54 protein-coding genes, 2 tRNA genes and 1 CRISPR repeat array (2 of these 57 cut by a window edge) are annotated in these 57671 nt (G+C 46.5%); of the genes, 25 read left to right on the top strand and 31 right to left on the bottom strand.

Going from position 1 to position 57671, the window contains the following annotated elements:
• Nucleotides 1–1493: the 5' portion of a formate--tetrahydrofolate ligase gene (locus RE469_05540; GenBank protein ID WMT43670.1), read on the bottom strand. It extends 148 nt beyond the left edge of the window; the window shows 1493 of its 1641 coding nt (coding positions 1–1493); it begins with the start codon at nt 1491–1493; the stop codon falls past the left edge of the window.
• Between the two features lie 95 nt (nt 1494–1588).
• Between RE469_05540 and RE469_05535 the strand changes: the two genes are divergently transcribed.
• The 3 genes from RE469_05535 (at nt 1589) to RE469_05525 (ending at nt 2673) form a co-directional block, all read left to right on the top strand.
• Nucleotides 1589–2209 (top strand): molybdopterin-dependent oxidoreductase, encoded by a 621-nt coding sequence (locus RE469_05535; GenBank protein ID WMT43669.1) that lies wholly within the window; start codon nt 1589–1591, stop codon nt 2207–2209.
• 181 nt (nt 2210–2390) lie between these two features.
• A tRNA-Gln gene (locus RE469_05530) sits at nt 2391–2463 on the top strand.
• A gap of 9 nt (nt 2464–2472) precedes the next feature.
• Nucleotides 2473–2673 (top strand): MoaD/ThiS family protein, encoded by a 201-nt coding sequence (locus RE469_05525; GenBank protein ID WMT43668.1) that lies wholly within the window; start codon nt 2473–2475, stop codon nt 2671–2673.
• 29 nt (nt 2674–2702) lie between these two features.
• Here the strand turns inward: RE469_05525 and cca are convergent, their stop codons facing one another.
• From cca to RE469_05510, 3 genes are all read right to left on the bottom strand, one after another.
• Entirely contained in the window at nt 2703–4007 is a 1305-nt protein-coding gene (gene cca, locus RE469_05520) for a CCA tRNA nucleotidyltransferase (GenBank protein WMT43667.1), read from the bottom strand.
• Nucleotides 4004–4366: a nascent polypeptide-associated complex protein gene (locus tag RE469_05515; protein WMT43666.1), complete on the bottom strand. Its 363-nt coding sequence runs from the start codon at nt 4364–4366 to the stop codon at nt 4004–4006. The genes cca and RE469_05515 overlap by 4 nt, the downstream gene beginning before the upstream one ends.
• Before the next feature lie 150 nt (nt 4367–4516).
• Entirely contained in the window at nt 4517–5761 is a 1245-nt protein-coding gene (locus tag RE469_05510; GenBank protein ID WMT43665.1) for a hypothetical protein, read from the bottom strand.
• A 554-nt stretch (nt 5762–6315) separates the two neighbouring features.
• Here RE469_05510 and RE469_05505 point away from each other — a divergent pair.
• Together RE469_05505 and RE469_05500 are read left to right on the top strand one after the other, a co-directional pair.
• A tRNA-Phe gene (locus RE469_05505) sits at nt 6316–6388 on the top strand.
• An 88-nt stretch (nt 6389–6476) separates the two neighbouring features.
• Entirely contained in the window at nt 6477–6791 is a 315-nt protein-coding gene (locus tag RE469_05500) for an ATP-binding protein (GenBank protein ID WMT43664.1), read from the top strand.
• A gap of 93 nt (nt 6792–6884) precedes the next feature.
• Nucleotides 6885–10494: direct repeats of the CRISPR family, unit length 29 nt; unit sequence CTTTCAATCCTAACTGGTTAAACTGCAAT.
• Nucleotides 10495–10606: 112 nt separating this feature from the next.
• Here RE469_05500 and cas2 read toward each other — a convergent pair.
• Genes cas2 through RE469_05460 form a run of 8 tightly spaced genes read right to left on the bottom strand, consistent with a single transcriptional unit; the run spans nt 10607 to nt 18587 of the window.
• Nucleotides 10607–10879, bottom strand: coding sequence for a CRISPR-associated endonuclease Cas2 (gene cas2 / locus RE469_05495; GenBank protein WMT43663.1), 273 nt, complete (start codon nt 10877–10879; stop codon nt 10607–10609).
• A 2-nt stretch (nt 10880–10881) separates the two neighbouring features.
• Entirely contained in the window at nt 10882–11856 is a 975-nt protein-coding gene (cas1b, locus tag RE469_05490; GenBank protein WMT45643.1) for a type I-B CRISPR-associated endonuclease Cas1b, read from the bottom strand.
• 18 nt (nt 11857–11874) lie between these two features.
• On the bottom strand, nt 11875–12393 hold the full coding sequence (cas4, locus tag RE469_05485; GenBank protein WMT45642.1) for a CRISPR-associated protein Cas4: 519 nt from the start codon (nt 12391–12393) through the stop codon (nt 11875–11877).
• A complete protein-coding gene (cas3, locus tag RE469_05480) occupies nt 12377–14623 on the bottom strand; it encodes a CRISPR-associated helicase Cas3' (GenBank protein WMT43662.1) in 2247 nt (748 codons plus the stop codon). Before cas3 ends, cas4 begins: the two co-directional genes overlap by 17 nt.
• Nucleotides 14613–15311, bottom strand: coding sequence for a CRISPR-associated protein Cas5 (gene cas5, locus RE469_05475; GenBank protein ID WMT43661.1), 699 nt, complete (start codon nt 15309–15311; stop codon nt 14613–14615). Before cas5 ends, cas3 begins: the two co-directional genes overlap by 11 nt.
• Nucleotides 15308–16192, bottom strand: a complete 885-nt coding sequence (cas7i, locus tag RE469_05470; protein ID WMT43660.1) for a type I-B CRISPR-associated protein Cas7/Cst2/DevR — start codon at nt 16190–16192, stop codon at nt 15308–15310. Before cas7i ends, cas5 begins: the two co-directional genes overlap by 4 nt.
• A complete protein-coding gene (locus tag RE469_05465) occupies nt 16189–17946 on the bottom strand; it encodes a hypothetical protein (protein WMT43659.1) in 1758 nt (585 codons plus the stop codon). The genes cas7i and RE469_05465 overlap by 4 nt, the downstream gene beginning before the upstream one ends.
• Nucleotides 17946–18587, bottom strand: coding sequence for a CRISPR-associated endoribonuclease Cas6 (locus tag RE469_05460; GenBank protein WMT43658.1), 642 nt, complete (start codon nt 18585–18587; stop codon nt 17946–17948). Before RE469_05460 ends, RE469_05465 begins: the two co-directional genes overlap by 1 nt.
• 315 nt (nt 18588–18902) lie before the next feature.
• On the opposite strand from RE469_05460, the gene RE469_05455 reads away from it, so the two are divergent.
• On the top strand, nt 18903–19679 hold the full coding sequence (locus tag RE469_05455; GenBank protein WMT43657.1) for a hypothetical protein: 777 nt from the start codon (nt 18903–18905) through the stop codon (nt 19677–19679).
• A 213-nt stretch (nt 19680–19892) separates the two neighbouring features.
• Here RE469_05455 and RE469_05450 read toward each other — a convergent pair whose 3' ends face one another.
• Nucleotides 19893–20183, bottom strand: coding sequence for a hypothetical protein (locus RE469_05450; GenBank protein ID WMT43656.1), 291 nt, complete (start codon nt 20181–20183; stop codon nt 19893–19895).
• Between the two features lie 300 nt (nt 20184–20483).
• Nucleotides 20484–21728, bottom strand: a complete 1245-nt coding sequence (locus RE469_05445) for an MFS transporter (GenBank protein ID WMT45641.1) — start codon at nt 21726–21728, stop codon at nt 20484–20486.
• 216 nt (nt 21729–21944) lie between these two features.
• Between RE469_05445 and RE469_05440 the strand changes: the two genes are divergently transcribed.
• Nucleotides 21945–23711, top strand: coding sequence for a DUF2075 domain-containing protein (locus RE469_05440; GenBank protein WMT43655.1), 1767 nt, complete (start codon nt 21945–21947; stop codon nt 23709–23711).
• Nucleotides 23712–23724: 13 nt separating this feature from the next.
• Here the strand turns inward: RE469_05440 and RE469_05435 are convergent, their stop codons facing one another.
• Genes RE469_05435 through RE469_05425 form a run of 3 tightly spaced genes read right to left on the bottom strand, consistent with a single transcriptional unit; the run spans nt 23725 to nt 26302 of the window.
• The gene (locus RE469_05435; protein WMT43654.1) at nt 23725–24102 is read right to left on the bottom strand and encodes a hypothetical protein; all 378 of its coding nucleotides are present in this window, start codon (nt 24100–24102) and stop codon (nt 23725–23727) included.
• A gap of 39 nt (nt 24103–24141) precedes the next feature.
• Nucleotides 24142–24318 (bottom strand): hypothetical protein, encoded by a 177-nt coding sequence (locus RE469_05430; protein WMT43653.1) that lies wholly within the window; start codon nt 24316–24318, stop codon nt 24142–24144.
• A 58-nt stretch (nt 24319–24376) separates the two neighbouring features.
• A complete protein-coding gene (locus RE469_05425) occupies nt 24377–26302 on the bottom strand; it encodes a glycoside hydrolase family 15 protein (GenBank protein WMT43652.1) in 1926 nt (641 codons plus the stop codon).
• Nucleotides 26303–26659: 357 nt separating this feature from the next.
• Here RE469_05425 and RE469_05420 point away from each other — a divergent pair, with 357 nt between their 5' ends.
• The 3 genes from RE469_05420 to RE469_05410 are packed head-to-tail and all read left to right on the top strand — an operon-like array spanning nt 26660 to nt 30713.
• Nucleotides 26660–28480, top strand: a complete 1821-nt coding sequence (locus RE469_05420) for an amylo-alpha-1,6-glucosidase (protein WMT43651.1) — start codon at nt 26660–26662, stop codon at nt 28478–28480.
• Nucleotides 28477–29595: a glycosyltransferase family 4 protein gene (locus tag RE469_05415; protein ID WMT43650.1), complete on the top strand. Its 1119-nt coding sequence runs from the start codon at nt 28477–28479 to the stop codon at nt 29593–29595. The genes RE469_05420 and RE469_05415 overlap by 4 nt, the downstream gene beginning before the upstream one ends.
• A complete protein-coding gene (locus RE469_05410; GenBank protein ID WMT43649.1) occupies nt 29592–30713 on the top strand; it encodes a glycoside hydrolase family 57 protein in 1122 nt (373 codons plus the stop codon). Before RE469_05415 ends, RE469_05410 begins: the two co-directional genes overlap by 4 nt.
• A 6-nt stretch (nt 30714–30719) precedes the next feature.
• On the opposite strand, the gene RE469_05405 is transcribed toward RE469_05410, so the two are convergent.
• The 5 genes from RE469_05405 to RE469_05385 form a co-directional block, all read right to left on the bottom strand.
• Nucleotides 30720–31055 (bottom strand): hypothetical protein, encoded by a 336-nt coding sequence (locus tag RE469_05405; protein ID WMT43648.1) that lies wholly within the window; start codon nt 31053–31055, stop codon nt 30720–30722.
• Between the two features lie 336 nt (nt 31056–31391).
• Complete coding sequence (locus RE469_05400; GenBank protein ID WMT45633.1) at nt 31392–31757, bottom strand: SHOCT domain-containing protein; 366 nt, start codon at nt 31755–31757, stop codon at nt 31392–31394.
• 97 nt (nt 31758–31854) lie between these two features.
• On the bottom strand, nt 31855–32346 hold the full coding sequence (locus tag RE469_05395) for a MarR family transcriptional regulator (GenBank protein ID WMT45632.1): 492 nt from the start codon (nt 32344–32346) through the stop codon (nt 31855–31857).
• Nucleotides 32347–32352: 6 nt separating this feature from the next.
• Nucleotides 32353–33519: a glycosyltransferase gene (locus RE469_05390; protein WMT45631.1), complete on the bottom strand. Its 1167-nt coding sequence runs from the start codon at nt 33517–33519 to the stop codon at nt 32353–32355.
• Between the two features lie 197 nt (nt 33520–33716).
• Nucleotides 33717–33860 (bottom strand): hypothetical protein, encoded by a 144-nt coding sequence (locus tag RE469_05385; protein WMT45630.1) that lies wholly within the window; start codon nt 33858–33860, stop codon nt 33717–33719.
• A 143-nt stretch (nt 33861–34003) separates the two neighbouring features.
• Between RE469_05385 and RE469_05380 the strand changes: the two genes are divergently transcribed.
• The 3 genes from RE469_05380 to RE469_05370 all read left to right on the top strand — a co-directional run bounded on the left by RE469_05380 (nt 34004) and on the right by RE469_05370 (nt 35600).
• Nucleotides 34004–34816, top strand: a complete 813-nt coding sequence (locus RE469_05380; protein WMT45629.1) for a dienelactone hydrolase family protein — start codon at nt 34004–34006, stop codon at nt 34814–34816.
• 1 nt (nt 34817) lies between these two features.
• Nucleotides 34818–34961, top strand: coding sequence for a hypothetical protein (locus RE469_05375; protein WMT45628.1), 144 nt, complete (start codon nt 34818–34820; stop codon nt 34959–34961).
• Between the two features lie 123 nt (nt 34962–35084).
• Nucleotides 35085–35600, top strand: a complete 516-nt coding sequence (locus tag RE469_05370) for a hypothetical protein (protein ID WMT45627.1) — start codon at nt 35085–35087, stop codon at nt 35598–35600.
• Here the strand turns inward: RE469_05370 and RE469_05365 are convergent.
• Genes RE469_05365 through RE469_05355 form a run of 3 tightly spaced genes read right to left on the bottom strand, consistent with a single transcriptional unit; the run spans nt 35586 to nt 38963 of the window.
• Entirely contained in the window at nt 35586–36632 is a 1047-nt protein-coding gene (locus RE469_05365; protein ID WMT45626.1) for an acyl-CoA dehydrogenase family protein, read from the bottom strand. The genes RE469_05370 and RE469_05365 overlap by 15 nt on opposite strands.
• 1 nt (nt 36633) lies before the next feature.
• Nucleotides 36634–37764, bottom strand: a complete 1131-nt coding sequence (locus tag RE469_05360) for an acyl-CoA dehydrogenase family protein (GenBank protein ID WMT45625.1) — start codon at nt 37762–37764, stop codon at nt 36634–36636.
• 2 nt (nt 37765–37766) lie between these two features.
• Nucleotides 37767–38963, bottom strand: a complete 1197-nt coding sequence (locus tag RE469_05355) for an acetyl-CoA C-acetyltransferase (protein ID WMT45624.1) — start codon at nt 38961–38963, stop codon at nt 37767–37769.
• Between the two features lie 168 nt (nt 38964–39131).
• Here RE469_05355 and RE469_05350 point away from each other — a divergent pair, with 168 nt between their 5' ends.
• Together RE469_05350 and RE469_05345 are read left to right on the top strand one after the other, a co-directional pair.
• A complete protein-coding gene (locus RE469_05350; GenBank protein WMT45623.1) occupies nt 39132–39893 on the top strand; it encodes an electron transfer flavoprotein subunit beta/FixA family protein in 762 nt (253 codons plus the stop codon).
• Nucleotides 39890–40783: an electron transfer flavoprotein subunit alpha/FixB family protein gene (locus tag RE469_05345; GenBank protein WMT45622.1), complete on the top strand. Its 894-nt coding sequence runs from the start codon at nt 39890–39892 to the stop codon at nt 40781–40783. The genes RE469_05350 and RE469_05345 overlap by 4 nt, the downstream gene beginning before the upstream one ends.
• Nucleotides 40784–40962: 179 nt before the next feature.
• Here RE469_05345 and RE469_05340 read toward each other — a convergent pair whose 3' ends face one another.
• Together RE469_05340 and RE469_05335 are read right to left on the bottom strand one after the other, a co-directional pair.
• Nucleotides 40963–42411 (bottom strand): MFS transporter, encoded by a 1449-nt coding sequence (locus RE469_05340; protein WMT45621.1) that lies wholly within the window; start codon nt 42409–42411, stop codon nt 40963–40965.
• A gap of 130 nt (nt 42412–42541) precedes the next feature.
• The gene (locus RE469_05335) at nt 42542–44521 is read right to left on the bottom strand and encodes a heterodisulfide reductase-related iron-sulfur binding cluster (protein WMT45620.1); all 1980 of its coding nucleotides are present in this window, start codon (nt 44519–44521) and stop codon (nt 42542–42544) included.
• Nucleotides 44522–44614: 93 nt separating this feature from the next.
• On the opposite strand from RE469_05335, the gene RE469_05330 reads away from it, so the two are divergent.
• From RE469_05330 to lipB, 7 genes are all read left to right on the top strand, one after another.
• Nucleotides 44615–45124, top strand: a complete 510-nt coding sequence (locus RE469_05330) for a hypothetical protein (protein ID WMT45619.1) — start codon at nt 44615–44617, stop codon at nt 45122–45124.
• Between the two features lie 177 nt (nt 45125–45301).
• On the top strand, nt 45302–46159 hold the full coding sequence (gene lipA, locus RE469_05325) for a lipoyl synthase (protein ID WMT45618.1): 858 nt from the start codon (nt 45302–45304) through the stop codon (nt 46157–46159).
• Nucleotides 46152–47165: a thiamine pyrophosphate-dependent dehydrogenase E1 component subunit alpha gene (locus RE469_05320; protein ID WMT45617.1), complete on the top strand. Its 1014-nt coding sequence runs from the start codon at nt 46152–46154 to the stop codon at nt 47163–47165. Before lipA ends, RE469_05320 begins: the two co-directional genes overlap by 8 nt.
• A 5-nt stretch (nt 47166–47170) precedes the next feature.
• On the top strand, nt 47171–48130 hold the full coding sequence (locus tag RE469_05315) for an alpha-ketoacid dehydrogenase subunit beta (GenBank protein WMT45640.1): 960 nt from the start codon (nt 47171–47173) through the stop codon (nt 48128–48130).
• Nucleotides 48131–48135: 5 nt separating this feature from the next.
• Nucleotides 48136–49347 carry a dihydrolipoamide acetyltransferase family protein gene (locus tag RE469_05310; protein WMT45616.1) on the top strand — a complete coding sequence of 404 codons (1212 nt, stop codon included), beginning with the start codon at nt 48136–48138 and terminating at the stop codon, nt 49345–49347.
• Nucleotides 49348–49351: 4 nt separating this feature from the next.
• Entirely contained in the window at nt 49352–50671 is a 1320-nt protein-coding gene (gene lpdA, locus RE469_05305; GenBank protein WMT45615.1) for a dihydrolipoyl dehydrogenase, read from the top strand.
• Nucleotides 50637–51323 carry a lipoyl(octanoyl) transferase LipB gene (lipB, locus tag RE469_05300; GenBank protein WMT45614.1) on the top strand — a complete coding sequence of 229 codons (687 nt, stop codon included), beginning with the start codon at nt 50637–50639 and terminating at the stop codon, nt 51321–51323. The genes lpdA and lipB overlap by 35 nt, the downstream gene beginning before the upstream one ends.
• Before the next feature lie 2 nt (nt 51324–51325).
• Here lipB and RE469_05295 read toward each other — a convergent pair whose 3' ends face one another.
• On the bottom strand, nt 51326–51859 hold the full coding sequence (locus tag RE469_05295; protein WMT45613.1) for a cob(I)yrinic acid a,c-diamide adenosyltransferase: 534 nt from the start codon (nt 51857–51859) through the stop codon (nt 51326–51328).
• A 168-nt stretch (nt 51860–52027) separates the two neighbouring features.
• Between RE469_05295 and RE469_05290 the strand changes: the two genes are divergently transcribed.
• On the top strand, nt 52028–53500 hold the full coding sequence (locus RE469_05290) for an MFS transporter (protein WMT45612.1): 1473 nt from the start codon (nt 52028–52030) through the stop codon (nt 53498–53500).
• 5 nt (nt 53501–53505) lie between these two features.
• Here RE469_05290 and RE469_05285 read toward each other — a convergent pair whose 3' ends face one another.
• Complete coding sequence (locus RE469_05285; protein ID WMT45611.1) at nt 53506–54471, bottom strand: Gfo/Idh/MocA family oxidoreductase; 966 nt, start codon at nt 54469–54471, stop codon at nt 53506–53508.
• 100 nt (nt 54472–54571) lie between these two features.
• Nucleotides 54572–55291: an alanyl-tRNA editing protein gene (locus tag RE469_05280; protein WMT45610.1), complete on the bottom strand. Its 720-nt coding sequence runs from the start codon at nt 55289–55291 to the stop codon at nt 54572–54574.
• A 186-nt stretch (nt 55292–55477) separates the two neighbouring features.
• Between RE469_05280 and RE469_05275 the strand changes: the two genes are divergently transcribed.
• The gene (locus RE469_05275; protein ID WMT45609.1) at nt 55478–56146 is read left to right on the top strand and encodes a thioredoxin family protein; all 669 of its coding nucleotides are present in this window, start codon (nt 55478–55480) and stop codon (nt 56144–56146) included.
• Here the strand turns inward: RE469_05275 and RE469_05270 are convergent.
• Complete coding sequence (locus tag RE469_05270) at nt 56131–57516, bottom strand: amino acid permease (GenBank protein ID WMT45608.1); 1386 nt, start codon at nt 57514–57516, stop codon at nt 56131–56133. The two genes, RE469_05275 and RE469_05270, sit on opposite strands and share 16 nt — an antisense overlap.
• 117 nt (nt 57517–57633) lie before the next feature.
• Between RE469_05270 and RE469_05265 the strand changes: the two genes are divergently transcribed.
• Nucleotides 57634–57671: the 5' portion of an SCP2 sterol-binding domain-containing protein gene (locus RE469_05265; GenBank protein WMT45607.1), read on the top strand. It continues 298 nt past the right edge of the window; the window shows 38 of its 336 coding nt (coding positions 1–38); it begins with the start codon at nt 57634–57636; its stop codon lies beyond the right edge, outside the window.

The raw sequence follows: 57671 nt of genomic DNA, 5'->3' as shown, positions 1-57671 counted from the left end.
ATTTTGAAGTTCTTGGGCCATCCGAGAACATTAGGGTTGTCCGTGAGTGAATACTGGTTCTTTGCCATGCATACATATGCCTTTCCCATTCCTATTTTCTCTATATTTTTAAGGTCGTTCTCAGCCTTCTTCTCAAAGATTACTTCTGCGGCACCATACACATTTTTTGCTATTGCTATGATCTTATCCCTTACAGGATCAGATTCCTCATAGGTTCGCTTTATGCCTCCTGCTGGCCTGGATAATTTTTCCATAACCTTGCCTGCAAGATCCAGCCCTCCCTGGCCTCCCTTGGCAAATACTTCGGACAGGGACCATACAACATTGCTTTTCTTCAGCATCTCTTCAAGCTTTGCAATTTCCTTGTCGGTGTCCGTGGGGAAGCGGTTGATTGCCACAACCGGGTCAATGCCGAAGTTGCGCAGGATCTCAACATGCTTCAGGACGTTCTGAACACCAGCCTCAACGGCGGCAACATCCTCATTTTTGGAGTTGCTTACGCCTGCATTCAGTTTAATCGACCTTATTGTTGCCACAAGTACCACTGCATCCACGGGCAGATTTCCTATCCTTGATACCATGTCCAGAAATTTTTCTCCACCCAGTTCCGAACCGAATCCTGCTTCAGTGACAAGGTAGTCCGTAAGACCCAGTGCCATCCTGTCGGCTATTATGGATGAGGTGCCGTGTGCAATATTCCCAAAGGGCCCGATGTGCACAAATGCCGGTACACCTTCTGCAGTCTGAACAAGGTTGGGTTTAAGTGCATCCCTGAGAAGCGCAGCCATGGCACCATGTGCCTTTATATCTCCCGCGTAAACAGGTTTTCCGTCAAAGTTGTATCCAACAAGTATTCTTGAGAGCCTCTGCTTAAGATCTGAATAGCTGCTGGAAAGGCCCAGTATTGCCATTATCTCAGATGCAGGAGTGATTACGAATTTATCCTTCATCAGGACTCCGGACTCACTGCCTCCAGAACCCACAATGATGTCCCTGAGTGATCTGTCGTTCATGTCGATTGTCCTTGGAAAAGTAACTTTCCTTGGATCGATTCTCATTTTGTTCCCATGGTAGATATGATTGTTGATCATGGCTGATAGAAGATTATGTGCAGCTGAGACTGCCGGAAAATCGCCGGTGAATATGAGATTTATCCTGTCGCTGGGTTCCACAGTGGACTTTCCGCCGCCTGTAGCACCACCCTTTATGCCAAAGCATGGCCCAAGAGAGGGTTCCCTGATTGCTATGGCTACTTTCCTGCCCATTATGTTAAGAGCCTGCCCCAGTCCTATGGTTGTGGTTGTTTTCCCCTCTCCTTCCTTGGTTGGATTCATGGCCGTAACCAGGATGAGTTTGCCTCTTGGCCTGTCCTGAACCCTCTTCAGGACCTCCAGGCTCACCTTTGCCATGTTGTTTCCATACCTTTCCAGGTCATTCTCAGTTAACCCAAGCTTAGCGGCAACTTTGCCGATATCTAGAAGATTGTTGGTCATAATATATTCATCCCAGTAAAGTAATAGCTAGAACTGTAAAATATGTTTTGACGATTTTTGCATGGTCTTAATAATCGAAACGAATACACACCCACATGGAACTTAAGAAAGTTGATGTGGAAAACCCCGGACAGAGGTACATCAGCAACTGGATAATATATTCAGCACTTGGAGAGCCGACAATCAGTGCGGATCACTGGAATCTTAAAATTTCCGGGCTGGTGGGAAAGCCCTATGCCCTCAGCCATGAAGAAATCATGAAGATGCCATGGCTTGAGTACATAAGCGATTTCAACTGCGTCACCGCCTGGAGCATACAGAATGTTAAATGGGCCGGACCCAGCCTTGCCGATGTCATAAGAAAAGCTGAACCGTCTCCGGATGCAAAGTGGGTCATGTTCAGGTGTGCGGACGGATACAGTACACCGGTACCCATAGAGTATGCACTGAAGGATGACGCCATCATTGCTCTGAGGATGAATGATAAACCACTGAGGATAGAGCAGGGATTTCCGGCAAGGCCATTTATGCCTGATCTCTATGGCTGGAAAAGCGCAAAGTGGCTCACGGAAATTGAACTGATTGCAGAATATGAGGATGGATACTGGGAACAGTACGGCTATCATGAGCGGGGGCTGGTTGCCGGCGGAGAACGATACACGAACAACACCTGGAGACGGGTGAAGAAAACTGTAACCGGTATGTTCAGGTCCTGAACTCCCCAACAGTTCATTATTGGTCGGCCCTGTCCGGGTATTACAGGACAAAGCACATGACTTTTTTAATGGCCTGGAAAGGCTTTTCCCATAATCTCCTGTGCTATTCCACACGAGAACAAGCCTTGTGGGAGCTGGCCCTGCAAAAAATAGATTAGCCTCAAAAATCTCATGGTGACACAGCCCCGTGGTGTAGTGGCCAAGCATTCCGGACTTTGGATCCGTAGACGGCAGTTCGAATCTGCCCGGGGCTATGGGCGAGTATGGCAGTAAGGATTGTGGGAAGGAAGACATACGAAACAGTACTGGAGGAATCCTGCACTGTGGAGGAACTGCTGCGGAAGCTTAATCTCAGGGAGGAAGGCTACATATGCCTGAGGAACGGAGTGCCTGTCACCAGGCGGGACATCGTAAACCATGCCGATGATGTGACCTTGATGGAGATATTTTCAGGAGGACGCTGAAGGGATATTGCCATTATTCTTCGATACTTTCAAAAACGTATCTTTCTTGAGTAGAATTTGCCAAGAACCATATAGGCCGCATCTGTCACGGCTGGATCAATGATTCTTGCTTCGCCCTTTACCGGGTCAAGGTTCTTACCAATGTTTGCCCCGGAAAATGCTGAGGAAATCGCTGTCTCTATATCCCTTACGACTGATGGTGCGTCAACGCAGATCCTGTCATCGTTTACATACGGACCTCTGACAGATTTTCCGTCCTTCCATTTCATTATGAACGCCATGGAATTTGGTGTGTCTACGGGAGGGCCAATACGCCTGGTTACAGCCGGAAGGACTGCGGTCTCGGTCTCAATCATTATGTCGATGGTGTTTCCCACATACAGTTCAGAATCCATGTAATGGAAGCCCATGTCCACAATGTGTTCTACAAGTATTTTCCTGGCCCTCTGTGCCTGGCTGTATATCACGTCATCCACAAGATCAGGTTTTGGAAGTGTGACGATCCTTATGCAGGTCCCCCGGTCCATATAGGGAAGCGGTTTGTCCTGCTGGGGCTTTGTGAAAAATGATGGTGAGGGACTGTGCAGATACAGCCTGCTCTCAATTTTCATGATGGAGAGATTCTCAAGACTTATGGCTGCAGCGGCATTCCTTGAGGAATCTGTTGGGTCCTCGATGACCACAGGAGAACGGTACTTTTCCACCAGCGGAGTTGTGTCTGGAATTACCAGGCGCCCCTTCTGGGATGCAAACCTCTCCAGCACTTTCTGGAAGCTCCCGAGATTTATGACCAGAAGCTCGCATACGTATCCTGAAAAGCCCTGAACCCTGATTTCTGATCCGTAAACTCCTATTGATTTCATGAAAAGCTTCAGGGCAAGGACATCATTTCTTCTTTTTTCATCCAGGTGGGAGAGCACATATTCCGTATGGAGAGGTGTCCTGTCTACTGAACTGATTATCCTGGTGTTGCTTTCAATTCTGAAGCATGGGACGATGTCAATCTTTCTCCCCCTGATATGGCCGGAAACGTATGGGTGTTCAGCATATCTTTCAATACCATCAGGAAGCACTTCGTGACCGACCCTGAGGCCAATGGATTCCATCTGCCGTTCACTGAATTTCCTGTCAAATACAATAAAGATGTCTATGTCGGCATTCTTCAGGTTTGTGTGTTTTGCAGTGGACCCCACAAGTACTGGAGTGGCATTTATGCCATCCCTGTCAAGTATCTGTCTTATGCCAGAAATGAGGGATTCAGCAATCTCGCTGATCTCTCTTTTCTCATTATCGTCCGGGATATTTGGAAGCAGAATCTCCCTGAGATCAATCATTTCTGGAGCAGATCCAATATAGCCTTTGCCGGCTCTCCGTCAGCCTTTTTCAGGGCTTCAATGGCCTTTTCTCTCACAACAGACGCCTGTTCCATAACCAGCTTTATGTCCTCTTCGGGGAATGCCGGCCCGGAGGGTGCTGCACTTTCCGTCTTGGGAATCTCCTTCATGTTACCCATTATCTGGAAGGTTTTCTGCCCCTGTGCCTCTATGACCATAACCTGGGCATCACTTATCATGTAGTCCTTTGCTGCCCCCTTGAGTATAACCGTACGGACGTCGGGCATATCAGTTGATTTTATGCCCATCTGTGCCATCATTCTTTTCATTTCCCGTGAATTCATCTTTCCAGGTATCATATTATTTCACACCTCTCCAGCAATGTCTGATCTTCAATACTTCTGAACCGAACCCGTACAGATTGCGGTGCCAGCACTGGATGTTTTTCCGTTAACCTGTACAGCCTTTTAGTTCTGATGTTTTGGCGAATTATAACTTTTTGCCAGATTTTATTCGGACCTTGTGGAATTATCAACTTTGTGCCTGCTGATATTCTGGAATGCCATCATGGCAAGCAGCAGCGAAATTGCTGCCGGGAGGATAGCGACGCCATAAAGCAGCCTGGGTGATGCAAGCCAGAATAGTGAGCCAAGTGCGGGGCCGATTATGCTTATTGGTATGGAGAGAAATCCCATTATTATGGGTGCACGTATCCTGTCGCCTTCCGGCATCATGGAGGATACGACATCTGATGACATGGAATCAGAGAATACCCACAGAAGAAGCGTGAAGTATCCAATTATGAAAATGACGCTTGAAGATATGAGAGAGAGCAGCAGCAGTGGAATTATGAGGAATATGGGCCTGAACATGTAGAATGTGTCCCTCACGAACTTCATGGGGATAAGTGCAGCACTCCTGTCCAGCAGGAAGGCTATGACGGAGAATGCTGCAAATATCAGAAATACCTCCTGTCTGTTTACGCCGTCATGAAGGCCCATGGCCGGAAGGAATACAGCCACTATGCATATGGAGAGATAAAGCAGGGATTGTATGGCTATGTATGGGATCATGATCTTTCTGTTGGTGATCATATCAAGGGATTTGATGGGCTCAAATGATGTCCGAATCATCTGGCGAATTGGCCTGGGTGATGGCGAAATGCTTGATCGTGTGCCGCTGGTGATGCGATACATCAGGGCCAGAAATCCAGCAAGAAGCGCTACTACGGACATAATGCCGTACAGTTCTCCAACACTGCCGCCAACGAATAAGGCTGCGAAAATCAGCACAATGAATATTCCAGTGTTTGGAATTATATCCTGGCTGTACATGTTCCTCATGGGTTCCATGTTTCTGAGACCTTTCGCTCTGCTGGCATTCTTGGAAGACCTGTATGCTGCCACTGCTAATGAGAGAACCACGAATGCAAGTATGATTCCTCCAATGGTCTTGACTGTGAACAGAAGGCTCATGGATATCCCCGTAAGGAGAAGCCCGATTGTGGGAAGGAGATCGCTCCTGGCTCTATCGCTGTAGAAGCGCAGAGGGAGCCTTATGAGAACCGCAGAAAGAACTGCGATAGAATAGATCAGCCCCAGGTAAAAGAGAGGTATATGATTCTCGCGGAGGAAGAACGGAAGTGATATCCAGATGAATGATGTAAATCCAGATATTAGAAATGAAGTGCCCATCCTGATGGCGTCATCAATCCTGATGTTCCGGAACATATCACCGAAAGTTTCCTCTGACAAGTAAATCTCTAGCTATAATCTATACTATGTTATTTATACTTCTTGCCTTTGAACACGAAATTTACCATCACTCGGAGAATGAAAAGTAAGTCCTCCAGAATCTGGTTTCAAAACGATAGCATTGCCTGATAGCAGGCGAAAGAACTTCACGTCATTTCAACCGGCTTATGAGCCTTGCACAGGACGCTATATTAACTTCTTCCGCGATATGTATCAAGGAAGGAGCGTCAAAACGATTTACGTCCCAAGAAAGACCTGGTTCAATAAGATCAAGTATTTAGTTCAGGGGGATCTCTTTAACATTCCGGGGGTAAGCAAAGGAATATAATTCTATCCAAATAAGGCAATATACACCTTTTCTGGGGCCAGAATGACTAATGATTAGACCAATCCAGTGAGAATTAAGAGTTTTAGGCTTAAATACAGCCTCTACTGAGAAGGAAAATGAAACTCATTTACCCCCACTAAACCAAACAGATCCGTTCAGGGTCAGGTAGAATGTGCTTCCGTTCCCAATGTGAAATATTATATAAACTGAGACCATAAGCTGTCAAGCCGTGATAGCTCAGTAGGGAGAGCGCCAGACTGAAGATCTGGAGGTCGCTGGTTCAATCCCGGCTCACGGCACACCATCAAGAGTTCAATAATCTACTGCTTCCGCTATTATTACTGTACCATTCTTATGCATCTTTCTGTCATTGATGCTTTTTTTAGTTTGTTTGGAAACCGAATAAAGACATATTCAAGGTTCAGGCTCATGATAGTGGACGAGATCGGTTACCTGCCACTGACAAGGGAGGAATCCAACCTGTTCTTCCAGTTCGTTTCATCAAGGTATGAGAAGAGATCCACGATCTACACAAGCAACAAGTCATTCAGCGAATGGGGCGAGATACTTGGGGATTCAGTGATGGCTTCTGCAGTCCTTGACAGGATACTGCATCACTGCACTGTCATAAACATCAAGGGTGAATCATACAGGCTGAAGGACCGGAAGAAGAACTCGCTGCCAAAAGCGAGGAAGGAGTGAGAAGGCTATGAAAGCTGTATATAAAGGGGGTCAATTTCAAACCGACGATTTTGCACAAATCTTGACCGGCTTTTCACCGTGGGACCTCTACCTCTTTCAATCCTAACTGGTTAAACTGCAATTCCGCCTGATACAGATTTCTCTGCCTGATAAAAATCCTTTCAATCCTAACTGGTTAAACTGCAATCCTGGTAGTCATACTGTTCGCAGGCCTCAAGACCGACTTTCAATCCTAACTGGTTAAACTGCAATTCGCTTTGCAGCAGTTCATGGATACTGACAATCCCGCCTTTCAATCCTAACTGGTTAAACTGCAATTGCTCTGGAAATATCCCTTTCTACCAGATACAGGGTCTTTCAATCCTAACTGGTTAAACTGCAATGTTAAATATGTCCGATATTGCGGATGCGTTTCCTATCTTTCAATCCTAACTGGTTAAACTGCAATGCTGGTATGGCGATAACTGCACCTGCTCCATCTGGTCTTTCAATCCTAACTGGTTAAACTGCAATTTGAAGACGACCTGCACCGCGGAAAGATTGGTTTTGCCTTTCAATCCTAACTGGTTAAACTGCAATTTTTCTATCTGCTCCTGTTTGTCGTGCTCAACTAGCTTTCAATCCTAACTGGTTAAACTGCAATTATTTTTAGCTCTCACTCTATCACCTGACATATTCAACTTTCAATCCTAACTGGTTAAACTGCAATTGATGAACAGTGTGGAGAAGGTGTACAGGGACCTTGCTTTCAATCCTAACTGGTTAAACTGCAATTGGAAACAGTTAGGACAGAAAGGAACCGCCATTCCAACTTTCAATCCTAACTGGTTAAACTGCAATCAGTACACTGGGAAGTGATGCTAAAGCAGCTGGCAGCTTTCAATCCTAACTGGTTAAACTGCAATTCTCTGCGGTGACAATAGTGATCGGCGGTCATCAGGCTTTCAATCCTAACTGGTTAAACTGCAATTCTTTCTCCGTCCTCAGTTTCACTGGCAAGAGTTATCTTTCAATCCTAACTGGTTAAACTGCAATTGCATATTTCGATGGGCATGCAAAGGTTGCTATTTACTTTCAATCCTAACTGGTTAAACTGCAATCCCATAGCGTTTTTTCAAGTATACGGACACGGTCTTCTTTCAATCCTAACTGGTTAAACTGCAATATGAACACGATGCCGTACAAGATAGCCTCTATTCGCCTTTCAATCCTAACTGGTTAAACTGCAATTGCATATTTCGATGGGCATGCAAAGGTTGCTATTTACTTTCAATCCTAACTGGTTAAACTGCAATCCCATAGCGTTTTTTCAAGTATACGGACACGGTCTTCTTTCAATCCTAACTGGTTAAACTGCAATCAAATATGACGGCAATGCAAGGATGGAGAAGGTGATCTTTCAATCCTAACTGGTTAAACTGCAATGGGAGACAGGAAACTGGTTCAAAGGGCAGTAACCTCCTTTCAATCCTAACTGGTTAAACTGCAATTCTTGTTGATTCCGTAATTATTGAACCTGATACCTTCTTTCAATCCTAACTGGTTAAACTGCAATGGGAAATGGCACTGACACAACGGGTTTTCCTGACCACTTTCAATCCTAACTGGTTAAACTGCAATGGGAAATGGCACTGACACAACGGGTTTTCCTGACCACTTTCAATCCTAACTGGTTAAACTGCAATTATACACAATGGTTTCAATCCTTGTCTATGTGCCCACTTTCAATCCTAACTGGTTAAACTGCAATCGAGGAGGATCCATTCGACCTGAAGGGAAATTCCACCTTTCAATCCTAACTGGTTAAACTGCAATATTTGTACTAATTTCCTATGTACCAACACCTGCGAACTTTCAATCCTAACTGGTTAAACTGCAATCTCTGATTTTCTCTCTGGAGACATAGTAACTGAGAACTTTCAATCCTAACTGGTTAAACTGCAATCGGTTATTATCAGGGACTTAGTGCTCAGAATGGCCGCTTTCAATCCTAACTGGTTAAACTGCAATTCCAGAACATCTCCTTCTTCCTTGAGAGGTAGTCAACTTTCAATCCTAACTGGTTAAACTGCAATAGCGGAACTTGAACCGCAGAAATCCCCCATAGACATCTTTCAATCCTAACTGGTTAAACTGCAATTGATGCGAATGCCATACGTAGGGCTTGGAGAGACAACTTTCAATCCTAACTGGTTAAACTGCAATTATAATTCCCTTTCCAGATGGTTTCCTGAATAAAGGGCTTTCAATCCTAACTGGTTAAACTGCAATTCCAGAACATCTCCTTCTTCCTTGAGAGGTAGTCAACTTTCAATCCTAACTGGTTAAACTGCAATAGCGGAACTTGAACCGCAGAAATCCCCCATAGACATCTTTCAATCCTAACTGGTTAAACTGCAATTGATGCGAATGCCATACGTAGGGCTTGGAGAGACAACTTTCAATCCTAACTGGTTAAACTGCAATTATAATTCCCTTTCCAGATGGTTTCCTGAATAAAGGGCTTTCAATCCTAACTGGTTAAACTGCAATTTTCCTTTACCTTACATACAACAGAAGCATGGCTAACTTTCAATCCTAACTGGTTAAACTGCAATCTTCAAGCATGTCTTTCTTTTTCTTCTCCAGTTCGACTTTCAATCCTAACTGGTTAAACTGCAATTCGGTTCAGTGTCATTTTTATCACTGTTCGGTTTTGCTTTCAATCCTAACTGGTTAAACTGCAATAAAAAGGCTATACCAGTTCTTTGACCTGTGGTTCCACTTTCAATCCTAACTGGTTAAACTGCAATCAGAATCGGGGGCGACATACAGCGTGCGGATGTCGGCTTTCAATCCTAACTGGTTAAACTGCAATCTACCCATCCGCTCAAGGAGCGTTTGGGCCAGTACTCTTTCAATCCTAACTGGTTAAACTGCAATTCTGGAAATAGGCGAGGACGATCAGTGCCAGTATCGCTTTCAATCCTAACTGGTTAAACTGCAATCGTTATGGCGGGATGAGGCCTTCTCCCATATGTCGTCTTTCAATCCTAACTGGTTAAACTGCAATAATTCCCTCGTGTGTCCCGTCCCCGCTTGATTCCAGCTTTCAATCCTAACTGGTTAAACTGCAATTCTGACCGATGTTGTGGCATCAGGCAATGCATCCAACTTTCAATCCTAACTGGTTAAACTGCAATCAGCAATGTAAGCTCAGCTGATGTCGGTTATCCCATCTTTCAATCCTAACTGGTTAAACTGCAATCTTTAACACAACATTTTCAGCCGGCTCCTATACGATCTTTCAATCCTAACTGGTTAAACTGCAATTGTAGATGGCATAGGATACAGAGTCTGCCTGTACGGTCTTTCAATCCTAACTGGTTAAACTGCAATTCTCCTGCAAGGAAAAATACCTCCATTCCCTCCTGTCTTTCAATCCTAACTGGTTAAACTGCAATAGGTACGGGCACCTACACAGTTAAAGTGACAGTCCGCTTTCAATCCTAACTGGTTAAACTGCAATTATTTCTGTCTCAGTAACCTCTCATTCCAGTTCCATCTTTCAATCCTAACTGGTTAAACTGCAATCTGTACCGTTATGTGCAGTCAGCGTAATGTTATCGGCTTTCAATCCTAACTGGTTAAACTGCAATTACAATGCTTGCCCTGAATGCATCAGCATCTGCCCCCTTTCAATCCTAACTGGTTAAACTGCAATCCGTTTTTTACTGGATTTCTGCATTACCCCTGCGAATGATTTATGTAAGCTTTAACGTTAAACCTGCAAATTTGTCTTATTACTTTTTAAATATGGGACTGAATTGGGGATTTCAGATGAAGAGGGAATCATCTTCGCCAAACCCTTTTGGAGTTCCTATATCTTCACGTAGGAGGAATTTGCTGGATCTGGATTTGAATATTATGACATGGTCCTGTGTTTTGTCCAATATCTTATCCAATCTGTCTCTTAATTCCCTATACTGTGAATCAGTTAAATCACCTGAGACCACCGAATTTTGATCCCATTTGAGAAACACGCGAAGCAGTTTCTTTACATGATTGACTCTTGCTTCATTCACATCATATGTAACAATATAGAACATAGCTACCACCAGGCAATCAAAGGATGGTACAGTTCGCCAAGCGTGATGTCGTTAAGGACTTTATAGCATTCCAGTCTTATCAATCTTCTGTAGGTAACTTTCCTTTTCAGACCCCTATGCGTTATTGTATCCTCCATTTTTTCCTGAAAAGTTTTAAGGACTAGTCTCCGGCCTTTTTCAGATAATACGGTCCCTTGCAAATCATTATCAAAGTGAGTTGCATCCAATTGCCCTCTGTTACTTAACTTCAGGAAAATTCTGTCAGTAATTGCTGGTTTGAATATTTCAGCCAAGTCCAGAGATAGACTAAACCTTCTTTCACCGGGCTCGTGAAGGAAGCTGAGGGTAGGATCGAGCTGCGTATGATAAATCTCAGTCAGACATGCTGTGTATGAGAGGCTATTACAGAAGCTCATAAGTGAATTCCCTGCATTCCCAGGAGGATTATACTTTCTCGCGCCCAGCATTAGCCAATCTGGCAAGATTTCGTCTAATGCTGAGTAATAGAGTCTCCTTATGTTTCCCTCTATACCCATTAAAGCTGGAATTGAGGGAGAGCTTGAAGGAATGTTATCCAGGTAATTCCTGATTTCATCTATCCTTTTCGTTAGATCTATGTCTTTTCTCCCCTGACTTTTTATGACGTTAATAATGTTCATTGCGGCTCCAATTACAAAAGACGAGGCAAGCCTGAATCTAACTTCCGGATCAAGATAGGCTTTCGCCTGAGAAATGATAATTTGTCCGGCTACATCCTTCTTTCGAGGCCAAAGCGAGGCTTCGTAATAGCCATAGTGGTTGAAGAAATGTATTGGAATCTCTTTCTGTGCCAAAAAGTGAATTACCCCGCTGGTAATGGTTATATGCGATACACAATAGATCTCACTTACCTGTTCGATGGGTATTGGAAATTTCTGAACCTCGTTCTCGAAGTATACTGTATTCTCGTTCCTTTCAAGTTTTCCATCTTTCGTCAGGTACAGCGGTTCACTCAGTCAAAACACCTCTTGATTGGAATAGCATAATTCGTAATACGCACACCCCTTACACTTTGTTCTCTCCAGCCTTTTGGGACAATTACCGTTTAAAACAGAAATAATGCTTCCAATGGTTTCCATCAGTTCGATCCGTATATCTTCCAACGTGACCTTAACTGTTTCTCTCGTTTCTGGATAGTTAAGTATTCCCACGGCTCTTATTCCAGCCTGTTCCAGTTTTAGGAGATAGAAGCCAAGTTGAAGCTTGTGCTCATTTTTCAGTCCCTTGCTCGACTTGACCTCGTGAATTTCAACATATCCTTCTTTCCTAACAACAAAATCTGTTTTAATGTTCTGACTGACGAAATTCACTTCGGCACTCCTTAAAAAGGTATTTTCATCTATCCATTTTCCCCTTCTTACCAGATCGGATCCACCTTCCATTCTGAAACCTCTGGCGAATAGCCATGCCTGTCTTTTGCAGTGTCCGAAGTAGTTAACCAAAGTACCCGTCAGATTATCATATGAAAAATGCATCTCTATCCTCCGCACCTTCAGGCTGTTGAAGCCCAGTATCCCTGCTATAACGTAGGTTAACAACAGGAAACCTGCCTTTGAAATCTATATATCTTGCAAAGGATTTTAGAGGCAACCTGAGCGTATATTCCCTCCAGTTGCTGCTCATTGCTTCTTTCAAAAACTCAACCGGCACAACGTCAATGGAAACATATTTTGATTCTCTGGTTTTTATTGGCAGATCTGCTTCTCTTATTGGTAACGAATGAAGACCATCCCCATGTTTCCTTCCATCGCCATTTCCTCCAAAACTCTCACATTCCACAACTAACTGGTGAATCTTGTCATATGTACGAATAAGGTCATCATTTTCCTCATTTGCAGGATATACATAGTCTAGAGACTTCTGAATAGATAAGTCATCCGCATTAAGCCTCTCAAGGATCTCTCTAGTTCTGTCAAGATGCGGTTTTCCATAGATGAGTTCACTAATTTCAAGATTGTTTCCAAGAGGTTCAAATACAAAGATCTCTGAATTTCTATCAGGATCTCTGATCCTGTTGACTCGACCAGCTCTCTGTATTATGGAATCGACCGGGCTAATCTCTGTAACAAGGACATCATAATCAATGTCCATTCCAGCTTCTACCACTTGAGTGGATACAAGAATTCTCCCCTTGGGGCCCAATGACTTGGCCCACCTGATTATTTCCCTTCTGTCGAACTGAAGAAATCTAGAGTGGAGGCATCGGACGTTGGTCCCCATTTCCTTCAGGATACCATATAAATCAATGCATTCCTTAACGTTATTGACAACAATCAGGATATTATTGTCTTTGCCCATTTTTCCTATCGTGTCAAGGTCAATCTTTTCCATTCGGTTAATTTTCCAAGGCGCCTTCTGCTTCAATCCTGAGACTCTTGCAATGTCGAATGTTTCATCAGAAATTGCTGAGATTGCACCGGGGAACCATGATGGGAGTGTGGCAGTCATCATAAGTATGGGCATTTTGAAAGTTCTTGTTTGCTTTATGAGCTCCGCTACCAGGCTCAAGGTCACTTTGTCGTATGAATGTATTTCATCAATTATTAGGCTTCCATGTGCAAGTGAGAAATTTACAGCGTCCCATCTTCCTATGTTAAAGAGGCTGAAAAGTATCTGATCAATTGTTGTAACCATCACTGGGCGATGAAAATAGCGATCGAATTCGTGGGAATCAGGGTCCTCTGTATCATTTGATCTGACTGTGTAATCAGACGCCCCATGAAGTATGCCGGTGACATTGGGAAAATACCCTTCCGTGTTTTCATCACCCTGAAACCTATAATAGATATCATCCACTAAAGCTCGAGTTGGGAGTGAGAAAAGAGCCCTCTGTTTCTTCTGGAGGGAAGCCCATCTGATTGCTGCCTCTGTCTTTCCGCTTCCGGTAGGTGCCAGCAGTATTGCTTTAGTACCCAAACCTGAAACCGCCTCCTGTACATTTTTTCGTAATATAGTAGCCGATGATTTTTTCTTTTTGAGCACACCCTCTACCATGGTCCACGGATTAACGATTGATGTAATCCCCATATTAGCTCCGGATGCACTCCAGTCAGAAAGATGAAGATACTGCTTCAATAGTGGAAAGACCCATCTTCTTTTGATCATTAAATCATAATCATTTACCTCTGTTAACAGAAAATCAAAGTAAAATGACCTGAGCAATGATGTTTTTATAGGTAGCTTGAGCTCATTTAACCCATTTTGTGAGGGTCTCAAACTATCTAGTCCATCATCAAATCCTACATATTCATCTAAACCCTGGAGAATGATCTCATTCTGTCTGTCGAACAAGCGTTTCTCTGGCATAACAAGTGAACCGTGATGATGCATGGCAGCAATTGCACACAAATTCACACGATCACTACCAAGCAAGTTCCAGAGTCTACTGTTTGTGAAATAGAGTATGGAAATAAAATTATGGGGCACATCCTTAGGGACGCCATGTAATTCTTTCCCTGAGTTGCTGTAAACATCCCATATCTTCTTCTGAAACCTCGTGTTAAGTTTGCCAAAATCGTGATTAGACACTAAAAATGCTATCTGCTGCCAAAACTCATCAGTATTGATACCAAAATACCTTAGGAATTCTTCAGTCCCACTCCCAAGGCTTAACCGAAATTGGTTGAGCTTTTCCAGACACTCAAAACGGTGATCTTTCAGTGTCTGGCCATTTCCCTTAGCTAAGACAATTTCTTCAGAGAGCATAGAAGGTATATTCCCCATCAGATAGGGCCCCTTCCTTTCTGGTTCTTATTCTGTAACGTTCGATGAATGTATAATTCCTGAAATCAACAGGGGTCCTTGAATTATCTTTTTCTATTTTAAAAGCCCTCGGCAGTGGCATTGATACAAGTGGTATCAGAATGTCGCTTGAATTTAGAATCTCGTCCTCTTTCGGATCCAGCTTGAAAGGCACAACCGTATCCGAGATAACAGGGTCTTTAGCAGTTTCAAGAGATACTTTATCAACGTGGTCTATTCTTATGATTTCATCGTCACGTCCAAGGGAAAGTGCAAATTTAGGGGAGATAAAGGCTTGAAACGCTTCGTCCAGTAGATCCTTGGTTGATGGTATCACCCATATTACAAAATGGTTATCATATAAATTTTCTCTGTAAAGCAGGGAAAGCGGTTCTTTTATTTCTCCACCATATTTATATTTTGTAATGTGCGTTAGATCCTGATACATAGCATTGTGTGATCCTACCACGGCCACTTTGAACTTGTAATAATAATCTTCCATCTCACTCCTGCCTGTTCCCATAGCGGAACCAACAAGGCCTATTAGATTTGTAGGAGTTGGCAACGGAAGAGTATCGTGCACGGAGTGTGACAGAGGTGTTCTGAAACCATTAGTCAGTCCGTAGCATATGATCCTGACGGCTTCGGTCATGAAAATGCCTGTACATCTAAACTGTCCATTATTTCCGTGAAGGCGAGCCTTGGGGATTTGCCAAAAGCACTGGATTTCACTGCAGAGCCGTCAGTGCCAATCTCTGACCTCACAAGTATCTCCTTGTTTTCCTCAAGCGTCCTTGTGAGGGTTGCATCGCTGAGTTTGCCGTCCTCGTCCACCTTAAGCTTTCCCATCCATATTGGATTTTTTACCTTTTGGGTTGAAATGGCTACAGCAACTGGAGCACTGCTTGCGAGTAGCCTAGATTGCTTTCCTCCTCCCCACAGATATAAGAATGATTCCAGTACCCCCCTCAGTCTTGACAGTCTGTCTCTAGGTTCGATTGACCAGTCCTGAAAGTTGGCCCCTTTCTTTATTTCTTGAACACCATTCCCAATTCTGTCCAGTTCTATTAGCACGCTATATGCGTACCAGTTTGATGATATCTCCGTCTCATACATCCTGTGATCCTGATGGATATCGCTGTTATTCTGTATCCCCAGGTCTCTATCAAAGGTATAGGGAAACAGACCCACGGCTGGAGAAACCCGTACAACACTGGTTCTTGATGTCCTTTCCTTAGCATTCATGAAACCAAAAAGGTCATCGTCAACATAGGTAACCGGATCGCATTGTGTTGAAAATGGCGACTTACTCTTTCCACTTTCTTCATCCTTTGGTGAAATTGGGAATCCTGCGTCTCTCATTCTCTCCCTTGCCATCCTTCTGATAGCCTGAGCAGATATGTATGGATATGAATCTCCATTGGGGAACCTAATTTTCTTAATTGTTGATATTATGTCTTCGTTATAGCTAGAGTTAGAGTTTCCCATATCTATTTTTATCAGAGACGTAAATGTAAGGCAGTTAACTTTCATTCTGCTGGCACCTCCATTTGTACTTTTCCATTCATATAGGAATATCTCTGGTTAGCAACGATTGCTATAATACTCTTGTACTTACTCCATTCTTTGCCTTCTGAAAGCGCATCTATAAATTCGTTGGATATCCCAGTATTCTTTCCCTTCAAGACATAAAGAAACGTCAATCTTTCAATGAACGCCCTCAATGACTGGGCATTTCCCACCGATCTGAGCTCGTACAGAAGAGATTTACTGTTATCCTCTTTTGCCAGATCTGCAACTTTCATTCCTATACTTTTGCATTGGTTTATTATTTCATTCTTCTCCATTTCATTCCCTCCCAAGGCGTATCTTGATAAAATTATTGCGAGCTCTTGAACTCCATATTTGACCTTCTGCTCGCTTAACAAAGCATCCCATGTATATCTTTCCAGTATTCCTATTGATGGATTCCCGTAAAGGATCGACCTTGAAAACTCCTCCCTTCTTGCATCTATCCACGAATCACCCTTCTTGTAAATGAGATCAGCCACCAGTGACATAAAGTTATGGCTGCTAATTTTCATGTTAATCGATTCTATTAATTCCAGAGATTCTGGAGAGCTTTGATATCGCCAGCTTCTCACAAGCTGATCACCAACCAACAGAGTAAAAATCCATGATCTGTAAAGTATTTTTTCATATTCTCTGTCCGGAATTTCCTTGCCAGATGCCCGTAATATATCTTTTAAAATGGCGCTCTTTGTATATTCCTGGAGTTCAATGTTGTCCTTTACTCTGGACACCATATCCCTAATACCCTCCCTGATGGCCACAAACATTGCAAGAACAAGGAAATAGAAACCTGAGTACCTCTGCGGTTTGTCGATAAAATTAGAATACTGGTAATTCGACCTGGATATAACAATCCTGTCTGCCCTTTCACTTTCCATCAATTTTTTCTGTAGCTTCTGAATCTGATAGATATCCTCTATTGTCAAGAGAAACTGAGTGAGTTCCTGCACGTCATTCGATTCCGGAACTGCGAGAAAAGTAGATTTTCTATTGGAAAAATACATAACCCTCATTAAAGCAAAATGGTTGGAGATTGAACAGGCTCTGCAGAACCCAATTTTACCCTTGTGATAGCTGAAGAAATTTGAAAAGTTTTCAAGACCAACAGTGCTCGGAAACTGCGTCATCTTTGTTTCTGTTAAATAATCTTCTGCACCGCATCCAAAGCAAGTTCCTTTTTTCCCTGTTGTGGATATAACATTGAATTCTATGTATCTCTCCTTTGGCCATAGTTTCGCGTTCTTTAGTCCCTCATAACTCTTTCCGTTAATCGTTCCACTTTTTCTTATTTTTTCAACTTCTTTCTGCAAATTCTCGGGTAGATCTTCGATCTTTACTTCCTTTGTTCCTGCAGGTTTATAGTTACTTGTGTTTATGCGTACGTGCCCAAGGGTGGCTGGCCTAATTATTGGGGAATCACTTAGGTATGGTTTACCTTCAAAATCATACTGGACAAGAAGATCATAGTTTAAACTGACAGAGAGTTTGTTTCTCGTATACCAGTCGGCACAGAACACCAAGAACTCATTTAAAGTATCCTCCTTTTCAGCCTGAATGAAAAGGTTATTCCGATTCCATTGTACTCCCATTGAAACTGCCGTTTTTTGAATTTCATTTTCAGAATCTTCGGGAGAATCAATAAGCCTAAAAAACTCAGCGGTTCCAAGTTTTGTCCATGAAGGGACATCATTGCTGAATTTAATTTGAAAGCTCATTAAGCTGATTCCGTCCCTTTTTTAACTGACAGCATGCCAAAGCCCATCTTCCGATGATGGCCGAGACCCTGTGTAAGAAGGAACTCATGAACCCTAGCATCAGCCTTAACTTTAAAAGACAGTCTCAGAGCTATGAACGAATTAATTAGGTTGCCATCTTTATAAACAGCTCTCTTTTTCTGAACGGCGGAGACCACCTCCACATCTATTTCTCCAAGATAGCCCGTTGCTGCTTTAGACTGCCTTACTATGGTTTCTTTGATTGCCTTTGCAACGTCATCATTAACACCAACATGATCTGTTTTTCCAGTTTTATCTCCTTTCTTTATCACAACCTCGCCAAGCGATTCATAATCTATTGAAGATATTCCATCAGCTATATGAAAGTTCTCCACTTTAATTTGTGAAACTCTGAGTCTTACGTTACCCAGATAGATGAATGGTTCCATAACCATAGCTTTGCTAAGGCCCTTTATTATCTCTAAATCTGGGCTACCAATTGATATTTCTGCTGTCCTGAACAGCAACCCAACCTCTGTGTTCCACAACTTACCTATGAATCCGCTGAAAACGAAAAATGACTTCCATTCATCATGCACCTTAGTAGAAAGGGTTCTATCATACTGCTCCAGCTTAGACAACAGAGTATTTTTTAGAATGTAGTGATAGTCCTTTATAATAGGGTGTCTATCAATATTTTCGAACCTGACTCTGATTCTTTTCGCTTCTACAAATATATGAATCACAACCTTTTAGATCTTAAAGAGAACCTAAATCAAATACTACTTTTTTACATAAAAATATTTCGCAGTATACGATTCTGATGGAAGGTTTAAGAGTCAGGAACAGGAAAAATTAACATCCATCCATCTTTAATGCGGTAACACCTCTATGATGTTATGTTCCGAGGTCTACAGGAATGGACAAATTGATATTTTGCTATGGATCGTTATTCTATGTTTAAAAGTGAAAGGAAATATTCTGATCTGGATGAGTTTTTTCGAACTGGAAATAATAATTCAATAACAGGACAAAAGTCCATTCAAAGTAGAATAAATGATCTGGATTCATTGTACACTGAATGGAAATATGATAGTTGGAACTTCACGTCTGATAGTGCAGAAAATGATTTCTTACGTAACGAAATGTGGGAAAGTATTGAAATAATGAGAAGTAGCTCGATAAACTACATAATCGGGGAGTTCAACTCATCAATTATCGCTTCATCGGCGGCTATAGAAAGGGTCTGCAACGTAATACTGTATATTGATTTTAGAAAGAATCCTGAAGGCCATTGTTATAAGGATGTCCGGGAGGATTGGATTAAAGTCAACACTGTTAGAGGGACTATATATTATACTGAACGATGGAATAGAGTAGTCGAAATTGGAAATGGCTATACAATTTATAAACACAAGACATTGGAACCCAACACGTTGAAGAGCGTTGAAAAATGTGGTTATAATTGCGCTTATCTGTTGAACATAAACGATACGATATGTAAAAACGTTTTCATAGAAAGAAGAAAGGCCGCGGCTCATGGAGATTTTTCAAGATTGCCAATTGTCGAACAATTACACGGGTATGTCGTTAGTGGGCCGAATGATTTGTTTAAGCTTCAGACCAACAAAGATGCAGCTCTGGACCAATATGATAAAGCTTCCAAGTTTATTGTGAACGTTATCAACGAATTTAATAGGAAATATGCTTCTTCTATGAAAGAAGTTAATTAGCCAAACCTTTAACTCTTTCCAGAGATTGAATAGCGGAACACTTTCTGTATTACCCCACTGCCTAGAACCATCGGATCTGAATCATGTGCTTCCCAATCTAAATGGGAGGGAGCGACTATGAGAGATTCCAATCGTGAAATCGCCCATGATCTAATTTTCCCAAAATGGTTTTCATACTTGATTAAAACTTTAATCAAATCCCTATCTGTCCAATTACTTTCCCTGTTCTGTTAATTCCCTCTGGAATCTCTCCCTCAATTCCGGATTCCCAGCGATTTGCTCCAGTACCGTCTCAAGGATCAGATCCTTGAAGTCATCGGGAAATGATTTGACAATCCTTTCTGTTGGAGCATCCACAACTTCCGACTTAATGATTGCAGTTTCGATCTCCTTCGCCTCATCCTTGACCTCAATACCGTATGCCTTCAGGATTGCATTGTCCTGATCCCTTCCTGATAGATGTACATAGGTCTGCGTCATACTTGATCCGTGGACCCGTCCCATCTGTGCCTCCAAGTTTTTCCGTTACCTCGACACCATATCTCCTCAGGGTATCGGCAACAAATTTTGAAGTACTGTATTCCTTATATGAAAGTTCCGGGTTCCTGTGGAGTCTCCTTCTCATGTCAACGAGTTCTAGTTCAAGTTCCAGAACTTCTGCCCAAACTTTATCAACATCCATAAACAGTTACACCTTTTAGCGTTAAATTCTTTTGGAAAGGCCATACAGATTGTGAAGTCATGCTGAGTCCTTCATCACCAAAATAAAAACCCAGACAAATTCCGATTTTGATTTTTTTCGGGTCATCTTGAATCATTCCCCGGCAGCGGGATTTTTGATCTGTAGATAATCAGGTTTATCAGTATACCAAGGAACGATAATCCGAGCATTATGAAAAAAATCCCGTTCCAGCCAATATCTGAAAGCAACGATGACGTCACCAGGGGGCCAATGGCATCAGCGGAGTTGGAAATAAGTCCCATTCCGAAGGCTCCTGCACTCACAATGGCCAGGGGGAAAATGTTGCCTGGAAGAGCCCAGTAGTTAGGTGGAAACATCATGAGGAACCCGTTCACAACAGCGGCCAGAAGAAGATAATAGAAGGACAATCTTCCGGTTGTCATCATAAGAACTATTCCAAGCGCCATCAGTATATCCGCTGTGGTCATTATTACCAGCCTGGATTTCAGTATCCCTCTGTTGGAAGACCTCTTTCCAGCTATCCTGTCACCAAGCACCGCTCCCACAAAGGCAGCTATGAATCCCGATATTCCCCATCCGATGATGAGCGTCCCTGTCTGGGAAACTGAATAGCCCAGATGATAAGAGTAGGTGGAGAGATAACCTCCAACGCTGAACAGAACCCAGCTCAGGGGAAGCTGTGCAAGCCCCATTAAAATAACCATTGGATCCTTCCAGACACTTCTGTGATTTAGCTTCTCGGCCTGTATGATCTCCTTCCTCTGTGCGGTTGAATCCTTTGCAAATATGAAATATATCAGGGCTCCAGCCACCATGATTATTCCTGTTATGTAGTAAGATTCCTGCCAGCTCAAGGATGTCAGGACCCCGGAGAGTATACCACCAGCAGCACTTCCAAGTGATATGGCTCCCAGGGTGAATGCCAGTGATCTAGCCCTTTCGTCAGGCGGGAACCAACCCTCAAGCTGTATGGAGAAAAGAGCAAGCATCATAATCATCAGGCCCTGGAAGAACCGGAGTGCCACCAGCACATACAGTACGTGAAATACCGGTATAAGGAACTGCGGCACAATAAGGAACAGCTGAGCCACAAGCACGCCTGTCTTCAGCCTGGCGTCAAAGATGCCTCCCTGCCCCAGGAAGAACGCAGCAAACAGTCCAATGGAAAATGCATCTATGCCAAGTACCGATAAGACTGTTGGACTAACGCCGAATGTTGAAGCCATCCTGCCGGAGAGGATTCCAAAGGATGTGAGGGAAATGAAGCTTGTTGTCATCAGCAGGCCGGCTATGGCAGCCATTACCCATCTGTACTGTGACATTGCAGACTGATCTTTCCTGACCACTGATGACAATATTATTCGCATAGCCCTAAGTTATTTAACGTTTGCAGCAGAAACCGGGAGAGAGGCTTGCGGAGCTTTGGTTGCCACAAAATAGATTAAGACCACCTCTGTCCCAGCCTTTACATCGCATACGTCCAAACAGGTCTCTTATGGGCCAGCAATTATCCTTTGTCACCGGAATGAAAGAATTATATTGGTTGGTCTCTTAATTACCGAATGGAAGATTCATTTTCAAATTGCCTGTATTACACTGAAAGTTTTCAGACGGACCCCACAGAAGACATACTTGGCAGGCTGAACATGAACTATGAACGAATGGCCAGAGAACGCCCTGATGCTTACCTCCGCGGTTCCTGGGCAGGTTCACTGAATGCCATGAAAATGGTTGTTCCAGACGGCGTACCTGTTGCCATGGAGTATATTTTCCCGGTGGGGAATGAAAGGGTAGATTACCTGGTCATTGGCAAGAAGGATGTGGTCATTGTTGAAACAAAGGGCTGGCGAACCTACAGGCAGGTGGACAGGCTTGTGGCGGAAACTGATCTGGGGCCGCAGCCTGTACCCTGTTATCAGTCCTCAAACTATCTTTACAAGTTCAGGAACTTCCATACCGCTTCACAGAGCTTCAACTTCAGGGATGTGGTATTCATGTATCATACAACAGATGGAAACGACTGCACAATATACTATGAACCCAAGGACTTCTCAGCTGTAATGGAGCCCATATTGAAGGAAAAAGGCTCCAGAAAGGAGGCGGATCTCATACTGAATGGCAGGTTCTCTGTGAGCAGCACCCTCATAGATTTCATAACAAAACACAGGCAGGAAATCATGTCAGATCCCCTGAAGGCATTCTCAGTGGTTGGTTATGGCCTTTCTGGCGATCAGGTTAAGGTTCTGAGTTCAGTCCTGGAAACCCTGAAATCCGGAAGGAAGGCCATTTTCCTCATCAGGGGCAAGATGGGTTCTGGCAAAACGCTTGTGGCCCTCAACATAATTCTTGAGGCAACAAGACTGGGATACTTCGGTCTGATATCGTACAGAAACAATCGGCTGATAAATACAATGAGGCGTGCTGTTCCGGCCCAGATAAGGCCTCTGATCAGGTTCTATTCCACCGGGCCTTTGCGAAACAACGGCATCGGTGAACCGGGGTTCCGTGTGGAGGATCTGTGGAAACCACTTGATTTCATAGTATTTGACGAAGCCCAGCGGATGTCTGAAAGTGTCATAGACCTTTCAATGACCAGGTCCCGGGTTGGGATATATTTCTATGATGAGAACCAGATCCTTGTGGGCGGAGAATCAGGAACAAGGGAAAATTTCCTTAAATACGCAGCCAAAAATGGAGCAGAGATACATGAACTAACACTGGATTCTGTCTTCAGAAACATCGGGGGTGAACGTTATTCGGCCTTTGTTGAAAACCTCATTGGAAATGCATCCCCTGATGTTCCAGAGGGCTATGATTTCAGGATTTTCGGCCACATGGAGGAAATGATCCATGCTCTGGAAGCTATTCAGCAGAAAAGCAAGGTGGCCCTTGTGGCATCCTTCACGGAATCCGATGGAAGAAAGGAGAAGTTGCGTTTCAGGAATCCTGACATAAGCTGGCTCATGGACGAAACTACCGAGTACCCCCAGTACTGGATTGAGGGCAGGGACGCCCTGAAAAAATGTGCGTCAGTCTATGGTGCACAGGGCTTTGAAGCGGATTACGCAGGAGTAATCTGGGGAAAGGATCTCATATGGCGAAATGATTCATGGACCATGGATCCTGGCGCAGTAATGGATAATGTGGGAGGAAGGAATTCACTCAGGAGTGTTGCCCTGCGTGATCCTGCCAGGGCGCTTTCCCTTCTGAAAAACCGCTACAGAATCATGCTGACTCGCGGTATTGCCGGAACATTCGTTTTTGTTGAGGACCAGAGAACTCTTGAGCATCTAATGGAAATCGTGAATGCTGGGATAAATTCAACATGACGTTGTCATGAGTTCAGCTGTGATTAGCTTCCCTGAGGCCCCAGACATTGCCGAAGAGGTCAGTTACCTGGCACACCCTGGAACCATCCGATCCATTTATGGGGTCCCTGTAGAGGCATCCACCCAGGGACAGAAAATCCACTATGGCTGTTTCCAGGTCCTTCACATCCCAGTAGGCAACGCTGCCAGCGGTTCCAGGTCCTGTCTTCTTATCGGCAATATGCAGGCCGAGTTCCGTGTTCCCTATCCTGAATTTTGAAAAGTTTTCCGAGGTGAAGACCGGGTCAAGCCCCGTCAGGTCCTGTATCCACCATGTGGCCTCCCTGACGTCCCTCACAAAGAATGTGACCTCAGAGACACCAATCAGATTTGACTTCTGGAGTCTTATCAATTAATTCCTCCACACAGCATACTGGTCCTGCCAGGAGCACTAAACCGGAGCGACTGCTATGGCATGTATGGCCAGCAGGTAAACAAGGGTTATCATCACTGCATACATGACGCCTATGAGTACAACAATGGATATTTTCTGCATATCAGTTGGATCCGGTGCACTGCTGTACACTTTCTCCTCCCATTTCTTGATCTCGTCTTCTTGATCAGTCATTACTTCTCCATATCCCTTCTTACAATATCTTATTTATCGTTCACGGGATCATATTGGATCAGCCCGTTCCGTTGATCCTCTGGCCCTGGTTCACCCTCTCAAGCTCAGTCATTGTTATGACGAACTGCGCATGGCTCCATACAAGCGGTGATACGGACAAGGGCGTGCCGTCATACGGGTTGATCTGTTCAGAAAGAATGCCGCTGTTTTCCCTGTGCGCCACAACCCAGTTTATGAGTTCAAGCGCCTTCTGTGTGTCCCCAATCCTGAGGTAGTACTGGGCAGCCCAGAGGGTGGTTATTATCCATGGATTTCCCGGAATTGCAGGATCATCCCTGATCCGCTGGTAATAGTCATTCTCGTACCTGGCTATTCCTCCCGTTGTGCTCACCCAGAGTTTGGACATGACAGCCTTCATGCTTGATTCCACCCTGGGATCCCTGGCATCCTTCATGCCAAAGAGGAAGGTTGAAGTGATGGCGCTGTCCACTGTCCTGTCAGGCTGTCCGTCTACCATAGCCCTTGCATAATAGCCGGAATCCTCCAGAAAGAATTTTTTCTCGAACTGTTCCCTCATCTGATCAGCTGCCTGGTTGTAGTCCCTGGAGAATATTGCGTCCCCGAAGGTATCGGCTATCCTGGATGCGGACCTCAGGGCAGCATAGGCTGTCACAACGGTGAAGGCATGAACGCCATACCGTTCCTCCCAGAGATCAAATGAACTCAGGGGAAGTCCGTCCGAGTCCCTGAAATCCAGTATGAATTTTGCTGCCTTGAGGACCAGCGGCTCATAGAAATCAGCTATGTACTCTATATCCTTAATCTTGGTGAAATGCTTCCAGAGGGCCCACAGGACTATGTTGGTTTCATCCTGCTGTATTGGCAGTATGGATTTTCCACCCATGATTCTGGGAAGCCAGCTGCTGGCCACCTTGCCGTCAGGTAGATACTTGTGATAGTAGTACCCTTCCTTTGATATGGTATTTCTGGAAAAATCAAAAAATTTCCTTGCGGGCCCCTGGTGATTGGCCCTTATGAGCGCGAAGGCCGCAATTGCCGCATCTCTTGGCCATACATAGTAATACCCGTCCCTGTTTGACTTGAGAATGTCGCTGTCGCTTGATGCCAGTATTCCCCCAAGATCATTCAGGTGGCTCCGGATTATGAAAAGCGATCTCCTGTAAAGAGAGAACAGATCGTCTGATATCTGCGGAACTGTTTTTGTGGACCAAAGCCGCCAGTAATTTTCCGTCCTGAGTTCCATTCTGGCCAGCAGTTCATAAGACATGTTCTTGTGGAGAGCGGATACCGTGTCAAGGTCCCTGCCGCATGCTATGTAATAGAAGAGGTCTGCCTCCTGCCCCGGATCAAGAATCAGTGTGTGCCTGATAACAGAATCCACTGAACCTATTGCAACGGGATTCATGGACAGCACCCCGTCCTCAGCGTCCTTCCAGGTTCCCTCCATCTCCAGGAAGTCCTTCACTCCCATTGCGTACTGGTCCATCTGGCAACCCAAGCTGTCAACTGTTGAGCTAAGGAAGTAACGGCGTCCCTTGTAATGAACCACCGAGTTGCCCTCGGGATAGAACATTGCAGTGTCGCCGATGTTGTTACCGTAAATATAGAAATTCTGGTGCAGGAATATCCTGATTTCCTTCTTCTCCTGCGTGCTGTTTTTGATCCTCATCCGGCGAACGTATACGTCATCATATATGTCAACAAAATCCTCTGATCTGAATGATATTCCGTCAAATTCGTAGAGGTTGAGGCCCACCATGGTGTGGTCCATATAATCAGATCTGGTTATCATGGAAGCATTTATCCAGCTGAATTTTCCGTTGACCCAGATGCCCTGCCTGAAAGGGTGGCCCATTGCGTGGTTTTCTGCCTGCGACCCTGAAAAATAGAAATCCACCAGGCGATAGTCCCTGTCAAAGCTGACCAGGACTCTCCCGTTGCCCAGTGGGAGATACCTTACCATTACAGGGGAATAGCGATGATGTTGTCTTAAATCTTTTTGGTAGGTGGGAATGCTTCCTGGCCGGTATCTGAAATATCTGACGTTCTCTTATGGCAAATGCGCCGAGGATTCCATTAATGCTCCATTTCAGTTCATCATCACTCACAACCTGGCAGGGCCTGGCCTGTATTTCAATCCCTTGACATCAGTCTGTTCGTGACAGGAATGCGGCCGCCTCTGGAGGTATGGATGCACCACCTGTATACATCCTGCCTGCATGTAATCAGATATGCCTTCACATATGATCTGCCTGGATGAAGGATAGCAACTTTCATTGAAAACCAACATATGTATATGCCCGTATCCGGTTATTGTTTCATGATTCCAGGACAGGAGTGGATCATAACCAACCGGAACGGCAGCTATGCATCTTCAACCGAGAGCCTTGCCAACACAAGATCATATCACGGCCTCCTTGTGAGGAATGTGGATGATCACTTCCTGCGAATGGTACTGGTCAACAAGGTCTTCGAGGTTGTGGCCACAGAATCTGGAGAGGTTTCACTTGATACCAATTACTATGGAGACGTTGTCTATCCTGATGGATACCGCTTCCTCCGCAAATTCTCTGATTTCCCTGTTCCAACGTTCAGATACTCCGTCAACGGCATTGATGTCTGGAAAGAGATTGCCATTCATCCACTTGAAGACCAGATAAGCATCAGATACACGTTTCCAGGAACTCCCACATCAAAAATCAGAATAATACCGCTCATTTCCTTCAGGAGCTACCATGAGACAATAAGTGAGGGTTCAAGAATCTATAAAACAACAATGCAGGGGCGCACAGTGAGTGTCGCAACCGGAGATCTATCGGTTTCATTTGATTCCACTGGGAAGTTCCTGGAGACGGGCAGGTGGTACAGAAACTTCATCTATCCAGTTGAAAGGGAGAGGGGCACCATATTCCGGGAAGATCTCTATGAGCCTGGTGAATTTCATTTCACAGACCCCGGTAAATCGCTTGAATTCAGGATATATTCAGGAAACTCTTTGGATTTGCCATTTCACCAGGTAAGGAAGGCCATGGAGAACCATATCAGGAAAAACGGCGTCTACCTTGCAGGTCTCGGGCAGATCCCCCTGAGGTCGGCCATGCTGCTGACCAGGAACAATATAATTGCCGGTTACCACTGGTTCGGGCCCTGGGCAAGGGATGCTTTCATTTCCATGCCAGGCCTGCTTCTTGTAACCGGAAGGTATGGTGAAGCCGTGGATCTACTGAAAGCATATCGCAATGTATCACGAAACGGTGCTGTTCCCAAGAGGCTTGAGACTCCGGATGATTTCAGGACCGCAGATTCGGGGCTGCTCTACATTTATGCAGCCTGGAAATACCTGCAGTATTCCGGTGATCTCAGGACAGCAGGAGATCTGTTTCCGTTTCTGACAGATGTTGCTATGAACTACATAAGGGGCAACGAACTTTATTCCATGGATGGACCTTTTATAAGGCTGAATGGGGCTCCGTTAACCTGGATGGATGCCGAACGGGATGGCGTTGTTTTCACCCCCAGGAAAGGCGAACCTGTTGAGGTGAATGCCCTGTGGTACAATGCACTGAAGTCTCTTGAAGATATCTCGTTGAGAATTAAAGCGGGCCTTCCGGCTGAACTCCGGGGACTGTCTGAGCAGGTCATGGAAAAATTCCCTGCCGCATTTGTGAAGAATGATGCTGTTCTGGATGTGGCAAGTCCGGATGACCCCAGCCTGCGCCCCAACTTTATACTGGCATTCAGCCTTCCATTTCCTGTGCTGCAGGGTTTTGGCAGATTCAAGAATGCTGTTGATGAGCGGCTGCTAACCAGGTATGGCATCAGGACCCTTGATCCTGGAGATCCGGGCTATAAGGCGCACTACGTGGGTGACTTTCCAAGCCGTGATGCGGCATACCACAACGGGACGGTGTGGCCCTGGCTCATTGGACCGTATATCACTGCTTCACGCAGGTCAGGATATTCACCGGAAGCGCTTCTGAACCATTTCCGTCCCTTGCTTTCGCTGCCATATCTCCCCGAGATTTTCGATGGTGATCCGGATGGCACCCCAAGGGGTTGCATGATGCAGGCATGGAGCTACGGTGAGATCATGCGCACCTATCATGAGGATGTAATCAATCCTGGGGGGATGTTTGAATGAAGATTGCCGTCATAGGGTGGGAGCTGCCTCCGGCATTCTCCGGCGGCCTTGGAGTCCACACAATTAACCTTTTCGGCCGCCTTGCGGCCATTATGAATATTGACGTGTACGTTCCGGCCATGAAGAGGCTGGGAAGGAACTACCCCTTCAATGTTGTTCCGGTGAGGCTGCAGAGAGGAGTCATAGGCAATCCCTATGAGATAGAGGGTTTTCCTGATTTCAGAGAGGCTGTTGACGACTATAATGTGAGGGTCTTTGAACGGTTTGATCCCCACGGAGTTTCACTTGTACACTGCCATGACTGGATAACATTCCGTGCCGGGGAGATGATCAGGGAAAAATACGGCAATCCGCTTGTGGTCACTTTTCACAGCACAGAGCGCGACAGATCAGGCAATTTCAATCCACAGGCAGATATCATGAGCCTGGAAAAGGAGGGTGCTAAAGCAGCCGACAGGATCATAGCGGTTTCCAAATTCACCAGGGATGAGATAATAAGGGATTATGGGGCAGACCCTGATAAGATCACTGTGGTCCACAACGGCGTGGACAATGAACACTATACAATGCGCCCCAGAACCTATGAACCCACAAACAGGGTTCTTTACCTGGGCAGGGTTACCACACAGAAGGGCCCCAGATTCTTTATGGAAGCAGCGGAACTTGTATCGCAGCGTATGCCGGATGCAAGATTTGTCGTGGCAGGAACCGGAGACCAGTACAATGAAGTGAGAAGGCTTGCGTCGGAACTGGGCATAGCCGGAAAGACAGATTTCACGGGATTTGTCAGTTTCCGGAAGTCCGTGGATATTTACAGATCCAGTGATGTATTCGTTCTTCCTGCTGTTTCTGAGCCCTTCGGAATGACTGTGATTGAATCCATGATACTTGGAACACCTGCAATAATAAGCAAAACAACAGGCGTTGGAGAAGCTCTTCGCAATGTTTTGCGGGTTGACTACTGGGACACAGAACTCATTGCAGATTATGTGGAATCAATGCTTATGTTCAGGTCCATGAGAAGGATTATGGGCACAATGGGGCAGCAGGAAGCTTCAAGATTCACATGGGAAAAAGCCGCCCTTGATACCATGGGGGTGTATCTCTCCATATGAAAAACCTTGTGTTCTATTTCCAGGTGCATCAGCCCAGGAGGATAAGACCATACCGCAGGTCTGAAATAGGCGTAAAGCACGATTATTTCTGGGATGAGAGGAACATGGAAATCATGCAGAGGGTTGCACAGAAGTGCTATCTTCCTGCCACACGCATCCTGCTTCAGGAGGGAATCCCGGCTTCCTTTTCCCTGTCAGGAGTCTTCCTGGAACAGGCTGCTGAATATGCCCCAGAAGTGATTGATGTCTTTCGTGAGTACTTCAGGTCCGGACTGGGAGAAATAATGTCCGAGACGTATTATCACAGCCTTGCCTCCATATGGAATCCCCGGGAATTCAGGGAACAGGTTGAGGAACATCGCCGCCTTGTTCAGAGGCTGTTTGGGGTAAACCCCGTGTCGTTCAGGAACACAGAGCTGATCTATTCCGATGGCATATCCCATGAAGTTAGAAACATGGGTTTCAGGAACATGGTAACCGAGGGGACGGATGAGATAATAGCCGCACATACGCCAAACTTTGCCTACAGATCAGTGTCCGGGCTGAAACTGCTTCTCAGGAACTACAGGATGAGCGATGACATCGCCTTCAGATTCTCAAACCCCAACTGGAATGATTTCCCGCTGTTTGCAGACAAGTATGCCGGGTGGGTTGCAGCTTCCCCTGGGGATGTTACCAATGTTTTCATGGATTATGAGACATTTGGGGAGCACCAGTGGAAGGAAACAGGCATATTCCAGTTCTTGAAAAGCCTGCCCCATGAGCTTTCCAGCAGGGGCGTGGAAATAACCACAGTGGAAAAAGCCGCCTCGGAGAACAGTGATCACGGAACTGTAAGCGTGGAGAATCCAATATCGTGGGCTGATACAGATAGAAATCTCAATGCCTGGCTTGGAAATGCAATGCAGAATGATGCATTCAATGCCATGAAAAACATGTATGATACAGACGTGAAAACGTGGAGGCTTCTTCAGACCTCAGATCATATTTATTACATGTCAGTAAGGAACTTCGCCGATCAGGATGTACACTCATATTTCAACCCTTATCTGTCCCCGTACCTGGCCTTCATCTATTACATGGCAATACTTGATGACCTGAAGAATGGCCGGGTATAACGCCGCTCACTTCTGCACGCCACTTTCCATTTTCTTTGGTCTTCCTCTCCCACCATGGTGGCTTCCCATGTTTTCATGCATGTTATGCCTGCGCATTCCGGGCCCTTCCTGAATGCCCAGTTTTCGCAATGCCATTCTGGCGTTTGTAACTCCATCCAGAGACCGGGCAGCCTCAGTTTCCCCGATGTAATTGAGCCACATTGTTATGTGCCCCTGGCGGAGATGGTATTCCAGGCTTGCCGGATCTACGCTGGAGAGGCGCTTCATCTCGCTTTTTAGCTCTTCCAGATTGGCAGCACTTCCAATGGTGCGATCATAACTCTTAAAATAGAATTTTTCCATAATATACGTACCCCATTATGGGATAAATAATTTGGCAAATTCATGAAAGTTTGATTTTTCTTTTCTGTATTGTGAATCCATTACTTTCAGCTGCAGGATAACTGTGCTTTACGTACTGCAAATGACACAGTGGACGCTTTGGGGCAAAAACTGTCCTTGGTGAATGATTGATATGCAGATGTTGCCTGATGGATGTGCTTGAATCAAGGCTTCCAGGATTCATGGAATCCCATGCTGAAATTACATAAAAGTAAAATGAAAAATAAGGGATTATAGCTAGAAACATGCTAAAAGATTCCTGAATAATTCTTTTCCAGACTTTAATATCAGGTGTTTTCAGTGGGAACGGAGATTCTCCATCATCCTGTTAAATTCCTCCTGGCTTATCTCCCCCCTTGCATATCTCTCCTTCAGTATGTCCTCAGCCCTGCTCCTTTCATTCCATGAATAACCCATGTGGCCGCCCATGGCACCAAAAATGTAACGGAAGAACAGTATGACAACCAGGATTGAAATCACAGCCATTATGGGCATTATGATATACATTCCATAGAATGGAAATCCCCCCATCATGCCGTATGGTCCGTACCCGTACGTGTAGCCGTACCTGCCGTATATTGCAAATGACACAATGCTTGTCACTGCAATGGCCCCTATGAGAGCAACTATTATCCAGATTATTTTTTCTCCAAATGATCTCATAATACTGATTATGCTGAAAAGGCTCTTAAGGAACGTGTGAAATGCATTTCAGTGAAATGGATTTCAGTGCTGCACAGGGTTGCAATATGTTGCCCTATTACTGCCTTCGGCTCCCGGTGAGTGATATGATGTTTGTCATTCCATGCCTCCTTTTTTCCACAATCCCCTTGTTTTCCAGTGAAGATATTATCCTTGAAACTGTGGGTGATGACATTCCGGTTACTTCCACCAGCGAGTTCTGAAGTGCGCTGCCTCCGTTTCTCCTGATGGCATCAACCAGAATCTGCTCACGTTCCCCCAGTTGCAGGGCTTCATGCGGTTCGCCCTGTTCCTGACCTGGCTCCTGATCCTGGACAGCTGGCCTGCTTGCAACAGCCCTGCTGAACATGTACAGAAGCCTTCTGGAGGAAAAGTACATTATCACAATGTCGGAGCCAATGACGACTGCATAGGCAACAATACCAAACAGCGATATCCTGTAGCCCAATGCTACAGTTGTCAGGAAAACTGATGTTGCAACCGTTGCGGACACCACAGAATATATGGCTGAAACGGCAACTGCAAGGATAAATCGGCTTTCCCCGGACAATCCAGGTCACCTTGTCGGCAGTCTTTCCGTTGTTTTCCTGTTTCCTGAAGCAGATTTCATTGACCTTCCTGAAAGAAGATCTGCATAGGTTGACAGGAGTATATCGCAGTGCTTCTCCATGCTGAAATTATCAAGGACAAACTTTCTGGCAGCTTCACCTACAGCCCTGAGGTTCCGCCTGTCTGCCGAATACCTCTCAACGGCTCCCGCAATCTCGTCTGGCCTTGAGAAGTCCATCTCAATAAGTCCTGAAACCTCCATGTCATCATAATGTGCAAGGGGGAAGCCCCGGGGGACTATGCTGGGAACTCCAGATGACATTGCCTCCACAACCGAGATCCCGAAGGTATCGGTCTCAGATGGGTACATGAACAGACCGGCGTTGTGAAGAAGTTCTATTTTCCGGGGCTCATCCACATAGCCTGTCATGGTGACCAGGTCCTGAAGCCCCCTTTCTGCTATGGCCTTCTCCAGGTTTTTTTCCTCAGGCCCCGTACCTGAAATGAGAAACCTGATGCCTGACCTCCTGTCAATGGCTGCCGCAACGTCAAGAATCCTGAAAACGCCCTTGTCCCTGGTGATTCTACCCATATACTGGACCCAGAATGTCTCAGAATCACGGGTTTCCGGCGCAAACTTGTTGGTGTCAACGAAAAGAGGAAGTTCCCTGGTGTGGAGGACTCCGTCATTTCTCAGCTGTTCCATGCTCTTCCTGCTTGGCGCAAAGACCTCGTCGCACCGGCGATAGAGAAAGAGGCTGTATTTCCACGTGGTTTTGAAGAGCCTGTCCCTGAATGGCAGGTTCACTGATTCCTGCATCTTGACAAAGTCCGTGTGGTATGTTGCAACTATTGGCGCACCTGTGTATCTGGATACCCTGTATCCAAGACTCCCCATGAATGGATCATGTATGTGCACTATGTCGAGATTCAACCTGATTGCCTTCCTGTAAAGGCCGAATGGCAGAGGATTAACTGGCATGCTGTACTGTGAATATGCCGGGAATGGAACCGAGCGGAGAACATGCACATTCTTCTCCTTCCTGTCCCCGTTGAATGAGAAAACATGGACTTCGTGCCCTCTCTTCTGAAGCTCCGCCTTTACATCCCTCAGATAATGGGATACACCGTCTGGAGTTGGATAATATGTTGCAGTAAAGAATCCTATCTTCATCAGGCTGAAACCCCTTATGAATTAACAGGTTGGTTAAATTGTTTTCCAGAAGAATTCCAGAGGGTGCGGTTGCCTTTCCGTGCCTGCATGTGAGCAGCAGTTCATATGACCTCATGACGTGAGCATATGCAGCATACGCTGTAATGCCCTTTGTAGTTTTCACGGTGGTACCTTTTATCCTGCAGATCTTTCTTTGTTCAGTCAAATAACTCGTACTTCAGGGCTACCTCCCTCCATTCTTCCGGAGGTATGTTGAAAGTGCTGCATATCTCCGGAACATCCTTGCCGTGCTTCATAAGTTTCCGAATCTGCTTGACTTCCTTTCTGGTCAGTTCCTTCATGAACCATCACCAATGTTCATAATCTATGCTTATCTTGAATAAGAATTTTCCATCCTGAAGAGGGAATTAATGTTTAGCCGGAAAAATATTGACTGTATACCCAGAAGTTATAATTATTAAGTCAGGAATATCATGTGATATTCATGACAGGCAGCAAAATCAGGGAAGAACAACTTGGAATCAAGGCCAGGGATGGCAGCAGCATTGACACATTTCTCAGCATGCCAGCCGAAGGTAATGCCAGAGGCGGAATCCTGGTTATCCAGGAAATATGGGGAGTAACTGACTTCATAAGGACAGTTTGCCGTAAGCTCAGTGAGATTGGATACGTGGCCATGGCTCCCCACCTGTATTCAAGGGCTGACGAGAAGGCACTGTTCACAGAGGAGAACATAATGGATGCCATGAGGCCCTTCTGGGCTCTTCCCCCGGAAAAGAGAGGCGACCAGAAGGCAGTCTCGGAGATACTTGAAAAGCTCCCTGAGCATACCAGAAAAATAGTCACAAAGGTCATGTTTGAGAGGGAGAAAACAGAGAAGAGGATGATATCTGACCTTGAGGATGCACAGAACCATTTCCTGAAGAACTACAGGCCAGCAAAGACAGGTGTCGTGGGCTTCTGCCTTGGGGGAGGTCTCGCATTTCAGCTTTCCACGCAGATGAAATTTGACGCTTCCATTATATTCTATGGCGCAAATCCCAGAAACATTGACGATCTCTCCAGGATCAAAGGATCAGTTCTGGGAATATATGCGGGAGAGGACAGTTCAATCAACAACGGACTTCCAGCACTGGTGGAGAATGTGGTGAAGCACAAGCTTGACTTCGAGATGAAGATTTATCCGGGCACATATCACGCATTCTTCAACCACACCGGAATGAGCTACAACAAACCTGCTGCCGACGACGCGTGGAAAAGGATGCTGGCATTCTTTGGCAGTCACCTGGGTGAGTGAAGTGGCAGAGAAGGATAATGAGATGCTTGTGGACGGCTGTTTTCTGACATGGGTACAGGTGACAGAGCATTACAGCAGGGAAGGCCGAATAACGGAAAAGACAAAGAATTTCAGATCACAGCAGGATTCCCGTGAGAAGAAGTAAGATCATGCGAAATGCAGGAACAGCCGCAGACCCTTGAATCTGCGGCTTTACTCTCTCATCTCAATTGGATTCATGTTTTCCGTGATCATATCTATATATTTACCATAGGATAACACGCTGTAAATGTCTAATGAAAGATTGATGTATGGGAGCATAGCAACAGGAATCATATCCGGAGTCCTGCTTCTCATACTGATTGGCTGGATCCCTCTGTACGGCTGGATTATTGCCGGTTTTGCCGCCGGCCTGGCATCCCGGGGGTCAGCCAGAGGATTCATGTCTGCACTCATTTCTGGTGTGGTTGTGTCCATAGGCATAATTCTCATGGCACTCTTCATGCCATTCTCAGATTTGGCCGCCATCAGTTCGTTCCTTGGAAATGCCTACCTGAATGCACATGCATTCCCGTACCTCTATTCCCTGCTTTCAAATGGAACAATACCCCTGGTGAAGATAATTGCAGTTGATTACATTGCAATCCCGGTGGTTGGCGGCATAATTGGCGGAGCCATACTGAACAATGGGTACTACATAGTGGAATCACAGGATGTCCCCACCGCAGCACCCGCCCAAATCCAGGCCCCTGAGCCGCAGATCAGCACGCAGGAAGCCGGGGAAGAGGCTTCAAAGATATCCTGATTTTTCCCCGAATACTTCCTTTGACAGCCTCATGCCGTCCGCAGCCTGGTTCTCCAGGAGAATTGTGAGACCCACTGCATCGCGGTAGAATTTCTCGACTCCGAAATCCTCGATGTAGCCATATCCCCCATGGTACTGCAGGGAATATTTCGTGGCCCTTTTCGCAAGATCTGTGGCGTGAACCTTGAGCATGAGCATCTCGGTCTCATTCATTTCTCCCGAGGCCTGCAGGGCTATCTCTGCCATCCTGAGCTCTGACATGAGCCGCGATATGTTGTTGGCAACTGTGCTGTAGTCCTTCAGCGGCTTCTCAAAGGTCTTCCTGACTTTGGTGTAATCCACGGTCTTTGCCAGTGCCCCCCTGGCAATGCCAAGTGCCATTGCAGAGATTTCCAGGTCCATTCCTGAGAGAATTTTCTCCATGTTTTCAGCTCCATTGCTGGAAATGACCTCATAATCGCCGGAATCGATCTTTGCCACTGAATACTTCAGCCCCCTGAATGACAGGTGATGTTCCTCGTCCCATAAACTGAATCCGCTCTTCACAAGCACAAGTTTTCCATCATCGGTGACAGCCACAAGGCAGCCGCCTGGTCTTCCAATGACATATCTCCTTGTCCCACTTATCTTATTCCCGGATATCTTCAGTTCCCCTGCGTTTCCCCATCGGTCTGTGGCCGGCCACAGGGAGACGGCAAATGATTCCTCACCCGTGGCGATCTTTCCAAGCAGACTGTCTGCCTTCCCTTCCAGTAACCTGCCTGCAATGGACCCTGTTATGAGTACCAGTGCGGATACTGATGGGGAATAAGATGCCAGTTCCTTCAATATCACGGCATATCCCTGTCTGTCTATGCCTGCTCCTCCAACTTCAGCAGGAAGGGCTGCCCCAAGAAATCCCTGTGCCGCAAGAGAGATGGCAAGATCGTCCGTTATTCCTGTCCTCTCAATGGCAACTGCTGAATTGGCAATATTCTTCTCTGCAAACTCAATCACTGCAGATCTCAGTATATCCTGTTCTTCCATTGACATCTTAATTACCTCCCTGTGTCTCCTTTATGAGATTCCTCCAGATAATGAGCTTCTCAATCTCGCTTGTCCCTTCCCATATTTCCATGATCTTGGCATCCCTGAAGAATCTTTCAAGGTCTCCGTTGATGCCTGAATATCCCGTGATTTCCAGCGCCTTTTCCGTAGCGAATACGGCAGTTTCTGCTGCATACGCCTTTGACATGCTGGTTATGGTGGGGTTTGGCCTGAACTGGAACAGATATGAGGCAGCCTTGTATGTCAGAAGCCTGGAAGCCTCAATGCGGGTTGCCATATCAGAGGCAGTCATCTGGATTTCCTCGGTGATGCTGGATGAAGCACCCTTTGACTGCAGTTCAGAGAGATACCCCAGCACCCTGTCAAGAGCTCCCTGGGCAATGCCGATAGCCTGAGCTGCCACATATGCCCGGCTTATGTTGAAAAATGTCATGATGTAGTAGAAACCTTTCCCTTCCTCGCCTATTAGGTTTTCTGCGGGAACCTCAACGTTGTTCAGCACAAGTTCCGCCGTGTTTGTAGCCCTGACTCCCAGTTTTCCGGTGATCTTTGTTCTGGAGAAACCGGGAAGGTTGCCGGGAACTATGAGTGTGCTTAATCCATGGTGCCTCTTTCCGTCCTGGGGGTCTGAGGTACGCACCAGCATTACAAAGAAGTCCGCCATGGTCCCGTTTGTTATGAACATCTTTGATCCGTTGATTATGTATTTGTTGCCTTCCTTCCTGGCAGTGGTCTTGATGCCTGCTACGTCACTGCCTCCACCTGGCTCTGTCACGGCAAGGCCCATCATCTTCTCTCCATTCTGCACTGCACCCAGATATTTTGTTTTCTGGCTGTCATTGCCGAAGAGCATGATCACCTCAGCGCCGAAAAGGCTCACAGTTGCAGCTATTCCCATTCCTGGGTCAGCTCTGCACAGTTCTTCAATGGTCACCAGCATTGACCATGGATTTGTATAATCAACTATGCCGTATTGGAAAGCCTTCTTCTTCAGCTCTTCAGGGAACTTCTCTTCCCGGTCATACATCAAAGCCTTCTTTGAGCTTATCTCCTTCCTTGCAAATTCAGCAGCTTTCTCTCTTGCCTTGACTATATCCTCAGGAAACTCAAAATCCATGTTCACACCCTCTCAAAGAGTACTGAATAACCCTGGCCTCCGCCCACACATAATGTTGCCACTGCTTTCTCCTTCTTCTCGGTGTTAAGCAGGCGTGAAACCGTCCCGCCCAGCCTTGCACCCGACGCACCCAGTGGATGGCCTATGGCAATGGCACCTCCCTTCAGGTTCACGCGTTTCTCATCAAGGCCAAGTTCCCTTATGGCATTGAGGACCACAACGGCAAATGCCTCATTGATTTCCCAGATGTCTATATCTTCGGCACTGAGTCCTGCATTCTTCAGAAGCTTCTGGGATGCCGGGACAGGCCCAAGTCCCATTATTGTGGGATCAACAGCTGCCCATGCAAAGGAGCTAAGTTTTGCCAGGGGCATCAGCCCGTACTCACGAACCTTTTTCCCCGACATTAGCATGGTCAGTGAAGCACCTGCATTGAGGGGCGATGAGTTTCCAGCGGTAATCTTTCCATCCTTTACAAAGGCGGGCTGAAGTGCCCTGAGTCCCTCCATGGTGGTGTCCGGCCTGATGCTCTGATCCCTGTCGATTGTGACAAAATCATCATCCTTCTCCACATCTATGGGAAGAATCTCGTCCTTGAAGAAACCTTCATCAAGTGCCCTGGCCGCTTTCCTGTGGCTTTCCATTGAGAAACGGTCCATATCTTCCCTCTCAATGTTCTTCACCTTTGCCAGTTTCTCGGCAGTCAGCCCCATGTTATATGATGTGGTCATGTCATATCTGGCATACTCCGGCCTGACAATGAGCTTTATGTTAGGTTTCACATGGGGATTATTGGAAAGCGGCACATGTGTCATGTGCTCCATGCCGCCTGCCAGTACAATATCAGAATTTCCGGTCATTATCTCCATTGCCCCTATGCTCATTGCATTGAGGGATGATGAACATGCCCTGTCAAGTGACATTGACGGTACATTGAAGGGAAGGCCGGCCATGAATACTGGATGGCGTCCCCCGTACAGCCAGTTCTCGTCTGCCTGTATGGCGCATCCTGTTATGACGTCATTGATCTCCTCGGCCTTTACTCCAGTCTCGGAGACAGAATTCTTGATGAGCTGGCCCAGGGCCTCATCCATCCTTATGCTGTTGAATACATCTTTCTCTGGGGCATTTGGTCTTGACCTTGAAAAGGCAGTCCTTTTATAATGCACCAGGTATACTTCTCTGTCCTTATCCATCATATCACTGTGTTTGTAAGTGCGATGTGATCTAAATAAGTTTTTGTGGTTATTTAGCAGACTCGGTAAATCATTTATTGCATAACTTTTCCTGTTTTTATGGTTTTCCGTGGGATGCCATTGCGTGCCAGTTCCCGACGAAATGTATAAAGATATGCAAAGGCTATTGGAATGAAGCGTGATAAAATGCCGTATAATGTCATTGTGCTTGTGAAACAGATACCGGACATAGACCAGATGAAAACAGATCCCAGCACAGGGGAACCTATTCTCCAGAACCTTCCTCTCAGGGTTGAGAACCTCAGCAAGAATGCCATCGAGGCTGCAGTGAAAATAAAGGAAAAGTATGGCGGGAAGGTTTCGGCAATAATATTCGGAACCGACAAATCCTCGGCAGCCATGAAGGAATCATATGCAATGGGAGTGGATGAGGGCTTTCTGCTAACAGGCTACGATGGCAACCACCCGGAAGTCACGGCAAAGGTTCTGGCGGAAAAGATAAAAACCATACCTCATGATCTTGTCATACTGGGCAACCAGTCTGCAGATTCCTATACTGGGCTTCTTCCCGGGAAGATATCGGCCATAACAGGGGAGCCGCTTCTTGGCAACGCAATCAAGATAGAAATGGACGGGAAAACTGCAAAGGTCACATCGGCACTTGAGGAGTACAACCTTGAGATCAGAGGCGAGACACCGGCCATAATTTCTGTGGCTCAGGAAATAAATGAGCCCCGTCTTCCCCCGGTCCTGCAGATCATGGCCGCTGGCAGGAAACCCATAAACACCCAGCCTGCAGCCCCAAAGGAAAAATTCACGTCGGTTGTTATTTCAAACAGGGCACCAAAGAGCGACAGGAAGCGCATTGTGTTTGAGGATGTTGACAAGGGCGTAGCTGAAGTTTCAAAGGCAATAAAGGAGGCCATAAGATGAAGGCACTTGTTTTTTCTGACAACCAGGAAATAATCACCCAGATCCTGACGGCACTTAAGGGCAGAGCTGACGCTGACGCAGCAGTACTTTCCCCGTTAATGGAAGGCATGGACCAGTACGGCGCCACAAAGCTGTACGAACTTACCGGCAATCCTGGATCTGACGCAATATTCCATGCCCTCTCAAAGATATTCACGGAGGGGAAATACGATCTGTTCCTTGCAGGATCAACCGTAAGGGGCAGAGAGGTTGCGGGAATGATGTCTGAGGCACTCAACCTGCCCGCAATGACAGAGATCAATGACATATCCTTCAAGGACGGCAAGGTTGTCACAAAGCGATTCTTCTACGGAGGAAAAACTCTACTTGAGGAGGAATCTGGTGCCAGGGTACTGACCGTGATGGCCGGTATTTCGGAAGCAGCCAGGGTTCAGGGCAAGTCTGAGCTTGTGAAAGTAGAACTCCCTGCCTCAAAGATTACCACAGTCAACAGGATAGACAAGAAAGCAGGTTCTGTTAACATAGAGAAAGCACAGGTTATCGTATCCGTGGGAAGGGGAATAGGAAGCAAGGAGAACATCGAGAAGGTAAAACCGCTTGCTGAAGCTGTGCATGGCGAGATTGCCGGTTCGAGACCCGTGTGCCTGGACTATCAGTGGCTCGGCGAAGACAGGCAGGTTGGGCTTTCTGGAAAGAAAGTTAAGCCAAAGCTCTACATTGCACTTGGCATCTCCGGGCAGATTCAGCACATAGCAGGAATGAGGACCTCCAGGGTTGTGGTGGCAGTGAACAAGGATAAGAGCGCCCCAATTTTCGAGGAAGCAGACTACGGAATTGTGGGAGACCTTTTCCAGATAGTGCCAAAGCTTGTTTCAGCCCTGAAGCAGTGATGCCGGGACATCACCTTTTATTTATGGATTTTTTTTTTAAATAATCAACTTTTTGAAGCAGTTCATTGACGCTCTCTTTTCCCAGTTGTAAAATAATTTTGGCCCAGAAAAATTTTGATGTCCCATAAAATTTGGAATGAGAATAAAAGTGGAAAAAATTTTGTCAGGTGAAAATGATTTCAGTGCTGCTTCATGCCAGTCTTAACAGGAGTCCCTGCCAGAAGGGCATTCTCCCCTGAGATCTGATCCAGGTCCTGCATCTTGGGTTCCGGCAGAAGTACCAGTGTGAACACCAGACCTATCACTGCGAGAAATGCCAGTATCAGGAAGAGCCCAGATTCACCTATTGATGATGCCAGTATTATGGCATTCAGGAAGGTTCCAATGAAAGCCCCTGTCTTTCCTCCGGCAGCCGAAGCTCCTGCACCGAAGCCCCTCACCTTGGTTGGGAACACTTCTGGTGGATATATGAAGGTTGTCACATTTGGCCCGAATTCTATGAAGAAGTAACTCAGGCCGTACACTGTCAGGAACTCCACAATATATGAAGCTGAAAGCAGCTGGTGGAATATGCCAAGTATTCCGAAGGAAACTGCCATTGCGGCAAATCCTATGGACTGTATGGTCTTCCTTCCAATCCTGTCTATGGTGAACGTTGCAAGCCAGTATCCTGGCAGGGCTGCAAAGCCGAATACCATTGCTGAATATTCCGTTGTCCTTATGAGGTGATGAAGCCCTGTCACTGATGCAGGCACAAGTACGCCAAGCATTGAGCTGGACATGATGGAGTTACCATAGAGTGCCCAGTCCATGAGGAACCATGTTCCCGCTGTCCCCAGCAATGTGAGGATAAACTTCCTCTGCTTCAGTATCTGCGTCCATGATTCTTTTACTGTCTCAGTTTCCGCATCTGCCGAAGCCGCTATTCCCGTATATTTCTGCCAGTTCTTAGCGGCTCCCTGCGCATCTCCCCTGACCCTGAGAAGGTATCTGGGTGTTTCAGGCATTTTCCTCCTGTAATACACCACTATGAGCGCCGGGATTGCACCGAATGCCAGGAGAAGCTTCCACACAAGTGTAAGGCTCATGCCGGAATATATCAGGCCAAGTGATACAAGCGGCCCTGCAAGTAGACCAAGGGACTGCATTGAAAACACCATTCCCACAAGCTTTCCCCTGTGGGCAGTATTGGAGTATTCTGCCATTATGGTTGAGCTTGTTGCATAATCTCCGCCTATTCCAATACCCAGGATGAACCTCCATATTATGAGTATGTTAACCCCGTTTGTTGGCGTCAGGAATGCGCTTCCAAGAGCACCTATTACAAGTATTATGAGTTCAATACCATATACTGCTTTTCTGCCAAGCTTGTCAAGCAGCCTTCCGAATATCATAGCACCAATAACTGCCGATAGCAGAGCTGTGGAATCCAGCAGTGATGACTGCAGTGTCGTGAACTTGCTCCATCCAGATAGCACAAATATGCTGGTTACCACCCCTATTATGAACAGGTCGTAAGCGTCTGTGAAGAAGCCAAGCCCGGACACAAGCCAGGTCTTGTAATGGAAACCACTGGTTTTTGTGTCATTTATGGACTCTATCAAGTCCGGTTTTGTTTCGGTAGTCATACCAGAAGATAAATTTCAAAGCCGGGAATAAGCGTGATGCAAATAATATATTGTCAGGTCTATAGCTATATAGCTATGACATATACTATATATTAGATTTATTTTGAGATGGGAATAATCCGCCCATGGATTATTCCACGAGATTCTCTTGAATAATTTCTGCAATATCCTTTATCTGTATTTTGTCACTGGCGTTCAGTGTCCTTGAGGCGTCTTCCATCATGGGCATGCAGAAAGGACATGCCACAGCCAGCTTGTTTGCACCTGTCTCCAGGGCCTGCTTCATCCTTATCTGGCTGATGGAATCCTGGCTCTCAACCTTGTACCAGTAATTGCCGCCACCTGCACCGCAACACATGCTGTTTTCCCTGGATTTTTCCATTTCCCTGAGATCGGATGCCGAATTCAGGATGAATCTGGTGTTGTCATACTCATTGTTTACCCGCCCAAGATAACAGGGATCATGAAGCGTTACCGTCTCCGTGGTCTTCTTAACATTGAGTTTTCCTTCCTCAACCAGATCCGCAAGAAACTTACTGTGGTGAACAACTTCCGCATTCAATCCAAACTTTGGATATTCATTCTTGAATGTGTTGTAGCAATGGGGGCATGCAGTTATGATTTTCTTCACGCCATGGCCATTAAGCGTTTCCACGTTCTGCATTACCAGTTCCTGGTATCTTCCCTCTTCACCCATTCTGCGTGCTGTTTCACCCACACACTTCTCCTCGGAGCCCAGTATTCCGAAATTCACACCGGCTTTCTTAAGTAATGAAATTATGGTTCTTGCTGTCTTGTTGTCCCGCGGATCAAAGGCGCCCATGCAGCCAACCCAGTACAGGTATTCCGTCCCTTCCTGGAATTTCGGGGCAACTTCCAGCATTGCATCCCTGTCAGAAGGGCTGTTTCCGAAGGGATTCTGGGTATTTGTAAGATTGTTGAAATAGGTCCCTGTCTGTTTGCTGAACCTGTTCTCCATTACGAGATTCTTCCTCACATCCATTATGAAGGAAAACGGTTCAATGAGAACGGGGCACTCCTCAACACAGGCCTGGCATGTGGTGCAGGCCCAGGCGGCGTTTTCCGTAAGGACCATCTGGGTAAGTTCCCCGTCTCCATAGACGTTCTTCTTGATATTCTGAACCACTGCCCTTGGGCTCAGATCGGTGCCGGCCATTACTGCCGGGCAGGCCCTCTCACATCTCCCGCAGTCTGTGCATGCAAGTGCATCTATCTTCTGGAACGAGGTGAGATCACTGATGTTCTTTGTTCCAACCTTGAAATCGAAATTGCCAGTCTCCAGTGCGTCTGCCAGAATGAATGGGGTTGGAAGTTCGCCCCTGTTCCTGATCTTCTTCTCGCCAATCATGACCATTGCAAGTGCCATATGGGACAGCTTGGAGAATGGAAGGTAAGCCGCCAGCAGGAATCCTGTTATGACATGAACCATCCACATTATCCGGTACAGTTCAATTCCCGTGGTGGCGCTCATGGTTCCAAAGAGGTAGCTCATGGGCCACTCCACAAACCTGTAAACGTCGAATGACTGCCTGAAGAGATATATCTTCAGCGCCCCAAGGAAGAACCCCTCCAGTGCCATTATGAGCAGCGCAGTGAGAAGGATATAGTCTTCATTCTTTGTGTCCAGCTTCACCTTCTTGTGCAGGCGCCTGGCATATGCCATTATGACTCCGGCAACCAGCATTACGCCGCCCAGATCGGCCCATACCTCGAAATTGAGGTAGAAGTCCCCAACGAGAATTCCCTGGTGAATGGTGGGCTTCAGCAGATCATGGGAGAGGAATATGAGTGACGTGGCAATGAAGAGTATCAGAATGCCCCACGAAATCAGGAAGTGCATGATTCCCGCATACCTGTTCTTGAGGTTTTTCCGGTGGAAGAAACCGTAGCCGAGAATCTGCTTTATCATTCGCGGGCCGTTGTGCCAGCCATAATCAACCATCTTCCTGAATGTTATGCCCATTCTGCTGTATGACCGGTACCACCAGTACAGGACGAATGGGACTATTGTGAATGAAAGAACGTAATCGATGATCAATTCGGTGTTTCCTATGAAAGCCAGCGTTGGGCTGGTAATGGGAACTGCCATCAGTTCTGGTTATCACGGGTTACATATATAAGTTGTTTGCAGACAGCATTCTTCCTTACGTTCCTGACGAATTCGGTCATCAGGGATGGTGAGATGATTCTGAGTGATCAGGCTTATTTATTGAATCTGCGATCACTCATCAGCATGCAGCCCATTGAATCCCAGTACTCTCCGGAACTGAAGACCAACAGAAAAAGGATGACCTATGTTGCCATTGCTGTTATTATCATTGTTTCGGGATACTTCGCATTTTCACACATGAGCACCGGGGATACCGTGAATGTGATGTGGCTTCAGGTTAATATGCAATACACAGCAGGTTCCGGAAATCTTGGGCCGTCTGTCCAGTATATTCAGGAGAATGTCCATACAATATCCGGCGGCACGGATCATACATTTACCATAACCCTCCGTGACAGGGGCACTTCACCCAGCTCTGTTCTCTCAATATCCTCTGATACGTCTGGATTCATGATAAAATCATCATCCAATCTCCCCATTCTTCTGAAACCAGGCTCTACCGCAACACTTTCATTCACTGTTTCAACACCCTCCGCCAACTTCGTTGGAAATCTTGTGGTGACGCTTGTTGTTGGCCCCTGATGTTGGCAGGATATGATGTTCACACTGTTTCCTGGAATTTTATCATGCCTGGAAAGGACTGGAAGAATGCGAAAAAAACTGTTTCCATGGCCTCTATAAAAACATTGTGATACATTTATGGTCAATTTCAGTATTTTCAGAACGATAGCTATGAATATAATATTTGCATATTGAACTGTGAGACCGGAATACGTCAAGGTTAACATACCCTCAGGTGAGAATTATGTCAGGCTGAGGGAAACTATCCATGCACGTACTCTTCATACTGTATGTGAAGAGGCCAGGTGTCCAAATGTGGCAGAATGCTGGGGATCTGGCACGGCCACGTTTATGATAATGGGCAGCAACTGCTCTCGAGGATGCAGATTCTGTTCTGTAACCCACGGAAGGATGCAGCCCCTTGATCCGGATGAGCCTGAAAAAGTTGCGCAGGCCGCAAAACTTATGGAACTCAGCTATGTTGTCATCACATCGGTCGACAGGGACGATCTCCCGGACCAGGGAGCGCACCACTTTTCCAGTGTGATCAGCAGGGTGAAGCAGGAAATCCCACATGTGGAAGTTCTCATTCCTGATTTCCGTGGGGAAAAAGATCTAATTCGTATGATAATAGATGCTGAGCCATCGGTTCTTGCACACAACGTGGAGACTGTAAGAAGGCTTACGCCAGGGGTCAGGGATCCAAGAGCCGGCTATGATCAGTCTCTTGAACTTCTGAGGTTTGTGAAGGCAGTTAATCCGGAAATGCTGACTAAATCGTCCATAATGCTGGGACTTGGCGAGCAGGATGATGAGGTTGCAGAGACCCTGGAGGATCTCAGGTCAGCAGGTGTGGACATCGTAACGATTGGGCAGTACCTGCGTCCATCCAGGATGCAGCTTGAGGTTGTGGAGTATTCCCCTGTGGAGAGGTTCAGCAAATTTGAGAAGATGGCCTATTCCATGGGATTCTCATTCGTGGCTTCCGGTCCCCTTGTGAGGACATCCTACAGGGCTGCGGAGGCATGGGCAAAAAGGAGGTTGAAAAATGACTGAAGTAATTAATGAACAGGTAGAGAAGGAAAAGCACATCAGGGGTTTTGGGGCAATGATTCTTTCCAGGACCCTTGACAAGAAGATTATAACAGCACAGAGGCAGGGAAGGGTGGGCTTCTATACTCCCACCATGGGCCAGGAGGCTGCGCAGATAGGGCTCTCCATGGCGCTATCCAAGGATGACCTGCTCTATGAGTATTACAGGGACGTGCCAATGATGCTGCATCGTGGCGTTCCCCTTGAAATAATACTGAATCAGGTATTCGGAAACAGGGATGATCTTGCAAAGGGCCGGCAGATGCCAAGCCACCTGGTTGCCAGGGATTACAACTTCATGTCTGTTCCCAGCCCTGTTGCAACCAACCTGCCCCTTGCTGTGGGTACGGCGTTTGCCAAGGTCTACCGCCATGAGCCGGGAATAGTGGTTGCGAGCTTCGGCGACGGCTCCTCCTCCACACCAGATTTTCACTCTGCCATGAACATGGCTGCAGTCTTCAACCTCCCCGTTCTGTTCTTCTGCGAAAACAACGGCCTTGCAATTTCACTTCCCGTTGAGAAACAGACAAAAACGGAGATATGGAAAAAGGCTGAAGCCTATGGAATGGCAGGCTTCAAGGCAGACGGCAACAACATGGTTGAAATGTACAAGGTTGCACAGCAGGCTGTGGATCATGTGAGGTCCGGGAAAGGCCCGGCGCTTCTTGAGGCCAGATGCTTCAGGATGGGACCGCACTCCACATCTGACGATCCAACGAAGTATGAGAGCGATATAGTTCAGGATGGATCCGATCGCGATCCCATAGTGGTTACTCAGAATGCCATGAAGGCCATGGGATTGATCAACGATCAGCTCGTGGAAAAGGTGAAAAGTGAATCTGTCAGGATTGTCAACGAGAAGTTTGATCAGCAGGAGAAGATACCGGCACCAGATCCTGAAACGATGTTCCAGGACGTATACAAGGATGAGACATGGATAATAAAAGAGGAAAAGGGTGAGATCCTTTGAGCACAATGAACATGGTACAGGCAATAAACAGCACACTTGACATGAAGATGGCTGCAGATGATTCCATAATCCTGCTGGGTGAGGACATCGGAAAAGACGGGGGTGTGTTCAGGGTCACGGACGGCCTTCAGAGCAAGTACGGGCAGCAGAGGGTGATAGATACCCCCCTTACAGAACTTGGGATAGTTGGAATGGCCATTGGAATGGCTGTCTACGGGCTCAAGCCCGTCCCTGAGATCCAGTTCCAGGACTTCATATACACAGCAATGGATCAGATCATCAACCAGATGGCAAAGATGAGGTACAGGACTGCAGGAAAAATCACTGTTCCTCTTGTCCTCAGGACTCCCTATGGAGGAGGAATACGCGGTGGACTGTATCATTCCCAGAGCGGGGAATCATACTTCGTGCACACTGCAGGTCTCACTGTTGTGACACCCTCAAATCCCTATGATGCAAAGGGGCTACTTTCAGCCTCTCTTGACCTTGGCGATCCGGTGATCTTCCTTGAACCCAAGAAACTCTACAGGTTCCAGAAGATGGATGTTCCTGACCAGGACTACAAGGTGCAGATAGGAAAAGCACGGAAGGTTAGGGAAGGGGATTCCATCACCATCATCACATATGGTTCAATGGTACCCACGGTGGCAGCAGCAGTTGAAAAGAACAAGGTGGATGCCGATGTTATTGACCTGATGACTCTCAGCCCGCTGGATATTGATGCCATCTCTGCATCCGTGAAGAAAACAGGCAGGGTGATGATTGTGCATGAGGCTCCAAGGACGCTGGGAATGGGTGCTGAGATTTCCGCAATGATATCTGAAAGGATGATTGAATACCTCTATGCTCCAATACTCAGGGTAACCGGACCGGACACACCGTTTCCATACAGGCTTGAGGATCATTATCTTCCGAATGAGAAGAGGATAATGGATGCCGTTGACAGGCTTCTGAAATTCAGGTGATGAAAATGTACAGTTTCAAGTTACCGGACATAGGAGAAGGCGTGTCAGAGGGCGAGATTGTAAAATGGCACGTTAAGGAAGGCGATCATGTTTCCAGGGAACAGGACATGGTGGAAGTTATGACGGACAAGGTCACGGTAAAGATACCCTCCCCGGTTGAGGGAACGGTGAAGAAAATCCTCTTCCAGGAGGGGCAGGTTGTTACCGTTGGATCTGAAATGATAGTAATAGATAGTGGAGAAACCGCCCCTGAGGAAAAGCCAGTGGCACGGGAAACAGCAACACCAGTTGAGGCCCCCCCGGCTGCCGCAGCCCAGCCAGCAGGAGGCAGGGTGCTTGCTTCTCCTGCGGTCAGGAGAATAGCCAGGGAGAAGGGCATAGATCTGTCAGGCCTGTCCGGCAGTGCTCAGAACGGCCGTATAACTCTTGATGATCTGGAAAAGCACATTGAAAGAGGTGCAGAAAAGGTTGTTGAGCCCGTGACCCAGGTGAAGAAGGAGCCAGCCCAGGTGCAACAGGTACGTGAACCGGTGCTGGAGAACCCTCAGGATGAAATTCTTGAACCCAGGGGTCTGAGGCGGATCATATTTGAAAACATGACCAAGTCCAAGCAGATCATACCGCATTTCACCGTTGTTGAGGAGGTGGATATGACACGCATCTCCACAATGATATCTGATCTTGCCTCCATGGATACAAAGGTCACATACACATCATTCTTTGTGAAAGCATGCACCGTCGCCCTGAAGGAATACCCCTACCTTAATGCCATATACAACGAGACTTCCAGGAACTATACCCTGAGAAAATCCTACAATATCGGCATGGCGGTGGATACCCCAAACGGCCTTACGGTTGCGGTTGTCAAGAATGCCGACACAAAGAGCCTGCTGAAAATAGCCAGTGAGATTGCGGATCTTGCTTCCAGGGCCAGAACAAGCGATCTCAAGCTCTCAGAGGTTCAGGATTCAACATTCACTGTCACTAATGTGGGCACGATCGGCGGGCTGATGTCGACACCCATCATCAATTTCCCTGAGGTGGCGATTCTGGGTGTACACAGGATCAGAAAAGTTAAGGAAGATGGGGAGGAGCGGATGAAGACCTATCTTTCACTGTCATGCGATCACAGGCTTATAGACGGCGCAATGGCAACAAGGTTCCTGGTTAGGGTGAAGCAAATCCTTGAGAAGCCAGAGTATTTCCTGGTAAGGTGAATGCATGGATTTTGACGTCATAATAATAGGATCCGGCCCGGGAGGATATGCCGCTGCAATACGCCTTGGGCAGAGGAACAAGAAGGTTCTGCTGGTGGAGAAGGACCGTATAGGCGGCGAATGCCTCAACTACGGGTGCATACCATCCAAGACCTTCATAGAACTGGCCCATTCTGTGGGTTACCTCCATGATATGCCCGGAGTGAAATCCGACATCAGCATTGATATGGAGGAGTGGCAGAAATGGAAATGGGGAATGATAGGACGCCTGACCGGGGGTGTTGAAACTCTCTGCAGGTCATACGGTGTGCAGATTGAGAAGGGAGAGGCTTTCATAAAGGATCGAAACACCATAACTGTCAACTCCAGGGATTTTACTGGAAGCAACCTCATAATTGCAACCGGTTCAGTGCCGGTCAAATTCCCGTCCATGAAGGATGTTTACTACAACAGGGAAATCCTTGACGTGAAAAAGGTTCCTGCAAACCTTGTGATTATTGGCGGAGGATACATAGGTGTTGAACTTGGCACAGCTTTTGCCAAGCTTGGCACGTCTGTGACAATAATAGAGATGATGAAGGGAATACTGCCAGGAGTGGACAGGGAGCTTGTGAAACCTGTGGAGCGCCGGCTGAGAGAGCTGAAGGTCACAGTACGCACGTCAACAAAGGTAGAATCTGTGGAGAAAGCCGACAACTACACTGTCAAAATTGAGGGAGGAGAAACAATTACCGCAGATAATGTGCTGCTCACAGTGGGAAGAAAGCCAAACACACAGGGCTTCGGACTTGAAAATATTGGAGTGGAGATGGATCATGGATACATCAGGACCAACGACAGGAAGCAGACAAGCGTTCCCGGTGTCTATGCAATTGGAGACGTCTCGGGCCAGCCAATGCTTGCACACAAGGCATATTATGATGCGGAGATTGCTGCAGACAACATATGTGGAATAGACAGCAGGGTTGAATACAGGGCAATGCCATACGTCATATACTCCGACCCTGAAGTTTCTTACACAGGTGAACTGTCTGGCAAGCTTTCCTTTTTCCCTGCAGCGGCCAATGGAAGATCGCTTTCCATGAACAACACAATTGGAACATTCCGGATATACACAGATGAGAGGAACAACGTCAGGGGAGCAGGAATTGTGGCTCCGCACTCCTCCGAGCTCATATCGGAACTTTCACTTGCCATTGAGTCAGGACTGAATGCAATGGACATAGGTCTCACCATACACCCGCACCCAACTGTATCAGAGGGTGTGAAGGAAATGGCGGAGGGCATTTATGGACTACCCCTGCACTTCAAACCTCGCAGTTGATCTTGGCAGGATTGATTACTCCGCCTGCCTGGACCTCCAGAGATTCCTTGTGGGCCAGGTGCGATCAGGCCAGATCCCCGGAGTTCTTCTTTTCCTTGAACATTATCCTGTTTACACCATTGGAAGGAAAGCAGACCCCAACAATTATCCCATGGTTGAGGTAATTAAGACGGACCGTGGAGGGGACGTCACATATCATGGCCCTGGCCAGCTTGTCATATACCCGATTCTCAGGATAGCTTCCGGAGACCGCATAGATGTCAGGGGCTTTGTGCATCAGATAGAGGATATAATGATGGATTCCCTGAAGGCATACGGATACCCTGCAGCCGTGGGTGATGAGCCGGGCATATGGATTCAGGTTGAGGGCGAGAGCAAGAAGGTGGCATCAATAGGAATGGCAATTGATCACGGAATTTCATATCACGGAATAGCCATCAACCTTGCTCCAGAAGCAATCAGCGGATTTGAGAGGATCCGCCCTTGCGGGCTGAATCCTGATGTCATGGGATACGCTGGCATACCCAGGAGCGACCTCATCAAAACTATCACGGAAAACTTTTCATTGAGATTCGGGCCATTCCACGCTATTGGACAGGATGAACTGCCCTCCATGCAAGGCCGCAATATTTCCCAGGAACCAACTGACTGACCTCATGATTCCCTGTGAATGCTCCATATGCGTTCCTCTATGCCCTGCCTCTTGTTTGAGACAATGGCAAGCATGAACAGCAGGGATGAGATCCTGTTGAGATAAGTCAGGATTGGCGTTTCAAGCTGAAGTTCCCTTGTGACAGATACGGCGTATCTTTCAAGGCGCCTTGAGACAGTCCTTGCCATGTGAAGCGATGTGGCCTGCTGCGAACCGTCTGGCACCACAAAAAGCCGGATTTTCCCGATTTCGGACCTGTAAACCTTGACCCTTTCCTCCAGCCACACTGTCCTTTCCGGAACTATCTTCCTTCCTTTCCCGGATGTTGTTATGTGTTCGCCAAGCGTGAAAAGATCATCCTGCATCTGCCTCAGGTCATTCCTGACATCATCCCAGAGTGTCAGTGCAAGGGCGTTCCCTATGAAAGCGATTGTTTCATCAAGTGTTCCCTCAACGTTCACAAGGGCTGATCCCTTGCTGACTCTTTCCCTGAGGCCGGTATCAGTTTCTCCCGTGTCTCCCCGCCTTGTGAACATGCTGGCTCATGGTCATTCCCCGCATAAAGTTTGCCCGCATATGCTCAAGGGCCCCGACTATCTATATTAGAATATATATTGTGGGTAGGTCCAAATTTTCTATATAGCTCTACATAAAATATCTATGAGAGGCTCATACGGAATGCCGTAATGAGGAAATGACAAGTGATGGCGAAGTCCAATGACGACGGCGATCTGCTGAGAGCACTTGACCAGGCAAAGACCGGGAAATTCCATGTCAAGACAATTTTCACTGCAGGTATGGGCTTCTTCTCCGATGCCTATGATCTGTTCGTCACATCCACTGCCATTCCAATCATAGTTGCTGTCTTTGGCATAACAAATTCCAACAACATATTCGGCACCAGCTACATAGGGCCGCTTGGTGCTGCATCGGTTGAAACGGGAATGATTGGGGCCATGGCCCTGTTCGGTGCTTTCGTTGGCGCCATTGTCTTCGGAAGGATCGCTGATCTCAAGGGAAGGCGATACATTTACGGCCTGGAAATGACCATACTGCTTGTTTTTGCCATAGTTTCCGCATTTTCAATAAACATACCCATGCTCATGATTTCCAGATTCATACTGGGAATAGGGGTGGGCGGGGATTATCCTGTGAGCTCCACCATTATGAGCGAATATTCCAGTGTCAGGAACAGGGGAAAGATGGTGTTATCCGTATTTTCCATGCAGGGATTTGGCCTGCTTTTTGGAAGCCTCATAGGGCTTGTTTCCATACATTTCCTGCCCCTTGACTATGCATGGAGGGTGATGCTTGGTTTTGGCGCGGTTCCTGCGGCTTCCGTGATATACCTCAGAAGGAGGATAAAGGAGAGTCCCAGATACTCCATAGAGATGGGCGACAGGGCAGGAGCTGCTGCGGCTGTGCAGGCTGCCACAGGAAAGAAGGTGTCTGTAAGTGCAGAAAGAGTGAAAGCAAGGAAAATGTCACCATCGCAGTTTCTGAGGAACTACTGGGTCATACTGCTTGGGACCGCTGGTTCCTGGTTCCTTTTCGACATGGCATTTTATGGCACACCAATCAACAGCGGCCAGATATTGAGCGAAATTGGATATGGTGCGGTTGCCGGCAACCTTAAGGCTACAATATTCAATATTGCGGTTGGAAACGCCCTTCTGGCAGGGCTTTTTGCAGTGCCGGGTTACTGGCTCGCAGTGGGGCTTGTTGACAAGGCGGGTAGAAAGAAGCTGCAGTGGATTGGGTTCACGGCAATGGCAGTGGTATACTTCATATTCGCACTCAAATTCACCACAATAAGCAGGGACCTGATACTGTTCGTTGCCCTTTACGGGCTATCCTATCTCTTTGGCAACATGGGCCCGAATTCCACAACCTTCCTGATTCCAACTGAGCTGTTCCCCACCGAATTCAGAACAACAGGCCACGGAATATCGGCATCCTCCGGCAAACTGGGGGCCGGGATATTCACCTTTATGATACCCGTCATAGAGGCATTATACGGCCTCCCCACAGTTCTTGGCGCCCTTACTCTTATTGCCATCACGGGCACTGTGCTCACGCTTCTGACAATAAAGGAGACCAAGAACAGGAGCCTAGAAGAGACCTCCCTGGCAATTAAGCCTCCATCATCATCCCTTAACCCGGGCTCCAAGCTGTGAAGCCTTCAGGTGGCGGACTGCCTGTATATATCAAGAACTGCAGACAGGTCCCGGTGAGCCAGTTCCGGATCAAATGGAACATCTGTTCCACTTTCAACTGATTTCAGGAAACCATCAAATTCTTTCTGAAACACGTCATATTTCGGGATATCCATTCTCTTCCCGTTCATCACCAGGTCACCGTAAGCCGTTGTCCTGGATGGTACCTTGAAATCCTCATGCGACCTCGTTTCAGGATCCTCATAAATTGACCCCTCCGATCCAATTATTTCCAGTCCCGGTACCTCAGGAGGATTCCTGTATGCCCACGAATAATACAGTATGCCTGTTGATCCGCTGCTGAAGGAGAACATGGCAACGGTGTTGTCCTCACCCTGCAGCGATGAACCGCCATGTACAGACCTGGCAGTAACTGAATGGTAGGGACCGCCCAGGTTAAGCATTGTATCAACATAGTGTATACCGCCGTCTATGAGGGCACCCCCACCCATGGTGTTTTTCACAGCCCTCCAGCCTTCCTTCTGGTATACTCTCTGATCTCTCACAATTATTGTATGGACTTTCCCGATCTTTCCAGCCCTGATGACGCGCATTGCTTCCTGTACGGAGGGATCGAAATAATACTGCTCAAGCACCATGAACTTCACGCCGGCCTTCCTGGAGAAATCAATCATTTCCCGTGATTCATCAAGTGATGTTGAAATGGGCTTCTCCAGGGTCACATGCCTGCCTTTCTTCATGGCCGCAATTGCCATGTCCCTGTGAAGATTGTGCGGAACCGCCAGATCTATGATCTCTGCTCCGGACTCCAGGGCCTGTTCATAGGTTTCATAGGAATGTGCCACCTGAAATTGTTCCTCAATCTCCTTTCTTATTTTTGGGTCACGTTCCACTATTCCGATGTCCGCTCCCCTGATTGATCTTAAATGAACCTTTCCGAATCCCCTGCATCCCACAACAACTATTTCCATGGGGGATCATGCCTTAGTCCTTACTTAAACATGCATTATTTATGGGTGGGGGGCAATTCCAAAATTCAAAAATTTAAGATTTGATCAGGAGCGGTCCGATTCACTCCAGGTGGAATTCCACTCTCTTGTTGCGCTTTCCCTTGCTTTCTATGCGATTTAGAACAAGTTTTCCTATTTCCGTGGTGTTGGATACGTGTGTTCCGCCGTCGGCCTGCATGTCCAGCCCTTCTATGACAATCAGCCTGACCGTATCAAGTGAGTTGATCAGTTCCCTTCCGGGAAGTGTTCTGGCAAGATTCTCCATCTTCCTGGCCTCCTCTCCGGGAACCTCCTCCTGATAAATCCGGTGGCCTTCCTTTATGAAGCTGTTGCATTCATCCAGTATCTTCTCAACGACCTCCCTGCTGAAATCCTGCATGTCCAGATCAATCCGCGCCCTGTCCTGATATATCTGCCCTCCCGTGAGCAGCCCCTGATCCCCATGCCTGGTTGTCACTATGCCATCCAGGACGTGTATGGCAGAGTGATACCTCATATGGGAATACCTCCTGTCCCAGTCTATGATGCCATGAACTGCCATTCCGGCTGATAGCCCGTCTGCAGATTCCACGACATGAATCACGTGGTCGCCAGCCTTCCTGACGCCCGTAACCCTGTACTGCCCTCCTTCATTCTTCAGAAATCCTGTGTCACATGGCTGTCCACCTCCGGCAGCATAAAATGCAGTCCTGTCAAGGATGATTTCATTTCCATCAACCGATTCCACACGGGCATCAAATTCCCTGAGGTTCATGTCTTTCCAGTACAACTTGTCTGTCATCGGGACATTAATGCTTCATCCTAAATAGTTTAGCTGTTATGTCAGGCATATACCATATAATTCCTGGCTTCTTCAAAGGTTCCAGAATGGATTTCCTGTTCATATTTATCCGTTTCAATCACTACAAGAACACATGGTTACCTTCATGCCTGACAACACTTAAATAATAATGGAAAATTACTAAGGATGCCATTAATAAGAGAGGAAGACAAGAAGTTTCTTATGCAGGAATTCGAGAAACATCTGAAGGATGATATAGATCTGGTCATTTTTACCTCTGAGAGTCCGGATTGCAAGTACTGCAAGGAAACTGTAGAACTTGCTGAAGAGGTTTCAGAAATCAATGGAAAGATCCATCTTCAGAAGTACGATTTTGACAAGGACAGGAAGGATGCTGAAGCATTCGGCGTTGAGAAGTTCCCTGCCACAATTGTGACAAAGCATGGGGAGAAGAACGGGCGCGTGAAGTATTATGGTATCCCATCTGGATATGAATTCGGTTCCCTCATAGAGGACATGAAGAACGTTTCAAATGGCGAAGTTGAGGTTTCCTCCAAGGCAATGGAGATAATCAACAAGATCGATAAGCCGGTGAGCATAAAGGTCTATGTAACACCAACCTGCCCGTACTGCCCCAAGGCAGTTGGCACCGCGCATAAATTTGCCATACTGAACAAGAACATAACCGGTGAAATGATCGAATCCATGGAATTCGAACAGGAAGCTGAGGAAGTTGGAGTTTCAAGCGTGCCTCACATAGTCATAAATGGAGAGGTGCAGTTTGTCGGCGCCTATCCTGACGATCAGTTCGCAGAATATGTGATGGAAGCCTACAACAATCACAGCAAGGCCTGATCAGGGCCAGTATTTCCATCTTCTTTTTTATTATCAACATTGTGCCTGGATCTTCCAAAGAGCCTGACTTTGCTTGTTTTTGGCGGTCTTGATGATGGCCCATGCAGCCTGACATTCAGCATATGGTATACTGAAGCTGCCGCAAACACTGCCGCCGCGATCTCCATGCTCTCGTATCCCAGGAATGCGAAGAAGAGGCCTATTGTGACGATGCCTGCAACCGGAATCAGGAAAAACCAGTCGTGAGCCAGAAGCATTCTTCTGCCTGTCCCCCGGTATTTAATATGCGTGCGCAGGGCAGCAACATTTATGATGGCATAGGCAGCTATGACGCATGTGTTTGATGATTCAACAATGGTGCCAAATGATGCAGCCGGCATCATGGCTACTGCAAGAATCAGGGAAACCAGTATTGCAACAATCGGCGTGGAAAACCTGTCCAGCCTGGATACCTGTCTGGGAAGCTCACCGTCTCTTCCCATGGCGAACATTACCCTTGATGTTCCAAGGATGCCTGTAAGTATCACTCCTGAAGTTGCCACCAATGCCCCCATGGAAACCAGGATCACAAGCCAGCCCATTCCGGTAACGGATGATGCAAATGCAAGAGGGGATGCAGACTCCGCAAGTCTTGATGCTGGAGCAAGTCCAAGGGTTGCAAGGCTTATGAGGAAGTAGAGCACCGCTGATATCATGATGGATACGAGTATTGCAAGTGGTATTGTCTTCTCCGGATTCACAACCTCCTCAGAAACCGTTGTGACCCTTGAGAAACCTGAGAAGGCAAAGAAAATGATGGCCGCACCGGATATGATTCCACCTGGCCCCTTTGCAAAGAAATCATTGAAATGAGACGGGTGGATGAAAAACAGTCCAACAGCCGTGAATGTAACCAGTATAATGACGTTTACTGCAACGATTGCCCTGAGAGTCCTTGCAGAATTCTTGATGCCCATGGCATTAAGCAGGGCAAATGATGCAACTATGGATATGGCAATGAATATGTCCGGAAACCTGGAATTGAGCACGGCATCCAGATAACTTCCAAAACTTATGGAAACCGCAGACAGCGCAATTATGTTCCCGAATGTCCAGAGTGACCCGCCAACGAATCCGGCGTAAGGTGACAGGGATTCCTTTCCATACTCGTAAACTCCACCCTCCTTGTCAACATGCCTTGCTATCTGAGAGAAACTTATTCCGGTAAAAATTGCCACCATGCCTGCAAGTGGTATTGAAACGAGAACTGCCGGGCCAGCTGCTCCTGCAGATATTCCTATTATGACAAATATGCCAGCCCCGATTATTGCTCCAAGGTTTATTATAACGGCATCCTGGAATTTCAGGGTCCTGGTCAGAGTTTGGGGCATGTCAGAGTATGCGCCAATTGTAGATAACACTTGGTGCACTGACCAGTGCACAAATGAAAATAACAGGATGGGGCGGCCTGCGCATAAATTATTTTACTGGTTTCCGACTCTCCTTATATGACATCGTATGAAGTCATGAATGGAATAGTTGCAAA

This window comes from Cuniculiplasma divulgatum (genome assembly GCA_031200235.1).
In the GTDB taxonomy this organism is placed as follows: domain Archaea; phylum Thermoplasmatota; class Thermoplasmata; order Thermoplasmatales; family Thermoplasmataceae; genus UBA509.
This window is presented reverse-complemented; position numbering and strand designations above follow the sequence as displayed.

Excerpts from the sequence above, each read along its gene's own strand:
- RE469_05535 (WMT43669.1), top strand. The coding sequence starts at position 1,589 with ATGGAACTTAAGAAAGTTGATGTGGAAAACCCCGGACAGAGGTACATC.
- RE469_05525 (WMT43668.1), top strand. The coding sequence starts at position 2,473 with ATGGCAGTAAGGATTGTGGGAAGGAAGACATACGAAACAGTACTGGAG.
- cca (WMT43667.1), bottom strand. The coding sequence starts at position 4,007 with ATGATTGATCTCAGGGAGATTCTGCTTCCAAATATCCCGGACGATAAT.
- RE469_05515 (WMT43666.1), bottom strand. The coding sequence starts at position 4,366 with ATGATACCTGGAAAGATGAATTCACGGGAAATGAAAAGAATGATGGCA.
- cas2 (WMT43663.1), bottom strand. The coding sequence starts at position 10,879 with ATGTTCTATATTGTTACATATGATGTGAATGAAGCAAGAGTCAATCAT.
- cas4 (WMT45642.1), bottom strand. The coding sequence starts at position 12,393 with ATGCATTTTTCATATGATAATCTGACGGGTACTTTGGTTAACTACTTC.
- cas3 (WMT43662.1), bottom strand. The coding sequence starts at position 14,623 with ATGCTCTCTGAAGAAATTGTCTTAGCTAAGGGAAATGGCCAGACACTG.
- cas5 (WMT43661.1), bottom strand. The coding sequence starts at position 15,311 with ATGACCGAAGCCGTCAGGATCATATGCTACGGACTGACTAATGGTTTC.
- cas7i (WMT43660.1), bottom strand. The coding sequence starts at position 16,192 with ATGAAAGTTAACTGCCTTACATTTACGTCTCTGATAAAAATAGATATG.
- RE469_05465 (WMT43659.1), bottom strand. The coding sequence starts at position 17,946 with ATGAGCTTTCAAATTAAATTCAGCAATGATGTCCCTTCATGGACAAAA.
- RE469_05455 (WMT43657.1), top strand. The coding sequence starts at position 18,903 with ATGTTTAAAAGTGAAAGGAAATATTCTGATCTGGATGAGTTTTTTCGA.
- RE469_05450 (WMT43656.1), bottom strand. The coding sequence starts at position 20,183 with ATGGGACGGGTCCACGGATCAAGTATGACGCAGACCTATGTACATCTA.
- RE469_05440 (WMT43655.1), top strand. The coding sequence starts at position 21,945 with ATGGAAGATTCATTTTCAAATTGCCTGTATTACACTGAAAGTTTTCAG.
- RE469_05430 (WMT43653.1), bottom strand. The coding sequence starts at position 24,318 with ATGACTGATCAAGAAGACGAGATCAAGAAATGGGAGGAGAAAGTGTAC.
- RE469_05425 (WMT43652.1), bottom strand. The coding sequence starts at position 26,302 with ATGGTAAGGTATCTCCCACTGGGCAACGGGAGAGTCCTGGTCAGCTTT.
- RE469_05420 (WMT43651.1), top strand. The coding sequence starts at position 26,660 with ATGATTCCAGGACAGGAGTGGATCATAACCAACCGGAACGGCAGCTAT.
- RE469_05415 (WMT43650.1), top strand. The coding sequence starts at position 28,477 with ATGAAGATTGCCGTCATAGGGTGGGAGCTGCCTCCGGCATTCTCCGGC.
- RE469_05410 (WMT43649.1), top strand. The coding sequence starts at position 29,592 with ATGAAAAACCTTGTGTTCTATTTCCAGGTGCATCAGCCCAGGAGGATA.
- RE469_05405 (WMT43648.1), bottom strand. The coding sequence starts at position 31,055 with ATGGAAAAATTCTATTTTAAGAGTTATGATCGCACCATTGGAAGTGCT.
- RE469_05400 (WMT45633.1), bottom strand. The coding sequence starts at position 31,757 with ATGAGATCATTTGGAGAAAAAATAATCTGGATAATAGTTGCTCTCATA.
- RE469_05390 (WMT45631.1), bottom strand. The coding sequence starts at position 33,519 with ATGAAGATAGGATTCTTTACTGCAACATATTATCCAACTCCAGACGGT.
- RE469_05385 (WMT45630.1), bottom strand. The coding sequence starts at position 33,860 with ATGAAGGAACTGACCAGAAAGGAAGTCAAGCAGATTCGGAAACTTATG.
- RE469_05380 (WMT45629.1), top strand. The coding sequence starts at position 34,004 with ATGACAGGCAGCAAAATCAGGGAAGAACAACTTGGAATCAAGGCCAGG.
- RE469_05370 (WMT45627.1), top strand. The coding sequence starts at position 35,085 with ATGTCTAATGAAAGATTGATGTATGGGAGCATAGCAACAGGAATCATA.
- RE469_05365 (WMT45626.1), bottom strand. The coding sequence starts at position 36,632 with ATGTCAATGGAAGAACAGGATATACTGAGATCTGCAGTGATTGAGTTT.
- RE469_05360 (WMT45625.1), bottom strand. The coding sequence starts at position 37,764 with ATGGATTTTGAGTTTCCTGAGGATATAGTCAAGGCAAGAGAGAAAGCT.
- RE469_05355 (WMT45624.1), bottom strand. The coding sequence starts at position 38,963 with ATGATGGATAAGGACAGAGAAGTATACCTGGTGCATTATAAAAGGACT.
- RE469_05350 (WMT45623.1), top strand. The coding sequence starts at position 39,132 with ATGAAGCGTGATAAAATGCCGTATAATGTCATTGTGCTTGTGAAACAG.
- RE469_05345 (WMT45622.1), top strand. The coding sequence starts at position 39,890 with ATGAAGGCACTTGTTTTTTCTGACAACCAGGAAATAATCACCCAGATC.
- RE469_05340 (WMT45621.1), bottom strand. The coding sequence starts at position 42,411 with ATGACTACCGAAACAAAACCGGACTTGATAGAGTCCATAAATGACACA.
- RE469_05335 (WMT45620.1), bottom strand. The coding sequence starts at position 44,521 with ATGGCAGTTCCCATTACCAGCCCAACGCTGGCTTTCATAGGAAACACC.
- RE469_05330 (WMT45619.1), top strand. The coding sequence starts at position 44,615 with ATGATTCTGAGTGATCAGGCTTATTTATTGAATCTGCGATCACTCATC.
- RE469_05320 (WMT45617.1), top strand. The coding sequence starts at position 46,152 with ATGACTGAAGTAATTAATGAACAGGTAGAGAAGGAAAAGCACATCAGG.
- RE469_05315 (WMT45640.1), top strand. The coding sequence starts at position 47,171 with ATGAACATGGTACAGGCAATAAACAGCACACTTGACATGAAGATGGCT.
- RE469_05310 (WMT45616.1), top strand. The coding sequence starts at position 48,136 with ATGTACAGTTTCAAGTTACCGGACATAGGAGAAGGCGTGTCAGAGGGC.
- lpdA (WMT45615.1), top strand. The coding sequence starts at position 49,352 with ATGGATTTTGACGTCATAATAATAGGATCCGGCCCGGGAGGATATGCC.
- lipB (WMT45614.1), top strand. The coding sequence starts at position 50,637 with ATGGACTACCCCTGCACTTCAAACCTCGCAGTTGATCTTGGCAGGATT.
- RE469_05295 (WMT45613.1), bottom strand. The coding sequence starts at position 51,859 with ATGTTCACAAGGCGGGGAGACACGGGAGAAACTGATACCGGCCTCAGG.
- RE469_05290 (WMT45612.1), top strand. The coding sequence starts at position 52,028 with ATGGCGAAGTCCAATGACGACGGCGATCTGCTGAGAGCACTTGACCAG.
- RE469_05285 (WMT45611.1), bottom strand. The coding sequence starts at position 54,471 with ATGGAAATAGTTGTTGTGGGATGCAGGGGATTCGGAAAGGTTCATTTA.
- RE469_05280 (WMT45610.1), bottom strand. The coding sequence starts at position 55,291 with ATGACAGACAAGTTGTACTGGAAAGACATGAACCTCAGGGAATTTGAT.
- RE469_05275 (WMT45609.1), top strand. The coding sequence starts at position 55,478 with ATGCCATTAATAAGAGAGGAAGACAAGAAGTTTCTTATGCAGGAATTC.
- RE469_05270 (WMT45608.1), bottom strand. The coding sequence starts at position 57,516 with ATGCCCCAAACTCTGACCAGGACCCTGAAATTCCAGGATGCCGTTATA.